General features: G+C 50.8%; 37 protein-coding genes and 1 tRNA gene (1 of these 38 only partly in view). 15 read left to right on the top strand and 23 right to left on the bottom strand.

Annotated elements, in window-relative coordinates:
- Window positions 1–263 (bottom strand): hypothetical protein (locus LLF78_07355; protein ID MCE5202311.1); only part of this gene is annotated, 263 nt, incomplete at its 3' end.
- A 223-nt stretch (window positions 264–486) separates the two neighbouring features.
- On the opposite strand from LLF78_07355, the gene LLF78_07350 reads away from it, so the two are divergent.
- The 9 genes from LLF78_07350 to LLF78_07310 all read left to right on the top strand — a co-directional run bounded on the left by LLF78_07350 (window position 487) and on the right by LLF78_07310 (window position 7,158).
- The gene (locus tag LLF78_07350) at window positions 487–822 is read left to right on the top strand and encodes a DNA-binding protein (protein ID MCE5202310.1); all 336 of its coding nucleotides are present in this window, start codon (window positions 487–489) and stop codon (window positions 820–822) included.
- 12 nt (window positions 823–834) lie between these two features.
- Entirely contained in the window at window positions 835–2,217 is a 1,383-nt protein-coding gene (gene ffh, locus LLF78_07345; protein MCE5202309.1) for a signal recognition particle protein, read from the top strand.
- Between the two features lie 121 nt (window positions 2,218–2,338).
- A complete protein-coding gene (rpsP, locus tag LLF78_07340) occupies window positions 2,339–2,599 on the top strand; it encodes a 30S ribosomal protein S16 (GenBank protein MCE5202308.1) in 261 nt (86 codons plus the stop codon).
- An 18-nt stretch (window positions 2,600–2,617) separates the two neighbouring features.
- Complete coding sequence (locus LLF78_07335) at window positions 2,618–2,863, top strand: KH domain-containing protein (GenBank protein ID MCE5202307.1); 246 nt, start codon at window positions 2,618–2,620, stop codon at window positions 2,861–2,863.
- Window positions 2,847–3,392, top strand: coding sequence for a ribosome maturation factor RimM (rimM, locus tag LLF78_07330; protein ID MCE5202306.1), 546 nt, complete (start codon window positions 2,847–2,849; stop codon window positions 3,390–3,392). Before LLF78_07335 ends, rimM begins: the two co-directional genes overlap by 17 nt.
- Before the next feature lies 1 nt (window position 3,393).
- On the top strand, window positions 3,394–4,647 hold the full coding sequence (gene trmD, locus LLF78_07325) for a tRNA (guanosine(37)-N1)-methyltransferase TrmD (protein ID MCE5202305.1): 1,254 nt from the start codon (window positions 3,394–3,396) through the stop codon (window positions 4,645–4,647).
- Between the two features lie 167 nt (window positions 4,648–4,814).
- Window positions 4,815–5,177, top strand: a complete 363-nt coding sequence (rplS, locus tag LLF78_07320) for a 50S ribosomal protein L19 (GenBank protein MCE5202304.1) — start codon at window positions 4,815–4,817, stop codon at window positions 5,175–5,177.
- Window positions 5,178–5,408: 231 nt separating this feature from the next.
- Window positions 5,409–5,493 (top strand) — tRNA-Leu (locus LLF78_07315).
- Between the two features lie 411 nt (window positions 5,494–5,904).
- The gene (locus LLF78_07310) at window positions 5,905–7,158 is read left to right on the top strand and encodes a dicarboxylate/amino acid:cation symporter (protein MCE5202303.1); all 1,254 of its coding nucleotides are present in this window, start codon (window positions 5,905–5,907) and stop codon (window positions 7,156–7,158) included.
- Window positions 7,159–7,363: 205 nt separating this feature from the next.
- Here the strand turns inward: LLF78_07310 and LLF78_07305 are convergent, their stop codons facing one another.
- From LLF78_07305 to hisS, 3 genes are all read right to left on the bottom strand, one after another.
- The gene (locus LLF78_07305) at window positions 7,364–8,050 is read right to left on the bottom strand and encodes a metal-dependent hydrolase (protein MCE5202302.1); all 687 of its coding nucleotides are present in this window, start codon (window positions 8,048–8,050) and stop codon (window positions 7,364–7,366) included.
- A 242-nt stretch (window positions 8,051–8,292) separates the two neighbouring features.
- Window positions 8,293–10,080: an aspartate--tRNA ligase gene (gene aspS, locus LLF78_07300; GenBank protein ID MCE5202301.1), complete on the bottom strand. Its 1,788-nt coding sequence runs from the start codon at window positions 10,078–10,080 to the stop codon at window positions 8,293–8,295.
- Between the two features lie 60 nt (window positions 10,081–10,140).
- Window positions 10,141–11,391: a histidine--tRNA ligase gene (hisS, locus tag LLF78_07295; GenBank protein MCE5202300.1), complete on the bottom strand. Its 1,251-nt coding sequence runs from the start codon at window positions 11,389–11,391 to the stop codon at window positions 10,141–10,143.
- 150 nt (window positions 11,392–11,541) lie between these two features.
- On the opposite strand from hisS, the gene LLF78_07290 reads away from it, so the two are divergent.
- From LLF78_07290 to LLF78_07275, 4 genes are all read left to right on the top strand, one after another.
- Window positions 11,542–12,084: a L,D-transpeptidase gene (locus LLF78_07290; protein ID MCE5202299.1), complete on the top strand. Its 543-nt coding sequence runs from the start codon at window positions 11,542–11,544 to the stop codon at window positions 12,082–12,084.
- A gap of 47 nt (window positions 12,085–12,131) precedes the next feature.
- On the top strand, window positions 12,132–12,374 hold the full coding sequence (locus tag LLF78_07285; protein MCE5202298.1) for a hypothetical protein: 243 nt from the start codon (window positions 12,132–12,134) through the stop codon (window positions 12,372–12,374).
- Window positions 12,375–12,722: 348 nt separating this feature from the next.
- Window positions 12,723–13,490 carry an amino acid ABC transporter ATP-binding protein gene (locus LLF78_07280; protein MCE5202297.1) on the top strand — a complete coding sequence of 256 codons (768 nt, stop codon included), beginning with the start codon at window positions 12,723–12,725 and terminating at the stop codon, window positions 13,488–13,490.
- A complete protein-coding gene (locus tag LLF78_07275; protein ID MCE5202296.1) occupies window positions 13,490–15,070 on the top strand; it encodes an ABC transporter substrate-binding protein/permease in 1,581 nt (526 codons plus the stop codon). Before LLF78_07280 ends, LLF78_07275 begins: the two co-directional genes overlap by 1 nt.
- Before the next feature lie 126 nt (window positions 15,071–15,196).
- On the opposite strand, the gene LLF78_07270 is transcribed toward LLF78_07275, so the two are convergent.
- From LLF78_07270 to LLF78_07255, 4 genes are read right to left on the bottom strand one after another with little or no spacing between them, the layout of a single operon-like run.
- On the bottom strand, window positions 15,197–17,446 hold the full coding sequence (locus LLF78_07270; protein MCE5202295.1) for an ATP-dependent RecD-like DNA helicase: 2,250 nt from the start codon (window positions 17,444–17,446) through the stop codon (window positions 15,197–15,199).
- 9 nt (window positions 17,447–17,455) lie between these two features.
- On the bottom strand, window positions 17,456–18,790 hold the full coding sequence (locus LLF78_07265; protein MCE5202294.1) for an L-serine ammonia-lyase, iron-sulfur-dependent, subunit alpha: 1,335 nt from the start codon (window positions 18,788–18,790) through the stop codon (window positions 17,456–17,458).
- A gap of 10 nt (window positions 18,791–18,800) precedes the next feature.
- Window positions 18,801–20,432 carry an amidohydrolase gene (locus LLF78_07260; GenBank protein MCE5202293.1) on the bottom strand — a complete coding sequence of 544 codons (1,632 nt, stop codon included), beginning with the start codon at window positions 20,430–20,432 and terminating at the stop codon, window positions 18,801–18,803.
- A gap of 14 nt (window positions 20,433–20,446) precedes the next feature.
- A complete protein-coding gene (locus tag LLF78_07255; GenBank protein ID MCE5202292.1) occupies window positions 20,447–21,916 on the bottom strand; it encodes a leucyl aminopeptidase in 1,470 nt (489 codons plus the stop codon).
- A gap of 229 nt (window positions 21,917–22,145) precedes the next feature.
- Here LLF78_07255 and LLF78_07250 point away from each other — a divergent pair, with 229 nt between their 5' ends.
- Window positions 22,146–23,537 (top strand): FAD-binding protein, encoded by a 1,392-nt coding sequence (locus LLF78_07250; GenBank protein ID MCE5202291.1) that lies wholly within the window; start codon window positions 22,146–22,148, stop codon window positions 23,535–23,537.
- Window positions 23,538–23,668: 131 nt separating this feature from the next.
- Here LLF78_07250 and LLF78_07245 read toward each other — a convergent pair whose 3' ends face one another.
- From LLF78_07245 to LLF78_07215, 7 genes are all read right to left on the bottom strand, one after another.
- Window positions 23,669–25,081, bottom strand: coding sequence for a sodium-dependent transporter (locus tag LLF78_07245; protein ID MCE5202290.1), 1,413 nt, complete (start codon window positions 25,079–25,081; stop codon window positions 23,669–23,671).
- Between the two features lie 117 nt (window positions 25,082–25,198).
- Entirely contained in the window at window positions 25,199–26,101 is a 903-nt protein-coding gene (locus LLF78_07240; GenBank protein ID MCE5202289.1) for a DMT family transporter, read from the bottom strand.
- 195 nt (window positions 26,102–26,296) lie between these two features.
- Window positions 26,297–27,298, bottom strand: a complete 1,002-nt coding sequence (locus tag LLF78_07235; GenBank protein MCE5202288.1) for an ornithine cyclodeaminase family protein — start codon at window positions 27,296–27,298, stop codon at window positions 26,297–26,299.
- Between the two features lie 9 nt (window positions 27,299–27,307).
- Entirely contained in the window at window positions 27,308–28,285 is a 978-nt protein-coding gene (locus LLF78_07230) for a threonine/serine dehydratase (protein MCE5202287.1), read from the bottom strand.
- Between the two features lie 9 nt (window positions 28,286–28,294).
- Window positions 28,295–29,371: an alanine/ornithine racemase family PLP-dependent enzyme gene (locus LLF78_07225; GenBank protein MCE5202286.1), complete on the bottom strand. Its 1,077-nt coding sequence runs from the start codon at window positions 29,369–29,371 to the stop codon at window positions 28,295–28,297.
- A gap of 130 nt (window positions 29,372–29,501) precedes the next feature.
- Window positions 29,502–30,542 (bottom strand): homoserine dehydrogenase, encoded by a 1,041-nt coding sequence (locus LLF78_07220; protein MCE5202285.1) that lies wholly within the window; start codon window positions 30,540–30,542, stop codon window positions 29,502–29,504.
- 80 nt (window positions 30,543–30,622) lie between these two features.
- A complete protein-coding gene (locus tag LLF78_07215; GenBank protein MCE5202284.1) occupies window positions 30,623–31,732 on the bottom strand; it encodes an aminotransferase class I/II-fold pyridoxal phosphate-dependent enzyme in 1,110 nt (369 codons plus the stop codon).
- A gap of 313 nt (window positions 31,733–32,045) precedes the next feature.
- Here LLF78_07215 and LLF78_07210 point away from each other — a divergent pair, with 313 nt between their 5' ends.
- On the top strand, window positions 32,046–33,026 hold the full coding sequence (locus LLF78_07210; GenBank protein MCE5202283.1) for a threonine/serine dehydratase: 981 nt from the start codon (window positions 32,046–32,048) through the stop codon (window positions 33,024–33,026).
- A 147-nt stretch (window positions 33,027–33,173) separates the two neighbouring features.
- Here LLF78_07210 and LLF78_07205 read toward each other — a convergent pair whose 3' ends face one another.
- The 8 genes from LLF78_07205 to LLF78_07170 all read right to left on the bottom strand — a co-directional run.
- Window positions 33,174–34,256 carry a sulfurtransferase gene (locus tag LLF78_07205; protein ID MCE5202282.1) on the bottom strand — a complete coding sequence of 361 codons (1,083 nt, stop codon included), beginning with the start codon at window positions 34,254–34,256 and terminating at the stop codon, window positions 33,174–33,176.
- A 64-nt stretch (window positions 34,257–34,320) separates the two neighbouring features.
- The gene (locus tag LLF78_07200; GenBank protein MCE5202281.1) at window positions 34,321–35,505 is read right to left on the bottom strand and encodes a mitochondrial fission ELM1 family protein; all 1,185 of its coding nucleotides are present in this window, start codon (window positions 35,503–35,505) and stop codon (window positions 34,321–34,323) included.
- A gap of 21 nt (window positions 35,506–35,526) precedes the next feature.
- The gene (locus tag LLF78_07195; GenBank protein MCE5202280.1) at window positions 35,527–36,702 is read right to left on the bottom strand and encodes a 3-deoxy-D-manno-octulosonic acid transferase; all 1,176 of its coding nucleotides are present in this window, start codon (window positions 36,700–36,702) and stop codon (window positions 35,527–35,529) included.
- A gap of 108 nt (window positions 36,703–36,810) precedes the next feature.
- Window positions 36,811–37,815 carry a KpsF/GutQ family sugar-phosphate isomerase gene (locus LLF78_07190; GenBank protein MCE5202279.1) on the bottom strand — a complete coding sequence of 335 codons (1,005 nt, stop codon included), beginning with the start codon at window positions 37,813–37,815 and terminating at the stop codon, window positions 36,811–36,813.
- A gap of 2 nt (window positions 37,816–37,817) precedes the next feature.
- Window positions 37,818–38,693 (bottom strand): 3-deoxy-8-phosphooctulonate synthase, encoded by an 876-nt coding sequence (gene kdsA / locus LLF78_07185; GenBank protein MCE5202278.1) that lies wholly within the window; start codon window positions 38,691–38,693, stop codon window positions 37,818–37,820.
- Complete coding sequence (lpxK, locus tag LLF78_07180; protein MCE5202277.1) at window positions 38,686–40,995, bottom strand: tetraacyldisaccharide 4'-kinase; 2,310 nt, start codon at window positions 40,993–40,995, stop codon at window positions 38,686–38,688. The genes kdsA and lpxK overlap by 8 nt, the downstream gene beginning before the upstream one ends.
- Window positions 40,955–42,742 (bottom strand): ABC transporter ATP-binding protein/permease, encoded by a 1,788-nt coding sequence (locus LLF78_07175; GenBank protein MCE5202276.1) that lies wholly within the window; start codon window positions 42,740–42,742, stop codon window positions 40,955–40,957. The genes lpxK and LLF78_07175 overlap by 41 nt, the downstream gene beginning before the upstream one ends.
- 1 nt (window position 42,743) lies before the next feature.
- A protein-coding gene (locus tag LLF78_07170; protein MCE5202275.1) for a lipid-A-disaccharide synthase crosses the window boundary here: on the bottom strand, window positions 42,744–43,031 show its 3' portion. 843 nt of this gene lie beyond the right edge of the window; the window shows 288 of its 1,131 coding nt (coding positions 844–1,131); its start codon lies off the right edge, out of view; it ends in the stop codon at window positions 42,744–42,746.

Below are 43,031 nucleotides of genomic sequence, written 5' to 3'. Positions count from 1 at the left end.
AGGGATAAATCGGCAACATTTTTCAATGTTCCAGCATAATTTCCAGGCTGATCTGTATAAGCCTGTCCCTTGGAACCTCTGAATAAAGCCTCGATCATCACTTCTCTGCCTTTGAGAATCGGATAATCCTGCCGATCAGGACAACCGATGGATTCACTTGCACTCAGAGGGTGGGCGCTTACCACATTTATATATTCGTCATCCCAGCCGTTATCCCTTATTATCTCAACAAATTCCTGACGTGTCTTTTCCAATATATCCATGCTGATATTTAACCTCCTCTTCTGTCATTGCCAAATTTTGCCGCGTTTTCTGTCAGCTTCCACAATAAATGGCCACTGTTTTTATATTGATGTTATATGTCATTATATTATTCCGATTTTTCTGAGCAGTAAAGACATATATCGGCCGTCAAGTGTTTTTACTTGACAAGTGATAAACGCCCCCTGTATAATGCACACGCTGTATTTGACAGGGGGCGTTATTTTGTCTAACAGAGATTCGCTGAACCAGCGCATAAGAGACGGACTATTGCTTGATGCTTATGGCGCTCTTCTTACGGAAAAACAGCGCCTTGCATGCGAGATGGTGCTCCTTCAGGATTTATCTCTGGCTGAGGCGGCAGAAACACTGAATGTTTCCCGTCAAGGCGTCCACGACCTTATTACAAGGGCAAAAGAACACATGGAGAACTCGGAGAAACTGCTGGGCCTTCTCGAAAAAGAGAACCGCGCAGAGATAATGGCACAGCTTCTTGATGACAACAGGACACGCCTGCCGGAAGATTTCTACAATACATTTAAAAACATGCTGGGATCGTAAGGGGAACTTTTGATGTTTGACTCACTGAAAGAAAGATTTGAAAACATATTTGCCTCGCTAAGAGGTAAGGGAAAGCTCACAGCGGAGGATATCAGCGAAGCGCTCCGTGAAGTGCGCCGCGCACTGCTTGAGGCGGACGTAAACTATAAGGTCGTCAAGGAAGTTACCGAAGCTATAAGAGTCCGCGCAACGGGGCAGACCGTTTTGGATTCAATAACTCCGGCCCAGCTTATATTCACGATAGTTTATGAAGAGCTTATAAAAATTATGGGGGACGCGCCTGTCCCCCTCGCTGTATCGCCAAAGCCCCCGACGATATACATGATGGTGGGGCTTCAGGGCTCAGGTAAAACTACTACAGCCGTCAAGATAGCAAAGAGAATGGCAAAGGGGCATAAGCCTCTCGTCGTAGCATGTGACCTCCGCAGACCTGCGGCAGTAGAGCAGCTCCGCGTGCTCGCTGAAAAAGCCGGCGTTGCATTCTTCGGTCCCGCACAGGGAGAGAATGATCCGGTAAAAGTAGCTTCAAATTCGATAGCTTACGCAGAAAACCACCTCTGCGATATGATAATACTTGACACGGCAGGACGCCTCCAGATGGACGACGAACTCATGCAGGAACTTGAGCGCATGAAGCGCACGGTACCTCCGACGGAGATACTGTTGGTCGTAGATTCGATGACAGGACAGGAGGCCGTCAATGTAGCTGCCACGTTCCATGAACATCTCGGGCTCACAGGAGTCGTCCTCACAAAACTCGACGGAGATGCAAGGGGCGGTCCTTCGCTTGCTATCCGCGCCAGCACAGGCGTTCCTATAAAGCTTGCCGGATGCGGTGAAAAGACTGAAGACCTTGAGGTCTTTGACGCACGCCGCATGGCGCAGCGCATTATAGGGATGGGCGACATGGAGGGACTTCTCGAAAAAGTCCAGTCCGCAACAAGTGAGGCTGATATCAGCCGTATGACCGAGAGTCTCAAGAAAAACCGCTTCACTATGGAAGACATGCTCTTGCAGCTTCAGCAGATACAGAAACTCGGTCCGCTCGAAAAAGTCCTTGAAATGCTTCCTATACCAGGCGCCAGCAAGGCGCTGAAGGATGCGAAAATTGACCCGAAGCGCATGAAACAGACTGAAGCCATCATCCTCTCTATGACGCTCAAGGAGCGCCGCAACCCGGAAATAATCAAGGGCAGCCGCCGCAGAAGGATAGCTGAGGGATCCGGCACAACGGTCCAGATGGTAAATCAGGTGCTTGCCCAGTATGAACAGATGAAGACGATGATGAAGAGCTTCGGCAAGATGTCGGACGGAGGCAGGGGCTTCAAAATGCCGCCGGGAATGATGGGCGGAATGGGTGGCTTCGGCGGCGGACGCCGCGGCTTCTTCAAATAAGGAAACTGCGTGAGACTGCGGCAGGAAAATACCGCACACAGCGATAAGCTTTCACGTTTTTCAATATAGTAAAGGGCACATAAAAACCCTTTAAAACACATAACAGGAGGTGTTTGCGCAGATGGCAGTTCGTATTCGTCTTTCCCGTCACGGGAAAAAGAAGGCTCCCTTTTACCGCCTCGTAGTTGCCGACTCTCATTCCCCGAGAGACGGCCGCTTTATCGAGATACTGGGGACCTACAATCCCCTGACAGATCCGGCAGAGGTAAAAGTGGACGTAGAGCGTGCGGCATTCTGGATCAAGAACGGGGCTTCCCCGTCAGAGACAGCCAGAATACTGCTCAAAAGAGCCGGGGTATTTGATGCTCCGACAAAAGCTTAATGAGGGCGGGAGATATCAATGCCTGATTATGTCGACCTGGTAGACCTGATAGTCAAAAGGCTTGTAACAAAGCCCGACGAAGCAAAGGTCTCCGAAGACCGCAGCGACTCCGGAGCAATACTGATAACGATCAGGGTCGCCAAAGAGGACATCGGCAGGGTAATAGGTAAAAAAGGGTCCACTATCAACGCTATCCGCCATATTGCAAAGGCTGCATCAATAAAATCCGGCGAAAAGGTCGATGTTGATGTCGAGGAAGACTGAACCATCTCCGGAAGAGAGAACGACTATTGGGAAAATAGTGGGGACACACGGCATAAGAGGTACTATGCTAATACTGCCTCTCACCGACTATCCGGAGCGTTTCCTGGACATGAAGGAACTCGTTCTTGACAAACCCGGAAAGCCCAGATGCACTCTCAAGGTCAGCAGGCTCGTCCCATACGAGGGCAAGGGAACATTCTTCTTTAATGCAAATGGAGTGGAAGACAAGGAGACAGCCGAGACTTTCAGGGGCAGCGTTGTCACAGTTGCGAATGAAGACCGTGTCAAACTCTCTGAGGATGAATACTGGATAGATGAAATCGTAGGCCTTAAAGCTGTTGAAAACGGTACCGGGCGTGAACTCGGGGTCCTTGAAGAAATTATGTTCACCGGCAGCAATGACGTCTACATGATCAGAACAACAGAAGGCGCCGTCAAGCCTATACCGGCCATCGCCGACGCGATAAACTGCGTTGACATAGCCGGAGGAACTATGACAGTAACAATACCGGAGGGGCTCTGGGACTGATATGAAAATATCGATCCTGACAGCGTTTCCTGAACTCATGCGGAGCTATCTCGCCGCCAGCGTGCTTGGACGCGGGATAGCGGCAGGTAAACTAGAAGCCGAGGTTATAGATATACGAGACTTCGCGCGGGGAGACTACAGGCAGATAGACGACTACTGCTACGGAAGCGGGGGCATGATGCTTATGCCTGAACCGCTCGAAAAAGCTCTGGCGAGTATATCTGCAGACGGCAAACCGTACACGGTTTACCCTTCGCCGCAGGGGATCAGGCTCCATCAGGAACTGGTAGAGGACTTGGCAAGAAAAGAACACATAGTTATACTCTGCGGACATTATGAAGGAGTAGACGAAAGGTTCATTAAAAAACACATCGACCTTGAAGTATCTCTCGGTGATTTTGTTCTTACAGGCGGCGAAATGCCTGCTATGGCGATCGTGGATGCTGTTTCGCGCCTTATCCCGGGAGTCGTCGGCAAGAGCTCTGCGGTGAGGGAGGACTCCTTTTACAGCGGTATGCTGGATACCCCGCACTACACGCGCCCGGCAAAATGGCAGGGCGAAGAAGTGCCGGAAGTTCTGATAAGCGGGGATGCCAAAGCCATAGAAAAATGGCGCAGGCGGCAGTCCGTGGAAAGGACCCTGAAAAGAAGGCCCGACATCGTCGGCAGGGCAGGGATAATGCCCTGGCTCAGCGGGGGATCCTATGTAATGGAGGTCCATTATCCTGTGCTTGACAGGCATGGCGGGAAGTCCTCAACGGCGATAACGGGAATGGATATTCACGACATCGCAAGGGCCTGCAGGACATATGGGATAAAAAAATACCTTCTTGTAACACCGCTGGCACAGCAGAGGGAGATGGCAAAGAGAATAATCGGACATTGGACTGATGGCTGGGGCGCATCATATAACCCTGACAGGAAAGAAGCATTCAGCACCGTGAAAATATTCGCCTCCGTTGAAAAAGCCCTTGACTGGGTGAGAGACAGAGAAAAAAAAGAACCGTATAAAATCGCTACCACCGCGAAAGCACATAATGGAGCAGTTCATTGGCTATCGCTGAAACGGGAGATACTCGAGAAAGACCACAGCCCCGTTTTAATATTCGGCACAGGCTGGGGTCTTCACCAAGAGATACTGGAATCAGCAGACGCGGTAATGACGCCGATACTGGGCGGTATGGACGGCTGGAACCACCTGTCAGTCAGAAGTGCAGTCAGTATAACGCTGGACAGGTTTTTCGGCTGGAGATAAGCCTGAAAAATTGTGAGGCAATCGTAAAAATGAAAATTAAAGACACCGATCCTTTAATTTAAAAGAATGCCATCACGATCCGCTCCCGCGATAAATCAAACATTACTGCAAAAGAACGGTACATCAGTTTGATAAAAAATATTTCAAAACAAGGAGGGAAAAACCTCATGATAGATCCCAGAATAGCTCTGATAGAGAAGAAATTCGCAAAAGATACCGATATGATCCCCGAATTCCGCCCGGGCGACACAGTCAAAGTCCACGTCAAGGTCAAGGAAGGGAACCGCGAACGTATCCAGATATTTGAAGGAGTCGTGATCGGGCGCCAGCACGGAGGCATCCGAGAGAATTTCATTGTCCGCAAGATGTCAAACGGCATCGGAGTGGAAAGAATATTCCCCGTCCACTGCCCCAGCATCGACAAAATCGAAGTTGCCCGTAAGGGTAAGGTACGCAGGGCAAAGCTCTATTACCTGCGCGAACTCAGCGGTAAAGCTGCGCGTATCAAAGAACGCCGCGAATTTAATTAAAACTGAAGCAGCAACCATTGGACGGAGCCCTCATCATAGGCTCCGTTTTTTATAGCTCCACGCCCCCAATATTTGCGGAACTTATTTAGTCCCTCATCTCTTCAGTGGGTCGCGTTTACTCTTGAAATTGTCAATAATTAACAAGGCCATGTGATTTTTCCCCAGACACAGATTTTTCCCCAGACACTTGACGAAAGGCACTATGCTACGTATAATTTCAAAGTCTTGAGTGCCGGGGTGGTGGAAATGGTAGACACGCACGTTTGAGGGGCGTGTGGGGCAACCCGTACGAGTTCAATTCTCGTCCCCGGCACCATTTATCGAAGAGTTTTTGAGATCCGGCCCCTCATTGCCGGGTCTTTTTTTATGCCGATAGCTCCATTACTCCTGACCGCCGTTTTGCCGCTTATGATAAGGATCCATGCATACAAACCTACCAATTCTGAAAATATCGATTGACTCAAATTTGATATAGTATTTTTGAATAATTAATGTATAATCATGCGCAATGGATCGCAGGCTGATTTATTAAGGGCTGGTCTGCAATTTGTATTGATTTCTATACAGGACTTAAAATTATTTCTGCTTTTATTTGTCCGGGATGTCATTGTTATTTCTCATAATTTTGTCTTATATTTCGATTTACGCTTTATCTGCGGGGTATTTTTGCTCTATACTTAACGAGATCAGTCCGCAGAAATTTAATTAAACGAAGGGAGAGTTCATTATGGCTGCAGAATCAAAAAGTTTCTGGAAATCATACCGGTTCCCGATCATCCTCTTATTCTCCATATGTCTTGGGAGCTTCATCGGAGGCGTGATGGGGAAAGACGCACTTATGTTCAAACCATTTGGAGACGTCTTTATCAACGCGATGTTCATGGTGGTCGTGCCTCTTGTATTCACGACGATATGCAGCGCCGTAGCCCAGATGTCCTCGATGGAAAGACTCGGGCGCGTGATGAAATCCCTGGTCATTGTCTTCCTCGTAACCGGAGCAATAGCAGCTATCCTTATGCTCATCACTGTTACATTCTTCCCTCCTGCTGCCGGCACTTCGATACAGCTAAAGGCAGCCGGTGACATCCAGGCGTTCAAAACGGCAGATCAGATAGTAAAAGCGTTCACCGTCGAAGATTTCCCTCTGTTGCTATCACGCCGCGCTATGCTGCCTCTGATTATTTTTACGATTTTTTTCGGGTTCTGTCTGCAAACTCTGGGAGAGAGAGGCCGTTCCGTCGGCAGGGGCATAGCAGTCGTAGCCGATGCAATGCTCCAGATGGTCAAATACCTTATGTACTACGCACCTATAGGTCTTGGCGCATACTTTGCGACGCTGGTCGGCGACTACGGTCCGCAGCTTCTTGGCGCATACCTGCGCTCGATGATAGTCTACCACGTGGTGACATTCGGATATTTCTTCATAGCATTCACGATCTACGCGTGGATCGCTACAGAGGGAGCGGGTGTCGGGGTCTTCTGGCGCAATATCATTACGCCTGCGGTCATGGCCCTTGGCACCGGAAGCAGCAATGCGACACTTCCCGTTAATCTGGTGGCAGCTACAAATATGGGCATTCCAAAGGATATCAGCGACATCGTCCTCCCTATAGGCGCAACTGCGCACATGGAGGGCTCCTGCCTCAGCGGCATCCTTAAGATCGCTTTCCTCTTCGGCATCTTCAACATACCGTTCACAGGGTTTGGCACTATGGCAACCGCAGTAGCGGTCGCAGTACTTTCAGGTGTCGTGCTTTCCGGCATCCCAGGCGGCGGTCTTGTGGGCGAGATGCTCATCGTAAGCCTGTACGGATTCCCGCCGGAGGCCTTCCCGATCATAGCGACGATAGGATTCCTTGTAGACCCTGCGGCTACTATGGTCAATGCCACAGGAGACACATGCTCCGCGTTGCTTATCTCACGCATGGTGGAGGGTAAGGGCTGGTTTGCAAAGGCCGCAGCGGCTTTAAAGGATAAATAGAGTTCATCCCGGCGGGCGGCGGCTCGCATCTGCAAACAATATAAATGAGTAAAGAGAGATAGCGGCCCTCCGAAAAGAGAGGACCGCTATCTTTGTTGATGAGAAGACTCAAAAGTGTTTATTATTGGGATCAGATCGGGCCATTCCCTTGTTCGGGGATCAGCTGCATCGCGTTATCCCGTTCTGAGGGAAACAGGCCGGAAAGCTAAAAAACCATTTCCTGACCCGGCTTGAGTATCTTGACACCGGTCATCTGCTCGCCTACGGCGCGCAGGAAGTCCTCTGGATCCGCGGTAATTTGCGGGAATGTGTTGTAGTGCATGGGGACCACAACACGCGGTTTTATCATTTTGACCGCTTTTGCCGCATCATCGATGTCCATAGTGAAATAGCCGCCTATCGGAAGCAATGCGATGTCAATATTTTCATCGGCAAGGAGATGCATCTCCATCGTGAGCCCTGTGTCACCGGAATGATAGACCTTCCTGCCCTCTACTTCGATTACAAAACCACAGGCAATACCGGCATATCGTGTCTCTCCGCCGTCAATCACAGAGCAGCCGTGCCACGCCGGAGTGAGTTTCACACGGCCGAACGGGAACCTTGCTCTGCCTCCGATATGCATTCCCTCCGTCTTGACACCCTTTGAAGCAAGAAAACCCGCCAACTCGTTGCACGTAAAGACACTGGCCCCTGTTCGCCTTGCTATTTCAACAGTGTCTCCTATATGGTCGCTATGCCCGTGTGTAAGGAATATATGGCTGATATCTGTAAAGTCTCCCGGCTTTGCGACTGCCTGGGGATTACCCAAAAAGAAAGGATCTATCAGAGCTTTAAGTCCATCTCCTTCGATATAGAATGCGCTGTGTCCCAGATAACGAAGCTTGGCCATTAGATATCCCTCCTGTTTATCAGATATTTGCAATTATTATAGCGCATGAAACAGACTCCGTAAGCGAATAAAATACTTATCCATTGCAAAACAATTTCAAATGCAAAAAAATACATGCCAGAAACATGTTCGGCAACAGCAGGGAAAACTCCGCGAAAGAAACCGGCCGAAGAAATATCAGTTGCGCTTTCAACGGCCGGCTCCATAAATTCACAATGTTGATCCTGTCAGATCATACTAAACTATAAAATAGGATCGACTATCCTTATGGAAAGTTCCTCCAGCTGTTTCGTCTCAACTGCCGACGGGGCCTCTGTCATCGGACACTGTGCCTTCTGGTTTTTCGGGAACGCCATTACGTCACGGATGGATCTGCAGCCGCAGATAAGCATAACAAGCCGGTCAAGACCGAGAGCAAGCCCTCCGTGCGGAGGCGTCCCGTAACTGAGCCCCTCGAGCAGGAACCCGAAACGCTCTTTCGCGGCCTCGGGAGTAAAGTTCAGCGCCTGGAAGGCCTTCGACTGCATCTCGGGGTTATGTATCCTTATCGAACCTCCGCCTATCTCATTGCCGTTGAGTACGACATCGTAAGCTCTCGAACGCACTTTACCGGGTTCTGTGAGCAAATATTCCATATCTTCGTCCATCGGGGCTGTGAACGGATGATGCACAGCCATGTAGCGCTCCGTCTCATCATCCCACTCAAAGAGCGGGAATTCCGTGACCCAGAGGAAACGGAACTCTTCTTTCACAAGCCCGCGAGCCTTACCGAGCTCAAGGCGTATCTGTCCAAGAATTTCACAGGCCCTGCGCCAGTTCTCATCAGCCATGATGAAGAGAGCGTCTCCGTCCTCTATTGCAGAAAGTTCCTTTAGCCTGGCAATACGCGGCTCATCAAGGAACTTGACAAGCGGGCCTTTCAGCTCGGACGCCTTGACCTGAAAGTTGGCCATGCCCTTAGCGCCAAGCACCTTGGCACGGTTCTCAAGATCGGAGAGCTCCTTGCGCGAGAGGTCGGCCCCGCCAGGAAGCCTCAGCCCCTTTATCGCACCGCCCTTTTCAACAATGGCCGCGAACGGGTTTTCTGCGGCGGAGAAAACCTCTTCCAGACTGACCATCTCCATCGGGATACGCAAATCAGGCTTATCGCTTCCGTAAAGGTCCATCGCATCCTTCCATGTCATGCGAAGGAACGGCGTCCTTATCTCTTCGCCAAGTATCTCTTTGAAGAGACCGGAAAGATAATTCTCTACCATAGTCATGATATCCTCTTCTGTTATGAAGCTCATTTCAAGGTCTATCTGAGTGAATTCCGGCTGGCGGTCCGCACGCAGATCCTCATCGCGGAAGCATTTGACTATCTGCATATACCTGTCACAGCCGCTGACCATGAGAAGTTGCTTGAATAACTGAGGCGACTGGGGCAGCGCATAGAATTTCCCGGGGTTGACACGGCTCGGGACGAGATAGTCCCTCGCTCCTTCAGGCGTAGATTTGGTAAGCATCGGCGTCTCAATATCGAGAAAACCCTGTGCGCTGAAGTAATTACGCGTATAAGACGTTATATTATGGCGCGTTTGCAGGTTCTTCTGCATCCGCTCGCGCCTTAGGTCAAGATAACGGAATTTAAGGCGCAGATCCTCGTTGACTGCGTCAGCGTTATCGATCTCAAAAGGCACAAGCTTGGCCGGCGAAAGGACAAGGAAGTCGTCTACCAGCAGTTCCACCTGACCGGTAGCGATCGCAGGATTCTCTGTTCCCTCAGGACGCCTGCGCAGCTTACCCCTGACTGCAAGCACATACTCGCTTCGCAGCGTACCGGCGCGTTCGTGCGCCTCTGCGTTCAGCTCCGGATTGAAGACTACCTGAGTTACCCCTGTCTTGTCCCAGAGCTCGATAAAAATTATCCCTCCAAGGTCCCGGCGACATCGCAGCCAGCCGTTGAGCACTGCGTCCTTCCCAGCATCTTCCAGCCTTGGCTCCCCACAGCGCATCGTTCTCTTCCACGACGCGTTATAATGTCGATCCATTACAAATTCCTTCTTTCAAGACGATCTTTTGAATATCGGTGCGGCAATGCGCTTCAGCGTTTACTTCAACTTCTTTATCAGTGCCTCTACAGTCAGCTCTTCCTGCGTTCCGTCCTTTAGGTTTTTGACCGCGACAACGCCCCTGTCTATCTCTGCGCTGCCGAGGATACAGGCGTATTGTGCAAAGTTTCCGGCATTCTTCATCTGGTTCTTCATGCTTCTGCCCATATAGTCCATATCGGCGGAGATACGGTTCTGTCTGAGAGTCCTCACAAGGTTCATCGTCTCAAGCTTGACATCCGGCTCAGCCGCCACGACGTAGACCATGTTTACCGGTTCCTTGCCGAAGCCGCATCCCTGGGCCTCCATCGTGAGTACGACACGTTCTATGCCGGATGCAAAGCCTACTCCCGGGACGTGCGGCCCGCCTATGGCTTCCGCCAAGTTATCATAACGCCCGCCGCCGCAGACGGCATTCTGTGAACCGAGGTCCCCTGAAAGAATCTCATAAGCTGTCTTAGTGTAGTAATCAAGTCCGCGGACAAGCCTGTTATCACGCTTAACTACGGCCCCGATCCGGTCAAGTCCGCGGCAGAGCTGTTCAAAATGCTCCCTGCACTCGTCACAGAGGTGGTCTGTAACAGCCGGCGCGTTTTCGGTGATCTCTTTGCATATAGGGCTCTTGCAGTCGAGTATGCGCAGGGGATTGCGGTCAAAACGGCTCTTGCAGGTATCGCAGAGTTCTTCAAATCTTCCCTTAAGATAATCCTGAAGGACTTTCCTGTATACAGGGCGGCACTTTGGGCATCCAACGGAGTTAAGGACGACCTGAAGGTTCGAGAGACCGAGTCTGCGATAAAGTTCCATTGAAAAATCTATCACCTCCAGGTCGACATAGGCGTCCTGCGCGCCGAGAGCCTCTATATCTAGCTGCACAAACTGACGGTATCGCCCCTTCTGCGGACGCTCATAGCGGAACATAGGGCCGATCGACCAAAGTTTGACCGGCTGCGGTCCCTTATTCATCTCGTTTTCCAGATATGAGCGCACCATAGAAGCTGTAAGCTCAGGGCGCAGTGTGATGCTCCTTCCGCCCTTGTCCACGAACGTGTACATTTCCTTCTCGACGACATCCGTCGTCTCGCCGACGCCGCGGCTAAAAAGCTCGGTATGTTCAAATATAGGAAGATGGACCTCTTTATATCCATAGTCGTCTGCCACGTCGCGGCAGATCCCCGTAACGTATGCCCATTTCCACGACTCATCGCCAAGTATGTCTCTTGTTCCACGCGGCGCTTTGATTATTTCCATTGTGACCGCCTCCTGATAAATAGTATCGGAATCCATCCGTAATTCAAATGCTTATATTACTTCATAATATATGTCAGTTACAAGTGGCAATATAAGCGAATGCTGCATTATAATTAAGAAAGTATATTTTTTGAGGGGAGCAGAGCTTTTATGAAGAGATATTCTTTGCTTATCATGCTCATAATATTTATCACACTATCGGCAGAGTCAGCTACTGCAGCAAGTTGGAAGCCAAAAGGAGACGAGTACTGGATCAAGATAAATAAAGAGCAGCTTCGTCTCACTCTTTATAAGGGCTTTGAACCTTACAAGAGCTGGTACGTCTCCGTTGGCAGAGGGCGTGGTCCTGTAAAAAAATCACGTACCGACCTCATAACGCCTACTGGGACATTCACGATATACCGAGTTGTTCCGGACGCGACGAAGCTTGTCTTCGACCCTTCGTGGTTTGACGAACCGGGGAAACCTCAGGATGGGGTATACGGATCAAAGCTGATCTCGTTCTATAACAAATGGCAGATCGCAATACACGGCACCAATAATCCCCGTTCAATAGGCAAATGGGCTACGCATGGCTGTATCCGCATGCGCAATGCCGATATCGAGGATCTTGTTTCGTATGTCAGACCTAAGATGAAACTGATTATTGTAGAGAGCAATAAAGACAGGAAATTCTATAAAGAAACTATATAGAAGCAGCATACATCTGGGCGGCCGCTCAGTGGAGGAGTGATATATTTATGAGCCGGGCATTTGTTAAAGAAGATGATGAAGAACGGGGGAATCTTGTCTCGGACATACAGTACCGGGAGAAAAAAATGGAGTGGCTTAAGATCCAGGAGAAAAAACTTGACACATTGCTCAACGACCCAAAGACAAAGAAGATAAAACCGGAGACACTGGAACGCTGGATACGCGAGACACAGGAAGATATAGCAAAAACCAGGAAAGAGCTCGGATATGAAGAGCAGGCTGATCGTTGAATCATGATTTTTCGCCTTAAATTTCACCAAAAAATGATTGCATTTACTATTAAAACCCATTAAACTCAACTTATCCTGCATCTAAGGAGTTATGTCACTATACGGAAGGGACGTGAGAGAAAAATTGAAAAAAAACACTGGTGTCTGGTGTAACAGACATGGAGAGAAACTCCAAAACTCCCGCACTGAACTGACCCGCCGGTCCAATTCCGGTGTTGTGACAGATGCCGCCGCTTCGACGGCCACTTTTGCCCTACAGGAAAAATACCTCCGTATATGAAGATCTCCGTTCTGAATGTCACTTAATATCAAAAGGGGGTATCTTCATTGAATGTAGTCAACAAACCATTGATCATAATAGAAAATCTCTGCAAAGGCTTTGAGGACGGCGAGGTCCTCAAAAACGTGAGCTTTACCATACATGAGGGGGACCTTGCCTCTATCATTGGGCCCTCGGGCTGCGGCAAATCCACATTCCTGCGCTGTATCAACTGTCTTGAACTCCTCGATTCCGGTTCCATCTCTATAGCCGGGGTTACTGTCTCGCGCAGACCCGGGGAGGTCCCTGACGAAAAAATGCTGGACACTGTGCATAAGCTGCGCAGTGAGGTAGGCATGGTCTTTCAGAGTTACAATCTGTTTCCCCACAAGACGCTGCTTCAGAACATAATGCTTGCCCCCATGGTAGTGAAGGGCATGAAGAAGGATGAATCATACGAACTCGCGATGAGGCTGCTTGACAAAGTAGGGCTCAGAGATTTTGCGTCCAAGTATCCCTCGACACTGTCAGGAGGTCAGGGGCAGCGCGCCGCGATAGCACGCGCTCTTGCCATGAACCCGCGCGTCATGCTATATGACGAGCCTACATCTGCACTTGACCCTGAGCTCGTAGACGAAGTTTTGCAGGTCATGAAGGACTTGGACTCAGAAGGCATGACTCAGATAATCGTCACCCATGAAATGAAATTTGCGCGAGACGCATCGGACTACATAATATTCATGGACAAGGGCGAGATAGTAGAATACGATGACGGAGATATACTGTTCGCCAACCCTAAGAATGACCGTACACGTGCGTTCCTGCGCCACTTTGTGGATACGGGGGCAACATGCTGATGAAAAAGATCGCACTGCTGATAGCATTACTCTTCTCTGTTTCAGTAAATACGCTTATTGCATGTTCTCCGGTGCATGCCGCCGCTGCAGAGCCGCAGAAAGAACTGCGCTGGGGAGGAGACTCCGAGGGGGGGTTCCCTTATATGTTCTCCAACCCCAAGAACCCAAGCGAGCTTATAGGCTTTGAGGTCGACATAGTAAATGCCCTGGCTGAACGTATGGGCCGCAAACCGGTCTACGTCAACAACGCGTGGGACAACCTCATACCGGGTCTGCAGCGCAGGCTTTACGACATCGCAATCAACGGACTGGAAGTCACTCCGGAACACAAAAATGTCGTAAACTTCTCCATACCTTACTATAAGACCTACCTGCAGCTAGCCGTACGTAAGAGAGAGAACAGCATCAAAACTTTAAAGGACTGCAAGGGCAAGGTAGTCGGCACGCTTAAAGAGAGCTATGCACAGCAGGTGCTCGAGGAAGTCAGCGGCATTAATATAAGGACATACATCGTAGAGGCAAACACCTATGAAGATCTTACAAACGGGCGTCTGGATGCCGCATTGTTCGACCAACCGATAGCACTTTACTCCGCGGGGTTCAATCCGGAGATAAAATTTGTCGGCCCCCCAATAGGAGAAATCACCTACGCGATCGCAATGCGTAAAGATGATAAAGAACTTCTGAAAGAGGTCAATCAGGCTATCGTCTATCTGCGCGACTCCGGCAAACTGCGGGAAATATACGACCGATGGAACCTCTGGACACCCGTAATGGCAACTGAGTTCAATGATTTCAGCCCATCGAAGGTAGAGCCTTCACGCTATAACGACTGGGCGGAAGACCATCGTCCGGTTCTGACTCTTGCTAAGCGCATAGAGAGATACAAGGAAGTGATGCCGTCCTTCGGACGTGCCGCTATAGTTACCATGCAGGTTTCCATAACGGCTATGATCCTTGCAATAGGACTCGGTCTGGGACTTGCGATCACACGCGTATTTGCCCCTAAGTGGATAGCCGGCCTTGCGACCTGTTATATCGAAATAGTCCGTGGCACGCCTGTTTTGATACAGCTATTTTTTATATTCTACGGCCTTCCCAGCGTGGGTATAAAATTCTCGCCTTTCTGGGCCGGAGCGATAGGACTTGGGCTGAATTACGCCGCCTATGAAGCAGAGATATACCGTGCCGGCCTCTTTGCAATACCGCGCACACAGTGGGAATCAGCTCTGGCCCTTGGCATGACCAGATGGCAGGCAATGCGTGAGGTCATACTTCCGCAGGCGATCCGCGTAGTGATCCCGCCGATAACGAATGACTTCATATCACTGCTGAAGGATTCTTCGCTTGTCTCAATAATAACCATGGTGGATCTGACAAAGACTTACGGACAGGTATCTGCAACTTACTATGACTATTTTGGACCCGGGATAATCGTTGCTGCAATATACCTGCTGCTGGGATTGCCGTTTGTACGTTTCGCGCGCTACACCGAGCGGCGTCTTGCTGAGATGGACAAGGATGGCAAGCACGGAAACAGGGAGAATATCTACAGGTCCTCAACAAGATATGTCGTATAGGCAAATGGCTGAAAATTTGCACCAAGCCAAGCCGTGTACTGTGACCATATCCGGTTAATTGATCAGCGTTTCAATAGACTTAGAGCCGTCCTTTGACGATATGCCTCAGGCCGGCTCTTTGCACGCTTAACAAACCTGCGGTTTTCGGCCCTTGGAGAGCCGTTCGGAAAGCCGGGTCCATCTTTTGCGGGTGTTTTCGTTTTTGACTGCTATGGCAAGCGCTTTTTTTGTGCCGACTATGATGACCAGCTTTTTACCGCGCGTTATGCCCGTATAAAGGAGATTGCGCTGGAGCATCACGTAATGCTGCGTAAGCATCGGTATGACGACAGCCGGATATTCAGACCCCTGTGATTTGTGTATCGATACGGCATAGGCCAGGACAAGCTCGTCAAGCTCGGTGAAGTCATAGGAGACAAGACCCGTGTCCATTCTGACTATGAGGCAGTTTTCGTCGCCGCTGATGCGGTGTATCGTGCCTATGTCTCCGTTATAAACATCCTTGTCATAGTTGTTGCGGATCTGCATTACCTTGTCGCCTTCCTGAAATACACGCCCCATGCGCTGGACCTTTGCCCCTCCGCTTTTGTTCAGCACTTGCTGCAGCTCGGCGTTGAGCCTCATAGTCCCTACAGATCCCCTGTGCATCGGAGTGAGCACTTGTATCTGCTCGAACGGGTCAAAGCCGAAGCGTTTGGGGATGCGGTCTGTAACAAGTGTTTTTATTATCTCAAGAGCTTTGTCAGGGTCATCCTGTTGTATAAAATAAAAATCTTTCAGTCCATCATCATAATCCTCGTCAAACTCAGGCATCTCGCCCGCGTTCACGCGGTGGGCGTTGACTATTATCCGGCTCTCCTTAGCCTGCCTGAATATCTCGTTAAGGATCACAGCAGGACATACCCCGGAGTCGATAATATCCTTGAGCACCTTGCCAGGTCCTACGGAAGGGAGCTGATTGACGTCACCAACGAAGATAACGGATGCTTTCCTCGGTATTGCTTTTATAAGATGGTGAAAAAGGATCTGATCCACCATAGATGCCTCGTCAATTATCAAGAGGTCGCATTCCAGAGGGTTCACGTCATTTCTCATGAAGTCTCCGCCGTTGGCCGTCCCATGTCCGTTGTATTCGAGCATGCGGTGGATAGTCTTTGCCTCGTGGCCCGTTGCCTCGGTCATGCGCTTCGCCGCACGTCCCGTCGGGGCAGCCAGCATGACACGATAGCCGCGCGATTCGCGTATTTTGAGTATCGCGCGTATAAGTGTCGTCTTTCCTGTCCCCGGCCCGCCTGTTATAACCATAACCTTAGAACTTATCGCTATGCGCAGCGCATCTATCTGCCTGTCCGCCAGCTTTATCTGCAGTTCTTCCTGCACCCATGGGATAACGACATCCGGGTCAACGTATTGACCGTTAAAAGATGCCGACATGAGTTCTATCAGATTTTTCGCCGAATGTTCCTCAGCATAGTGGAAAGCAGGAAGATATACCGCGCAGTCATCATTGCCGGACTTGTCCGTGTACCATTCGACGATGATCTCTTCTCCAAGCCGCGCTTCCTCTATCCCCCGTTCGGCAAGCTCGACCGGAACGGAAAGTATATCAGCCGATTTGGAGGCAAGCTCCTCTATAGGAACGTATACATTGCCTTCCCCGACAAGCTGTGTCATGACATGCAGCACTCCGGCCCTGATCCTAAGCGGAGATTCTTTCGAAAAGCCCATGTTTGCGGCAATCTTGTCGGCAGAGAGAAAGCCTATTCCAAATATATCTATTGCAAGTCTGTAAGGATTCTCCCGAAGCACCTGCATGGTGGCATTGCCGTATTGGCGGAATACGCGCAAAGCATAGCCCGTGCTGATACCGTAGCTCTGCAGAAAAAGCATTACGTCGCGTATCTCACGCTGTTCTGCCCACGAAGCCTGTATCATCGCAGCCTTCTTGTCGCCAACTCCGTCTATTTCCAAAAGCCTTTCAGGCGCATTGTCAAGCACATCAAAAGCATCAGCACCAAACATGGAAACGATCTTCTCGGCCATTGACGGGCCGACACCTTTTATAAGCCCGGAACCGAGATATTTCTCTATCCCGACGAGTGACGAAGGCACAGCCGACTTGCATGTCTCTATTTTAAACTGTGCGCCGAATTTCGGATGATTCTGCCATTCGCCTGTCATACGCAGGACCTCTCCCACGGCCGGAGAGGCTATGTATCCGACAGCGGTCACAAGCTCGGGATATTCGCGCACCCTGATGCGGAGGACGCTGTAGCCGCTCTCCGCATCGCTGTACGTTATACGCTCTATCTGCCCGTAAAGTTCCTTGTCGCCATCAGAAGAGGGATCGTCGGGCTTAACCATTCCATTTCCCATGAAACAGCCTTAAAACGCCTCTGCGCCGGGGCGATGCCTCTGATCAAGGATGCCTATCATCACTCTGTCCACAGTCTTCATTCCATCGCGCGTGACCTTCGCTACGTTCTCTATTGTCTCTTCGATCGTAGAACCGAAGACCCCCTGTGGAACACCGGGCCTCTGTCCCGCAAGCGCCCATCTCGCCGCAAAATATGCCTCTGCCGATGCACAGCTGACCTTTAACGCGCAGCTTTCTTTCGCCCCGTCACAAAGCATTCCGGCAAGATTTGAAAGGAGCAGATCCATCGCGTTAAAGATCTGTTCCTCTTTTCCGCCCATCAGGCTGGCCATCCCGGCGGCAGATCCGGCGCCTGCGGCTATTGAACAGCCGCATACAGGGGACATGCGACCAAGACGGCGTTTCACGAAGCTTGTTGCAATATGGCTGACAGCAAGTGCGCGAGCGGTCTCATCAGGAGTCTTCCCAAGGTGTTCCGAAAGCACCGCGATCGGAAGTATCGCTGTTATTCCGTGGTTACCGCTTCCGGCGCTGCTCATTACCGGGAGCAGGATCCCTGACATCCTGGCATCAGCGGCAGAAGCACATACACTCCTGATTTTCATTGCAACATTTTCTTTTTCTTCCGCATCTGCGAACTCGCGCAAAGTACGCCCAAAGCGGCTGCCCTGCACACATTCGCCGCAGGATATACATACGTCGGAGGGACTGTAACCACCTTCTGCAACCATCATGTTCATCTTTATTCCTTCAAGCAGAAAGTCCCTGTCAGCCTCGTCCATATCATCAGCCATACAGAGAGCCTCGGCCAACGTATCAGGAAAACCATCTTCCTCAAAGCCGGTTGATGCGCTCTGTGCCGGTATGATATCCTCTTCTACCGTTTCACCGTCGAGTATTACTTTTTCGACATGAGTGTAGTTTCCTGTTATAAGGCAGACGGCCTTGTGCGATGGCGTGAATACAGAGGCAAGGACATACACTCCGCTTCTGTCAGGATCACAGTAGATGGATACACGTTCCTCCCGCACCCAGCGCTCGGCCTTTAAAACATCTTCCCTCGTGCTGTCGCGCAGCACTTCGAGTCCGAGCCCAGGATTTCCGCATATAGCGCCCATCGCGGCAGCCATGGCATTGCCGCGCGCTCCGCGCGTACCGGGTATGCCGACGGCCATCCCGTTCTTATAGATGCTCCCGCTCACCGTAACGCGGATAGAAGCTATATAATCGCTGTCCGTAAGCTCTTTGCAGGCACGTGAGACAGCAAGCGCGACCGATGCGGGATCAGTACACCCAAGCGCCGGTTTGACCTCTTTTGCAAGAAATTCCTTCATAGACAACATGGGACTCCTCCTAGCGGATATATCTGATTTTTCCATCAACAACCGACAGCCCGACCGTCATCTTGAGCAGTTCAGGCTCTGTTACCATAAACGGGTCTTCCATAAATGCGACAATATCGGCAGCCTTACCGACTTCAAGCGTGCCGCGCATCTCACCCTCTCCGCAGACAGTTGCGCCTCCGCTCGTGTAAAGCGATAAAGCCTCAACGCGGTCAAGCCTCTGTGAGGGCATCCAGCCATATTGAGGCTTATTGTCCTCATCCTGCCGCAATATCGCAGCCCTGATCCCCACGAAAGGATCAAGGGGCTCCGCCGGCGCATCTGAGCCTGCTCCAAGCGGTATGCCGAAAAGTATCAGCGACTTCCACGCATAACTCCATCTCGCACGTTCAGCGCCGAGACGGGATATAACTATAGGCCAGTCTGATGTAACAAATGCAGGTTGTATGTCAGCCATCACGCCAAGATTCGCCATACGCCTGTACAGATCCTGGGCTCCGACCTGACAGTGTACTATCCTATGCGCAATATCACTGCCGGAAGAATACCCTTTGACCGACTCTATAACATTGAGGCAGCGCTCTATGGCTCCATCTCCTATGGCATAGAACGCGACCTGCATCCCGGCGCTCTGCGCCGTCTGCAAAAGTTCATAGAGTTCACTCTGCGAGTGGGCGTATATGCCCCTGTTCCCTGGGTCATCCGAATACTCTTCCCTCAGTGCCGCTGTCCTTGCTCCCAGTGTACCGTCAACATGTATCTTCAGAGGCCCCGATTTGAAATAGTCGGGACCGTTCCTCTTATGACAGCCGGATCCTATGAAGGAGTTAAGTTCGGATATATCACGCAGATGCCATTGCTCTGAAATGCGCAGCGGCATCATGTCGTTGTCCTCCATCTGTTCATAAAGCTTGAATACTCTGTCCGTGCTCCCCGCCATTTCAAGATCGTCTGTCTGCACAGCCGTTATGCCAAGCTTTAACATCTCACAAGCGGCACGTTTATACCAGCGTTCAAGCGTCTCGTCCGAGTACTCTGGAATGTTCATACGGAGCCAGTTCAATGCCGCCTCGCTCACTACTCCGTTTGGCTCGCCGTTCTCATTACAGTTTACAACTCCGCCGGATATCTTGAATCCGGAACCTATATGCATAACTTCGAGAGCCTTGCTGTTGAGCGCGGCAATATGTCCGCACGAACGCTCAAACAGCAATGGGATATCCTTTGTTATCCTGTCGAGGTCATACCTGTTCGGGAAACGCTTTTCTGCAAGATAGTTCTGATCCCAGCCTCTTGCAAAAAACCAACCGCCATCACCTATGGTCGTCTGAGCCAGAAACTCGCGGCCTTTATTTACGATTTCCTCAATAGAGGTCACGCCGCGCAGGTTAAGAGTCTCAAGGCTTCTGCCGGTCGCAAGCAGATGATTGTGCGTATCCGTGAACCCGGGCATGAGGAACTTCCCCTTCATATCCAGCACTGTCGTTCTGCTGTCACACATGGAAAGTATCTCGCTGTCAGAGCCAAGAGCTTTTATTATCCCGCCCTTTGCAAACATAGCATTCGACCGGCCATGTGAAGCCATCGGATATATGATACCGTTTATAAGTGCAATGGAGTCCTTTCTTTCTTCACAGGCCATCAGCCGGCACCACCTTAAAGTTTCATTATCAAAGCCGCAAGAGTCCTCATTCCGAAACCGGACGCCCCATTAACATAGTAGCTCCACGGGTCCTTTACAAAATCCGCTGCAGCAATGTCAAGGTGGACCCATGGGATATCCTTATCGACAAATGCTTCCAGGAACATGGCGGCTGTTATCGCTCCCCCATAGCGCCCACCTGAATTGACCATATCAGCCACAGGTGATTTTATCGCCTTGCGCAGGTTGGGGTCGTCCATGGGCAGCTTCCAGAAACGCTCTCCGCTCTGCTTCGCCGCAGAGAGAACAATTTCCGCAAATCCATCGTTGTTGGTAAAGAGACCGGCAGTAGTCGAGCCGAGCGCTACGGCACATGCGCCTGTCAGTGTAGCTATGTCGATGATCTTATCCGGTTTGAGTTCAGACGCATAACAGAGCGCGTCAGCCAGAGTCAGGCGGCCCTCTGCGTCCGTATTGTTAATTTCTATAGTCTTGCCGTTCCGTGCACGAAGGATATCGTCAGGCCTGTAGGCACTGCCTCCAGGCATGTTTTCAGCAGCCGCTATGATGACTGAGACCTTCCAAGGAAGCTCAAGCAATGCCGCGGCGCGGATAGCCCCTAAAACCGCACAGGCGCCGCTCTTGTCCCCCTTCATGGTCGTCATGTGTTCTGATGGTTTTATGTCAAGACCGCCGCTGTCAAACGTCAGCCCCTTGCCGACCAAGGCTATGTGGCCTCTGCATTCCCCCTTCGGGGTCCATGTAAGATGGATAAACCTCGGCGGATTAGCAGAGCCGCGAGCCACAGCATAATAGGCGTTCATCTTCTCGCTTAAGATGCGCTCTTGATCCCATATCTCACACCCAAGACCAAGCTCCTCAGCCAGCTCTGATGCCTTTTCCGCCAGCACCTGCGGAGTCACGACGTTACCGGGCTCATTGGCTATATCCCTCGTGTAGCACTGGGACTCGGCAAGGATGTATCCCTCGCGCAGACCATCTTCGTTACCGTCTATTACAACGACGTTCTCTACGCGTTTGAACCTGTCGTCAGCTTCGCGAGTCAGATATTTGTCGAATCTGTAGCTGCCAAGCACCGCCCCCTCCGCTGCAGAACACGAACTATTTTTTTCACATGCCTTCGGAAGGTAAATGGCTGTATTCACAAGTCCTTTTGATGCCGCTTCTCTCACTACGTTAAACACACACTCGCGTATTTTGTCCCCGTCGTTCCCGTCTTCCTCACCAAGACCGCAGAGGACTACCGTCCTCACAGCTTTAGCCTTATCGGCAACCGATATCTTTAAGGATGTTCCGGCCTTGCCTTTAAAACCTTCATTCATAATGTTGCGGCGGCATAAGTCACGCATCTCCGCACGAAGCGGATCAAGGCATACCGTATCAGGCTCCGCCTCATATACAAGTATTCCTATAACGTCGGCAGATTCCGGACTAAACCCGTCTTCAGGCGTTCTTATATTCACAAAAAATTCCCCCCATAAATGTAACCTGCAGCTATTACAATACTGATAATAATAACACTATTTAATCTTTATTAAAGGTGATTTATGCCGACATTCTATATTTTTACAGAAAATAAAAAGCTCCCAGCAGCATCACAGCGGTATATAGAAAACAAGTACAAAATACATTCTATTTTCTGCTATACTTTACCGGTAGAACGCCCAGCCTGTGATGTATGGGGGAATGTCAATGAACGATACATATGATGCTATTATAGTCGGGGCCGGACCTGCAGGGCTTTTCGCCGCACTGGAGCTTATAGGCAAGGGCAAGAAGGTCGTTATCCTGGACAAGGGACGCCCCATTGAGGCCCGTATATGTCCTATGAAAATGGGGGCCAAGGAGTGCTTGCACTGCAACCCGTGCAACGTGGTCTGCGGATGGGGCGGGGCAGGCGCATTCAGTGACGGGAAACTTACCCTTACCCCGGAGTTCGGCGGTAACCTCGAAGAATACTGCGGACACCAGCAGCTTCTCTCCTTAATAGACGAAGCGGACAAAGTATACCTTGACCACGGGGCAAGCACAACACTCTTCGAACCCAATGGTGAACATGCAAAAAAAATCATAGCGCTGGCGCTGCAGGCAGGACTTGATATAATCCCCGCCAAGATACGGCATATGGGTACGGACCGGTCAAAATTAATCCTAGGCGCCATATATGAGACAATAAAGGATCACTGCGACGTGAGGACAAATACGCCTGTCGACAGGGTGCTCCTAAACACTGACGGCTCTGTGGCAGGAGTAGCGCTCGAAAGCGAAGAAGAAATATTTGCAAAACGCGTGCTTCTGGCACCCGGACGCGAGGGTGCGGCCTGGATGGAAAAGACCATTCACAGCCTCGGACTTAATATAGAATCGCTTCCGGTAGACATAGGCGTAAGAGTGGAGATACCCTCGGCGTGGGCGGAGGACATCACAGACCAGTTCTACGAGATCAAAGCGCTTTTTGACACTCCTACGTTTGACGACAAGGTGCGCACATTCTGTATGTGCCCTCACGGTGAAGTCACTACGGAGTTCCAGAGCCACCACAACATCCTTACGGTAAACGGACACTCGAACAGGGAGAATGACAAAAAGACAGAAAACACGAACTTTGCAATACTGGTCTCGACAAAGTTTACAAAGCCCTTCAATGATCCGATAGGATACGGGAGCCACATAGCACGCCTCGCCAATATGCTTGGCGGCGGCATACTCGTTCAGCGCCTTGGAGATCTGCGCAAAGGACGCCGTTCAACACATGACCGCATAGCGCGCGGACTCATAAAGCCGACGCTTGAAAGCGCCGAGCCCGGCGATTTGGCTTACGTCCTTCCATACAGACACCTGGTAGGCATAATGGAGATGCTCGCTGCCCTGGACAACATCATTCCGGGAGTCAACGGCAGACACACGCTGCTCTACGGGGTCGAGGTAAAATTCTACAGCCTCAAAGTCGCCTTGGACAAAGGCCTTCGGACCTCCATCCCAGGTCTCTATGCCGCCGGAGACGGGGCAGGAGTCACACGCGGCGTGATACAGGCATCTGCGTCCGGCCTCTGGGCCGCACGCTCAATGCTTTCCGAAGACTGAGGAATTTCTATCCTGCGCTGCGGGATATTATAAAGCGGCGGGCAGAAGACTCAAGCAAAATATGTCTTCAAACCTGCCGCAGATGTTTTAAAATCAGACACTGATGCTTATGTTAAGGCTCCGTCTTTACTTTAATACTTTATGATGCCAACCGAATTAAGGAAGATCAGGAGAACGAGGATCGGTGTCACATAGCGAAGCAGAAAACGGATAAACTGTACTTTTCCTTCGTTGTGGAGTTTGCCATGGTTAGTGAGCTCGTCCCTCAGATCTTTTTCCTTCATCTTGTAACCGGCGTACAGAGCAATGAAAAGTCCGCCGAGAGGCATAAAGACGTTGGAAGACAGGAAGTCAAAAATATCGAAAAATCCTCTGCCCATGACTTTGATACCGCCGAAGAAACTTGTGCCGTCGGCGGAACCGGCGGCAAGGATACCGACTATGCCCATTATCACACAGTTCAGCAAAGCCGCCTTCTTACGCGGCATGTTGAATTCTTCCGACATCCATACTGTCGGCACTTCAACAAGGGAGAGCATTGCTCCGTTTGCGGCAAATGATGTCAGGAGGAAAAATGCAAAGAGCAGCACCTGCCCGAATGGCATCTGAGAGAAGACAAGCGGTATCGTTATGAAGAGAAGCCCGGGGCCGGCACCTGGTTCAAGCCCGAACGAGAAAACTGTAGGGAAAATTGCAAGTCCGGCCAGCATCGAAACACATATATCTGCGATCGCTATCTTGAGAGGAGCGGTCGAAAGGTCGGAGTCTTCGGTAAAATATGAGCCGTAGGTTATCATTGTGCCCATGCCCAAAGAAAGCTTGAAGAACGCAAGCCCCATCGCTCCGAGTACAACTGCCGGCGTTATCTGTGAGAAATCCACATGAAAAAGGAAGCGAAGCCCGTCTGCGGCGCCCGGAAGTGTAAGAGCGCGGATAGCACAGATTATAAGAAGCATAAAAAGCGCAGGCATCATTATCTTAATAGCCTTTTCAATGCCGCTTGAAACCCCCAGTGAGATGATCGTACCTATGACGCAAAGGACCAGCACCTGCCAGAAAATCGGTGAAAGCACCGCCCAGGAGAAGAAGCTTCCGCCCGCTGTCCCTGCACCTATCGCGCTGCCGAACATAGCGGCAGCTGTTGCAGTCGTGACACCGGAAAATGCGCCTATTGCGGCCTTGAAGGTATAGAAGTAAACCCAGCCTGCCACACAGCTGTAGAAGAACATGATAAGGTATGCGGAAAGAGCTCCCATAAATCCGATACCGGACCACGGAGAATTGGGGTTTTTGTCGAGCTTTTTGAAAGCGCCTACGGCATTAAGCCTTGAACGGCGTCCAATGACAAATTCACTGATCATAATAGGAACAGCGACCATAAATACGAAGAACAGATAAAGGACAAGAAAGGCACCGCCTCCGCCGGTCCCCGTCATGTACGGAAATTTCCAGATGTTGCCAAGACCTACTGCCGAACCAAGTGCGACCATAAGCGCAGTAAGGCTGGAACTGAATCCATCCCTCTTGCCTGCCTGTTTTGACATTACAATCTCCTCCTCAATAAAATCATAATAAAGAATTTGGAGTAATCTATAAAAAATGCGACTCAATTTTACACCAATATACCTAAAATTAGTCAATATATCATTTTTGCTTTATAATCAGTTGGAATTATCAGGTCTGACCGTGGCACAAATTATAGCAACCATTATGACAGCACAGCCAAAGACCTCCTGTGCCGACGGGTTCTGACCGAGAGCAAGCCCCGTCAGCCCTACGGCGACAACTATCTCAAGCGTGCAAAGAAGGCTTACGGTGGCAGCAGGGATGTACTTAAGCGCGGTGTAGAAAAACCCGTATGCGATGAGGCTGCCGCTGAGAGACTGGAATACCATCAGTCCGAATAATTGAGGCGTGAAGCTGGCAATGTCAGCCCAGCCCACGAAAACACTTTTGCATAGTCCAAGAATGATACCGCCGAAGAGGTGGGCGAAAAAAAGCAGTGTCATCTGGTCGGACTGCTGACCCTTTGCAACACGGCGGGCTGCAAGAGCCTGGCCTGATATGCCTATGACAGCAAGCAGACCCCACATAAGCCCTGGGATAGAGAGTCCTGAGAAGGTTTTTTCACCGCCGACCATGCCTGAATAAACACCGACTATTATCAAAAAACCGGAAATCACCTGGAGTTTCGTGGGTTTTTCCTGGGTTATGCAGAGGGAGCCAAGCAGGGTCACAAGAGGAAACGTATAATGAAGTATCAGCGCTTCCGCCACGGAGAGATAATTCAGCGACATAAGAAATCCCCCTCCGGAGCAGACGACGGACAGGACACCTGATAGGAGATAGAAGCGCAGCATAGGGCGGGTCGGCATAAACACGGTACTTCCCTTTGTAAAGTAAAGCCACGGCCCCATAACCGCAACAACGAAAAATGCTCGAAACACCATAACCGACATCAGACTTATCCCGACACCGTAAAATACCTTCGCGATAGGGCTGATCACACCCCAGCATATCGCCGCAAGAAGGGCCAGTATTACTCCCCGCCAATAGTTATTCATCCGCTACGCACCTCTCTGTACGCTAAAGTATTATGGTCAATAATTTCTGCCCTTGCATAGTTTTACGATCCGGCGGCACAAGAAAGGCACTGCGCTTTGATGCAGACACAAAACACTGCGGTATCATTCTGCGCAGAAAATACCGCGGTGTTATTGACGAGATGTGTGCTACATTTTTGTTTGTTATGCTTTTTGCTATTGTTCCATAAATACGACGGTACCTGAGTTTTCTGAAGCAGCGCGCTCAAGCGCTGTTTTAGCGGTGATAAGATCCTGCAGCGCCATGCCGGTGGCGTCAAACATGGTTATCTCTTCGGCAGATGTCCTGCCGGGCTTGACTCCGTTAAGGACTTCGCCAATCTCTGTTATGGATCCCGGCTTTATAAGGCCCTGTGCCACTGCGTGCTGGCATTCCCCCTTCTGCGATACCTGTATGCGTGAATCACCAAAGACTTTAGCTGACGCGACGATTTCAGATTCGATCTCCTGCTTCCCGGGCATATCCGCCCCTATAGTGTTGAGGTGCGTGCCTTTATTTAGCCAGCCTTTTCTGATAAAGGCTTTTTTGGAAGGCGTACATGTCACTACGATGTCCGCATCACATACAGACTTCTCAAGTTCGGCAAAAGATCTCGCCCTGACTGTGATATCCGGATAATTCGGAGAAACCTCGGAGACCATTGCAACTGCGGCTTCATCTATCGCGTCAAAAACATCAACATTCTTTAACTTTTTCATGACCTTCGACAGACCCATCAGCTGAGCCCTTCCCTGTGCTCCCGCTCCCACAATGACGGCTTTTTCTGATTCGGGCCTGGCAAAAGTACGCGCCCCCAGCGCGCCGGCAGCTCCGGTCCGCAGGAAAGTTACAGGCGTTCCTTCCAATATGCCGAGAGGCTGCTGGCGTTCGATATCCATAACTATAATGAGCCCCGCGAGCGCAGGAACTCCGAGAAGTTTCGGATTGTCGCGGTTCCACCCTAATATTTTAAGTCCGTAAATTCCGGCGCCCTCAATGTAACCTGACTTTATATCCATGTCCGTCCGCCCTGGGTCAAATTCATGGGTTATTACCGGAAAGAGCCCGGCCCTGCCTGAAGAGAAGAGCCGATAGACCTCTTCAACACCGGGTATCACATCGTCCATAGTTACAAGCCGGCGAAACTGTACCGCATCAATTATACGGATCTCGTACATCATGTCCTCCTATTTACTCGTGCTGTCAAGCGCGGCGATAAATTTTTCTTCTCCGATGTTACCGCCGGATACTACTATCCCGACTTTCATGCCCTTGAGGCTGACCTTGCCCGCAAGAGCTGCAGCTACTGTGACTGCACCGGCGCCCTCGACAAGCTGATGATGTTTTTCGAACATGAAACGGATCCCTCGGGCTATCTCTTCCTCAGAAACTCCGATGATCCCCTCAAGCTCTTTCCTTACAAAATCCAAATGGTTCTCACATGCCCCGCCGCCAAGGGCATCGGCCAGGCTGATGCTCTCATCAACAGGCTCAACACGGCCTCTCCTCAGAGCTTCCGGCCAGGCTGGATTAGCGGACGCATGGACCCCCCAGACCTTTATTCCGGGCCTCAGTGCCTTAGCGGCCGTCGCAACACCGCGAATAAGTCCGGCTCCGCTTATCTGGCAAAGTATCACATCAAGCTCAGGCTCGTCCTGGAGCATCTCAAGCCCCACAGTCCCCTGCCCTGCCGAGATATAAGGGTCATCAAACGCTGAGACGAATATCAGCCCTTCACGCTCAGCCATTTTCATACTCTCTGCCTCTGCCTCGTCATAGTAGGTCCCAATGACGCGGAGTTCGATATACTCCCCGCCTCTTTCAATGATCGCATCGCGTTTTATCTGCGGACACTGGCCGGGGACACATATCACGGCCCGTGTCTTGAGGGAACGCGCCGCCATCGCCATGCCCTGTGCGTGGTTGCCGCTGGAGCAGGTTATGACCCCCTTTTTTCGTTCCTCTTCGCTCATCGCGAACATCCGATTAAACGCGCCTCTAGGCTTAAAAGAACCGGCAATCTGCTGATTTTCAAGTTTCAGCCAGACCTGTGCGCCCGTCATACTGCTCAGCGCAGGAGAATATTCAAGAGGCGTCCGCCTGATCCTGCCGTTAAGAAACCTGGCCGCAAGCAGAATATCTGTGATCGTCACATCATATGACATTCTGTGTGATTACCCTTCAAATATTTTTGTAACATAAGGAGAGGTCGACGACGAAAGCATAGCCGGATAGTCCGGATGGAAGCGGAGCACGTCCCCGACTTTCGGGCGTATCGTGCAGTCTTCAATATCTACGAGCAGATGATCGCTTGAAGCCGTGATTATGCGCACACCTTGATCGAGAGGCTTCAGTCCGCCGATATTCACGTCCTGCCTGCCTATCGCAAGTATCCCGCGCAGCCGCTTCCCCCTGTCTTCAAAAACAGGGACATTGCCGAAAGCGTCCCGGCCGACCTCGCCTATCGGCAGTGTCGGCTTTACGCGGACTTCAACAAGCTCCGCCTCTATCTCCATAGTATTCTGTTTAAGCCATGGGACAATGACACCAGAGGATTTGTCCGACCCGAGAAGGTAGCCCTCTCCTATTCTGAGGTTATTCACACGCGGCGGGAATAATCCGTCATCAAGTGCGATCAGTGAACGCGTCGTAGCGCCGCCGGAGAATATATCAAGCCTCCGGCCCAAAGCTGACTCGAGCGTCTCGCCAAATGAAACGAACCTGCCAAGACTCTCCCTTGAAGGCAACACACCGCTCGCACAGCCGAAGTTGACCCCGATGCCGACGATCTTCAGAGCCGGACTGAGTTTTTTTAATTCTTCAGCAAGCGCGTCTGCCTCATCGGGCCAGAACCCCTCGCGCAGATCACCCATATCCGTCATTATAAGGACCTTGTGTTCTTTCTTCTTACTCTCGCATATTTTGGACATCGCAGCCAGCGTGCCTGTATCCGAAACAAGCGAATAGTCGGCTAGGCTGATAACATCCTCAAGCTCGGAACGCATAGGAATGCGTATAAGCGCAAACGGCACTTTTATGCCGGCCTCTTTCATCCTGCGTATGTTCATTATCCTGCTGTCAGCAAGCGCAGATACGCCTGTCCCAGCGATACGCTCAGCCAGTTCCACCGGTGCGGACAGACCCTTGGTTACCCCCCACACTGATATCCCGTGCCCTGCGCACTTTGTAACTATCGACCGCATGTTATTTTCCATAATATCCAGATGCACTCTCAAAATCGGATACGACATTTCATATCACTCCCGTCTCAGAATGAAAATATATCCTGGAATCTCCGGATTTCAGGTCTTTACGTTGATTATAATCTTATATCAACGGACATAGAGGTCAAGAGTACTTAAATGCTATTTAAGCGCGCCCTTACCGTGCGCTCGTACCCGAAGAGAGCCACCGCCCGACGGCCAGCAGGTCTCCGATAACTCCATAAGCAGTGTCTATCAGATCCGGGCATTCCTGGACAATAATATTAGGATGCATAAGATCGGACTCGATCCTTACAGCAGAACCAAAATGGGACACAAGCGCAAAGATGTCATTTGCGGCTACCTCTTCGACCTTGACTCTTGTGCGGACCTTCCCGCCTTCCGTCCATCCGCGGCATATAAGCTTCAGGCGCATGCCGCGCCGGACGGCATCCTGTGCCGCCTCAGGCGTAACAGAGCGTATCCCCTCACGTTCCACATCAAGCGGGGTAACATCCGCATCCATAAGCACATTTGCCAAAGCGGCGGTCTTGGCGGCAGGATCCCATCCGTCTACATCCATCGACGGATCAGCCTCGGCGATACCAGCGTTCTGAGCTTGCTTGATCCCATCCTCAATTGTTCCTCCGCGCTCCATAAACGAGAGGATAAAATTTGTCGTTCCGTTGAGTATGCCTGAAAAACCGGTAACCATTGTTCCTTTCATACAGCGTTCATAAAAATTGAAAACAGGGGCACCATCCATGACCGCTGATTCAAACAGATATTTAGCTCCATTTTTTTTCGCCAGATCATTAAGTTCGTGATACGCAAAACCGACAGGGCCCTTATTTGCGGATACGACAGATTTTCCGCGCTCCAGAGCCGCGCGTATATGCGACACGGCAGGCTCTCCCCTGTTCTCTATCGAAAGGGGGGATAGCTCGACCAGCACATCATAGTCCAGCACCTTCGCAGCCTCAAGCGGAGTGAGATCCGACAGACCCCTGCCATCAATGGCAAGCCTGCCGTGCTCCTTAAGATCCATAAGGACCGACGACAGATCAATGCCATCCGGATTCTCGATACCTCCGTGACGCCCTGTGAAAATGCCTATTACATCAGCAGAAAGATCTAGTTTCGGATAAAGTTGCCTGTTTATAAAAATCCTTGCCATCTCTTTTGCCACGTTGCCGAAACCTATAAATAATATCCGCATCATCTTCGCCCCTTTATCTGCAGTAATTCTTTGTACATTGGATCAATTCAGCATCTCCTTGGGCTATTGTTTAGCCTATTTTATTTTATTGCTTCCCTGATCGATGCGGAAATGGCGGCCAGACCTTCGCGCAATTCAGCATCCAGCGGCCAGCCGTATCCGATGCGCATGTATCTTCTGTCCTGCTCAAACCAGTGGCCCGGTCCGACATAGGTCCCGTACTTCTCATTCATTGTCTTATAGACCAGATCCACATCGACTTTCACTTCCGGCTTGATGCGCGGGAAACAGGTGCATGCCGCTTTCGGCTCAACCCATTCCATAAGCTCCTCTTTTTCGATCCACTCTTTGACAACTGCAAAGCGGTCCGCTATCACAGCGTCGTTTTGTTTTATCCACTCTTCCTTCTGCGACAGCGCGATATATCCGATATATTCATCAACTACGCTGCCGCCTATACAAACCTGTTCTTTCGCACACAGCAGCATGTCCATCATCGCTTTATCCAGGCAAACGGCCCAACCGATACGGATCCCCGGTATGCCGTAAGTCTTGGAAAGCGAGGATATGGAGATTACCTTTTCACTCAGCGACGCTGCTACGGGAAGTATCTCCTCTTTGAACATGTCACGGTATGTCTCGTCTATAAGCAGCCACTTGTTGTGTTTTTCCGCAATTGAGATGACCTCTTTGAGCTCCGCAAGCGGCATCATTGTTCCTGTAGGGTTATGAGGATTGGTAAGCGAGATATATTTTGTATCCGGGCGTATCATCGACTCCAGCTTTTCAATATCGACCCTGAACCCTTCTTCAAAAACCTGATCAAGGTAGCTGATATCCGCTCCGATTGCGCGGGGAGTTTCTATGTTAGTGCCGTAGTTGGGCCTTGCGACTATCATGTGGTCACCCTTCTCAAGCAGGGAAGAAGCCACGAGAAAAAGGGCTGAAGCCGCCCCGCACGTTACTATCACGTTGTCACGGTCTTGGATATCCGACTGTTTTGCTATGATCTCGCGTAGTTTGGGATCGCCAAGATGGTCTCCGTAAGGAAGGAGAAGATCGTCAAGCACGATCCCGAGGTCCTTAAGGTTCCTGTCTCGCACAGATGTCTCCGTCAGATTGTTTTTGATCCTGGAGTAACCTAACTGTTCCGGCGACTCCATTTCAATTGCCATGCGCACATACTTCATTTGACATCCTCCAAGTAAATAAGATATAATCTATATTAGTACATAATTGTATTGAATATTGTGTATATTGTGATTATAGTGATTGATTTTTCTATGTCAATGATCCCATAATATGTTTTTAAAGGCTAACTGTTATTTATTATGATAAACAAAATATCCTCTTTGAGGGAAAAATACCTATTGAAAAAACGAAGCATCCTTGAATCAAGAGATCAGCACGATGAAGGGGCAGTAATACAAAAAATGCAGGCGCACATCCATCAGGGATTCTGTGACCTGCGCCTATCCTGAAATCCGGAGGCCTTAAATTAAAATGGATAATCTTCCTATCAACCCCAGCTTTACAGATGTCGTAAGAGCATACCGTTTTTTGAACAAGCGAGTCAGGCATACGCCGACAGAATATTCTTATCCCCTTAGCGAGATGGCAGGAGCTCCTGTCTACATCAAATGGGAAAACCAGCAGATATGCGGCTCGTTCAAACTTCGCGGGGCTCTCTACAAGATGAGCTCACTGAACGATGAAGAGCGCGCACGCGGCGTCGTAACATGTTCAAGCGGCAACCACGGACAGGGTGTCGCGCTTGCAGCGAATGAACTCGGCATCAAGACACTGATATTCGTACCAAAGGCCTGCCCTGAGACGAAAAAACTGGCGATAAGGCGCCGCGGCGGAGAATTCATAGAACTTATTGTCTGTGATGGCGACTATGATTTCGCCGAGGCGACCGCGCACAAGCATGCTGAAGAAAGAGGCATGACATATATCTCTTCGTTCGAAGATCCTACCGTTATCGCAGGACAGGGAACGGCAGGCTTCGAGATGTTCACCGACGAACCTGATATCGACCTGCTGCTCGTTCCGGCAGGAGGCGGGGGTCTTATGAACGGGATGGCAATAGCGGCGAAGGCGATAAACCCGAAGGTCGAGATATGGGGCGTCCAGTCAGTGGCTTCAAATCCGTGGGTCGTTTCCTGGGCGGACGGGATTGTCAAAGAAGTGGAATATTTTGAAACCCTCGCTGACGGTCTGGCAGGATACATTCCACAAAGCCTTCTTACACTTGCCAAAACTCGCGTAAGCGGAATACATGAAATTACAGAAGAAGACATAGCAAACGCAATAGCGTTCCTGCACAGGGAACACCATCAGGTGGCAGAAGGGGCCGGAGCAGTGGGAGTCGCGGCGCTTCTTGCAGGTAAAGTCGACGTCCGAGGTCGTAAAACCGGAATAATCATCTCGGGCGGAAATATAGATGAAGATAAACTGAAAAAAATCCTGACAAAATACTAGACCCTACCGTTATACAGATATTCTTGCATTAGAGCCGCAGACCAAGATAAACGACAGAAGAACGGGACCGGTCTATGGTGTGTTTTCGTATCCCACCAAAAACCGGCCCCGATGTTTTATGGATCTAACGCTGCAGTGCGGCAGCTATCATTCGGATTTCTCAAGCGGCAGTTTAGGGTTGCCCGCCCACGCCTGAAAACCCTCGTCATAGCACCGTGACTTGTGGTAGCCGGCATAGCGCAGCACCATTGTAACGAACGCCGCCCTGACTCCCGCCGTGTCATAGACAACTATCTCATTGTCAGGGGTTATGCATGCCTTTTCAAGAAGTACTTTGATCTCTTCTGCCTCTTTAAAGTCATAGTTATCCTTCACAAAATCCTGCAGCTCGATGTTGATCGCACCGGGAAGATGTCCAGCGCGTTTCTCCTGAAACGGACGGATCTTGCCCTGATATTCGGCAGGTGTGCGGACATCAAGGATGACAAGTCCCTCCTTGCCAAGGTTGTCGTCTATCCACTTAGTATCTACCATATAGGTTGCCTGGTACTTAGGGATGGAGAAAGCAACGGACTTATTCTTATGGTTAGTCTTTGAAACAGTCCCTCCTGCCTGCTTCCATGCAGTGAACCCTCCTTCAAGGATCCTTGCATTTTTGATCCCGCTCATACGAAGTATGCATAGGACCCAGCCGCTCTGCCCCCAGCCTCCGGCATCGTCATAAGCTATCACGGTCTTTTTGCCGTTGATACCGAGTGCGCCAATTCTTTTGGCCATCGTTGCCGACGGCCATACCGTACCCCATTTGATACTGCCGTTCGGCGCTCCCATATTTGCAAAGTATGTCCACGTCGCGTTGACTGCTCCCGGGATGTGCCCCCCGGCATAGAGACTCTCCGGACGCGCGTCGACAATGATAACGTTTGCCCTGTTTTTTTTAAGCCATTCCGGCGATACAAGGAGTGTCGCTTTAGTTTCAGGTATACCGGGCGCCATTGGTGTCGGCTTGATCGGACGGATGACCGTGTGTATTTCAGCGGCAGGCAAAGCTGATGTACTTGCCGGCGTTACAGTTTTATCAGGAGAGACTGAAGATTCCACCGCCACTGCCATGGAAGAAAATATTAATAACATGGAACCCATAAGCGCTGTCGTCACAAATTTTCTCATAGAACCATCCCTTTCACTTATGCCGCATGAGCAGCTGTCAACAATTAGTTTAGACGCCATATTTTGATTATTATCTTAACGAAGTTTCCCATATTTTAATCTGTGAAACTACTGCTTTACATATCTATTGCCAATTATCACAGATCCACTGCGCGGCACGTTTTGCCTCGTTGAATTCCTTCCACATGACGCCGTCATCTGATTCCTCCGGCATAGATGTCTCATGCCGTCTCCTTATCCAGTCACGAAATTCCACCAACGCATCATGGCGCGCGAAATGGTCGAACACAACGTCAAATCTCGGTATGCCCCAAAGAAGATTCGGCGGCACAGCCCCTGCGTTTACAAGTGAAGCCGTTGCATTCTGAAGCAGTCTTTTTATCCCCTTATTGTGTTCTACGCGGAGGAGAACGGCCCTGTGTCCGCCTGTTATAGTCTCCGAGACCATGTTGACTGAGTCCTCTGTGCAGAATACCTCTGTGGAGAAGCCCAGCATGGCCGGTATTGGGTTGAACTGGTCTTCTGACGCGATCAGAAGGTACCTTACCGAAGAAGAACGCGAGGCAAGCAGCTTAAGCATTTTAACAGCCTCAGGCGATGTCCTGCGCGAGGTCGTTATATAGAGGTCCGCGCCTTCCTGTTCCGCTATCCCCATTATGTGACCGATCTGTCTTTTCATCCAGGCCGGCGTTACAGCATAGTTCGCATCGTCGCCGCCTATAAGTATTGACCAGATCATATCTGAAGCAGGCGGATATTCGGCAAGCAGCTTATCTGCCTCTTTCTGCAGATCCTCCTTGATTACAGAATTTGGTGAACCGAGAGTAACAAGAACGTTGGGCTTACGCGGCGGATGATCGTGCTCCGGAACTATGGCAAAGTCAAATGGATCCGTCCCCACTATGCCGGGAGTCATAATAGTAGCGCAGGAGCAGCGCCAGATATATCCAAGCGCGAGGTTATAGAGCGCAGGGGTGCTTCCTGCCGAGATTATAAGGACCTCTCTTGACCCTTCATGTATGTCTCTCTCCGCAAACCACTGTCCGACCTTGCGTACAATGATGTCGCCGTCAGCCATAGCGATCCAGTCACGCGCATCACGCCTGCTGCCTCCCACAAGTCTGCGGGCTCCGGCCCTTGTCCTCATCTTTGCAAACCCACTTAAGCACGGGACTTCTGTCTCAAGTATCTCGGCTCCCGTGAGTTTTGAGAGCCATACCGCGACACCCCGGCTCTGGTTAAGATGTCCGCGGATACCGTCGCTCAAAATTATTATGACCCTGATCCCATGACGTTCAGTTATAGGCAATCCGGTTTCTCCCTTTCAAATTTAAATGGCGCTTTGCCAATATCTGCCTATCTCCGCCCAAGTCCTCCGTGCTGCACCTGATGCTTTTGCGAAATATTTTGCGCTGAGATCTCTGTATCGATCCCAGCCGTCATTATGGACCTGAGCGGCTATTCCAGTCCATATTTCCCCAAGTTTTTCGGCACTATCAGCCTGTGCGGCTATGCCGAGAGAGAGGAATTCCGCCGATGCCTCTGCAAAATCCTCCATGTGAGGCCCGTACTGGACAGGAACTCCCCATGATACGGGCTCCAGGATGTTCTGTCCGCCCTTGTCCACAAAACTGCCTCCGATAAAAGCTGCCGCGGCCACCCCGTAAAGCTCAAAAAGCACACCTATTTGGTCGACCACAAGAACCTCCCAGCCCCCGCTTATTTCTGACAAAAGAGAGGTCGCGAATTCATCACCTGACAGAGCTTCCACTGCAGCAGCGCGCTCCGGATGCCTCGGCGCTATAATGAGCCTTGAATCAGGCTCTGTTTTTCGTAATATCTTAAATGCGGCAAGAACTATCTCATCTTCTCCGGTATGAGTGCTGCCAGCCATAAAGATCGGCCCCTTATAAAATTCCAGCTTTGCGGCCCATGCATCGCGCACAGCCTGATTTTTACGCAAGAGCAGCGCATCGATTTTGCTGTCGCCGAATACATGCATCCTGCCACGCGGGATCCCCAGCGACTCAAGCCTGAAAGCATCACGCTCGCCGCGCAGGAATATCTCATTAAAGAGTCCGTAAAGCTCCATTCCGACTCTGCTCCTCAGAGTACCCTGAAGCCGCGCCCATGTTCTGTCGGATATACGTCCATTGACAAGAAATGTCTTAACACCGGCATCACGCATCTCCCAGAGCATATTAGGCCACAGTTCTGTTTCGGCGGCGGCGAAGGCCCACGGATCAAGGCTTTTTATCGCAGACCGCACAAATTTTTTTTTATCCCAGGGATAGTAAATATGCGCATCGAAGAGACCTCCGCCAAGACGAAGCGCCATTGCCTTCCCTGTTTCTGTGGTAGTCGAGATGATTACCGGCCCGCTGTATCCGGCATCACGCGCCGCTTTGACAAGAGGCATGACAGCCTGTACTTCTCCGACTGAAACTCCGTGCAGCCATAGCGGACGTCTGCCTTTAAGGCAGGCGATCACCTCCGCTGACTGGATCCCACGACGCTCAGAGTAGCCTTCTGTATATTTTTTTCTGAGAATGGGCCATATAAAAATAAAAGCAAGATTTATAAGCGGCTGATATAGTTTCCTGAGAAGCGACAGTTATGCCACCCCCGCTTTCAGTATCTCATGGATATGGACCATTCCCACCGGCTTCCCGTCCTCGACGACTATAATAGCGGACACCTCCCACTGTTCCACTATTCGTACGGCTTCGACGGCCAGCCTGTCCGGAGCTATTACACGCGGGGTCCTTGTCATAGCGAGACTTACAGGCAATTCAAGCCCCTGCAGTCCCTCTTTTTCCATCAACCGCCTAAGGTCTCCGTCAGTAAAGACTCCGACCAGCTTTCCATCGTCATCGACTATGGCCGTGGCACCATAGCCCTTGCTGGTAATATCAAACAGGGCTTCACGTACAAGGGCCCTCTGGTTTGTAACAGGAAGTTTGTCGCCGGCACCCATGAGATCCCTGACTCGCAGGAGCAATTTTTTGCCAAGAGCCCCCCCAGGATGGAACAGCGCAAAGTCCTCCCTGCCAAGTCCAAGCAACAGCGTCGCCATACCGGCGACCGCATCTCCGATAGCCATCTGGAGCGTCGTGCTGCTTGTGGGAGCAAGACCAAGCGGATCAGCCTCCCCGTTTACATGACAGTTAAGTACAATATCCGATTCCCTTGCAAGCGTAGACTCGGCATTGCCGGTCACCGCTATTATCGGTGCGCCGATCCTTTTAAAATAGAGGATAATATCGACAATTTCCCTCGTCTCACCGCTGTTGCTGAGGAAGAAGCCTACGTCCTCGCGGCACACCATTCCGAGATCACCGTGCACGCCCTCTGTCGCATGCAGAAAGAACGCGGGGACCCCGAGCGAAGCAAATGTGGCTGCCGTTTTTCTGCCCACATGTCCTGATTTGCCAAGCCCTGAGACGACCACCCTCCCGCGGCAGCGGCTTACCAGGTGAGCGGCCTCGACTATTTCCTGTCCGAGCCGGAGCGCCGCAATCGAGAGCGCATCGGCTTCCTTAGTCAGTATATCCCTGCCGGCTTTAAGCAGATCTCCGTCGGAAATTTTCTTTTCTTCGCGCTCGTAAGGAAGGTCCATATCTATTCCTCAGCCCAGGCGAGCGATGCAAAGCCTGTGCTCTTTCTGACTATCCTGTCTATCTCCGCAGCCTGGCGCAGGACTTCGCGCATCCTGCCCAGCGGCACCATATTCGGCCCGTCGCACTTAGCAGCCTCAGGGTCAGGGTGCACCTCCATAAACAGGGCGTCTATTCCGACAGCTACCGCCGCGCGGATAAGGGGCAGAACAAACGAACGGTCTCCTCCGCTTCTGTCGCCCTGTCCTCCTGGTTTCTGGACACTGTGTGTCGCATCAAACATTACAGGATATCCTAAGTTCCTCATCACAGGAATAGAACGAAAGTCCACGGTAAGTTCGTGATAACCGAATGCAGTACCGCGCTCGCAGAGTATTATCCGGTCATTGCCTGCCTCGCGGCATTTGCCGACGACGGATCTCATGTCCTCCGGCGCCATGAACTGAGCTTTTTTGATATTAAGCGGCTTGCCTGTGCTGCTTGCGGCTACGAGAAGGTCCGTCTGGCGGCAAAGGAATGCAGGTATCTGCAGCAAGTCGACAGATCCGGCAAGCTTTTCGGCCTGCCAAGGTTCGTGCATGTCGGTAACGACGGGGACATCAAGGCGCCTCCCTATCTCCTTAAGCCAGGATAGACCTTCTTCTATTCCGGGTCCCCTGTAGCTTTTTATGGACGTTCGGTTCGCCTTGTCGAATGATGCCTTGAATATGTAGCCAAACTCGAACTCCGCGCAGAGTTTTTTCATTTCCTCCGCAATTAAGAGCGCTCCGTCAAAGCTCTCAAGCACACACGGTCCTGCCGCCACTACAAGTCTGTCGCCGCCGACAGGAAGATTGCCTACTTTGACGATTTTCACACCGGACATTTTATTTTCAGCCATTCTGCTCCAGCTCCTTCTCAATATGAGCGCAGTAAATACTCCGTCTTTCAAGATATTCGCCATAAACCTCGTAGACACGGCAGCGATTATCCCAGCCAAGTTCGGATGCACAATATTCTACAACCTGATCAAGGGCTCCGTTACCGCCGAGATTGCGTATCCCGGCATCCCTCATCTCTTCCCTGAGTTCCGGCGTCGTAAGGATATGCTCTGCCGCCGATGCCAGCTGACACGGATCAGCTTTGACAAGTATCTCAGCCTTCTTTAAAAGTTTCTTCTGCCTCAGCTTGCCCTTCTCAAGTATTGAGACTACCGGCACTCCAAGACCGGCGCAAAGCTGGTTGGCAGTACCGCCCATGCCTATGAGCAAATCTGCGCCACGCGCAACCTCCGCAACCTGCCCGTTATATACTTTCACGGATACGGACGCCGAAGCCAGAGTTCCACCGTCCTGCGAAAGGCTCCAGCCTTTGAGTTCGGCAGCCATCCTGCTAATGTCTATCGTAGGAGCGGGCACCATTATAAAACTGCATCTTATGCGTTTTGAGAGTTCTTCAGCCGCCCCAAGTATCAGCCTCACGTCATCATACGCCCTGGGGCGGCTACCGGGCAGAAGTATTATCCTTGCCCCGGATCCATCCCAAAGGATAGGAGAGGATGTATTTTCATCTATAAGGTCCATTACAGGGTTACCGCAGAACACCGCATTTACCCCCCCGGCCTGAAGTTCATGCGCTGTTTCAATATCCCTTGTCCATACAAGGCAGCTCCGTTTTTTAAGCAGCCAGCGCTCAACACGCATGTGGCCGCTAAGATGCACTGATTTCGCAGTCGCGATCAGCAGGGGCTTAAGCCCTTGTCCCCACAGCACGTTAACGAGCAGAAAGACATCGCCAACGCAGACAGGCGTCCTGTATAAACCGGAGAGAGAGTGCAGGACCTTTATCTGTGAACGCATCGATCCTCCAAGCCCGTGCCCTATGTCGTTCAGGAGATCAAAAAAGCTGTATTTTATCACACCGCCGCTTGGCATATCAGATGGGGGGGAAATGACAGGTATCCCTTCATGTTCATAGTGTGTGCCGGAACCGACAAAGGCAAATGCGGAGACCTCGGCTGATTTAAAACGTTCCTTCATCTTCTTGGCCAGGACGACCCCTATTGCATCCTCGCCGTGTCCGTTTGATGCGATCATAAAGCGCGGCTTAAGTTTTGCCGCGATCTTCATGCGGAAGGCGGCCTCATCGTCAAGAGAAACCACAATCCGCGGCACATAAAGAGGAAATGACATGCGCATTTTTACCGGAAGGTTAACGACGTCCTTCTCGGTACATATAAAACCGGCTGCACCAAGCGTACCGGCAAGCACTTCCAGTCCGTTTATGTCTTCCTGGGAGAATATATGATGGTCCCTGTAGGAACGCTCTGCGATTATATCCGCACCCATGTCTTTGATAAATTTATAAAAACCATTCGGATTCCCTATGGCTGAAAATGCTATATACTTCCCCGACGGAGCCGCTTCATTTTCTGTGACCGTTACTTCTCCGTCTCTGATCAGCATCCAGGATTCGAGTTTTATCTCAGCGGTGAAAATTTTTGCGGGCTCGACCCACGGATCCAGCTTTTTTCTGATCTCCTCAAGTTCTTCATTCGTGGCCTGATTGGATTTCGTAAGCACGACTATATCTGCCCTTTTATAAGCCGACATAGGCTCGCGCATGGAGCCGGCCGGCAGTACATTTCCGTTTCCGAAAGGACATGTGGAATCTACAAGTACTATGTCGACATCACGTGCCATGCGCCTGTGCTGAAAAGTGTCATCGGTCACGGCGACCTGTGCTCCCAGAGAGGCAAGCAGCCTGACACCCTCTATTCGGTCCTTTGAAACGACGACCTTGACATTTGGGAGTCGTCTTGCAAGCATAAGCGGCTCGTCTCCGGCGATCTCCCTCCGCAGGCTTTTTTCATCCTGACCGACCCAAAGCGGCGCGTGTTCTTGGGTATTGTAACCCCGGCTGACAAGTCCCGCATCTATGCCGGCCTCAAGAAACTGGCGGACTACAAGCTCAGCCATAGGAGTTTTATTAGTCCCGCCGAAGCTGTTGTTGCCGATGCTGATAACAGGAAGCACCGGGTCTGTCACGGAAAAGAGACCTCTGTTATACATTTCTATGCGCAGTTTCATCCACGCACGTGTGACGAACTGGAACGGATAAAGGACTGCCCACGGAGAAAAGGATGTCTCCCCGTGTACATAACTAAGATAGCTGCGCAGTATTTTTGACATTTTCTTCTGCATGCTCTCCGCTGCTTGCAGTAAACAGCCTGTAGTATTGCCCCTTCTTAGCGATAAGTTCCTCATGGGTCCCCTGCTCTGCAATGGAACCGCATAAGAGAACGAGTATCCTGTCAGCATCGCGTATCGTCGATAGTCTGTGTGCTATGACGATTGACGTGCGTCCCTCCATTGCGTTGCGCATAGCCACCTGCACCTGCTGTTCCACAAGTACATCAAGAGAGGAAGTAGCCTCGTCCATTATGAGTATCCGGGGATCGCGCACGACAGCACGCGCAATGGCAATACGCTGGCGCTGTCCGCCGCTGAGCGTTATGCCGCGTTCTCCGACTTCGGTATCCAACCCGTCCTGCAGCGAATCTATGTAATCATATATCCCGGCGATCTTGGCCGCTTTGACCATGTCATCTCTCGTCGCCACGGCATATCCGTAACTGATGTTATAGGCAAGAGTCCCCTTCATCAGAACAGGATCCTGCGGCACTACCCCGATCTGCCTTCTGTGGGTTTTGAGATCAACATCCCTTAAGTCGATACCATCGATCAATATACGGCCCTTCTGCGGATCATAAAAACGCATAATCAAGTCAGCGATGGTGGACTTCCCTGTTCCGGTCGGACCTACAATAGCGATCTTCTCCCCGGATTTTATATCAAAGTTAATGCCCCGAAGCACCCGCGTCGAGTTGCTGTAGCCAAACCATACATTCTCAAACGTCACCCGTCCGTCCATCGGGCAGTGGATGATCGGATTTACTGCAAGGGGCACTTCGTTATCCTCATCCATTATTTCAAATACACGGTCTATCGATGCAATACCCTGCTGTATACTGCTGATTACGCGACTCAGCACGCGTATGGGCTGCGCAAGCAGCCCTATATATGTCAGAAATGCAAGAAGCGCCCCGGCCGTAAGACGCCCGCTGATGACATCCCTTCCGCCGAGCCAGAGTATAAAAGCAAGGGCAGATATCAATATGATCTCGACGATCCCCTCAAGTGCGCCGCGTATCTGCGTGCCCTTCATCAAGGCCTTGAAATGCTTGTTGCTCTCCGATTCAAAACGGCAGAATTCTTCTTCTTCCGTGACAAAAGCGCGTACGATCCTGATGGAAGATACCGCCTCCTGGGCAATAGCTGCCACCATTGCAAGCCTTTCCTGTATTGTTTTGCCCACCTTGCGCAGACTCGACGAAGCCTTGTCTATGACAAAAACAGCGAGCGGGATTATTGTAAACGCCGCAATGGAGAGCCTCCAGTTTATGAAGAAGAGGAAGCAGATTATTCCGATGAATGTGCAGCCCTGCACGACAAGGTCGACTACTACGGAAGCAAGTATATTCTGCAGCGCTGAGACATCATTCGTGATACGCGAAAGGAACTCGCCGGACCGTTTGCTGTAAAGAGTTGCAAGCGACAGCCTCTGAGTGTGGTCGTAAAGTTCCAGCCTGATATCTATTACTACCTTCTGTCCTACCCAGGTCATGAGATACATATGTGCATACCCGAAAATAGCCTTGAGCACATACAGAAGCACAATGCCGGCTGCAACGACGTTGAGCATTCCCATCTGCTTTTTGATAAGTACATCGTCCACAACATTTTTAATGAGCCACGGAGGCAGGATGCCAAAAAGCGCCGAAAGCACCATGCAGACAAGCGCAATAATAAGCCGTGACTTATAGGGTTTGCAATAGGCAAGCAGACGCAGATAAGAAGCCCAGACGGCCTTGTCTTTAAGTTTAAGCATTTTACCAAACTGCCTCCATTATTTTTTCGGCCCAATAACGGTACGCTCCGGGCTCCCCAAGTTTCTGACGTCCCTGATCCATTTTTTCCCTTATCGGCACCCGTTCATCCTCACTGCCTTCAAGCCATTTAAGTGAATACTTCAAAATGTTCTGCGATGTCGCCATATTTTGGAGAAGTTCAGGGAACATATCATTGCCGACAATAATGTTTGCCATCGCAAAGCGTCGTGTCTTTATGATGCACCTGGCAACCAACGCGGAGATTGGGTTCAATTTATAAACCACGAC

It is taken from the genome of Synergistaceae bacterium (assembly GCA_021372895.1).
Taxonomy (GTDB): Bacteria; Synergistota; Synergistia; order Synergistales; family Synergistaceae; genus JAJFTP01.
The sequence above is the reverse complement of the archived record's forward strand: the minus strand, read 5'-3'. Positions and strand labels throughout refer to the sequence as shown.

Excerpts from the sequence above, each read along its gene's own strand:
- ffh (MCE5202309.1), top strand. The coding sequence starts at position 835 with ATGTTTGACTCACTGAAAGAAAGATTTGAAAACATATTTGCCTCGCTA.
- rpsP (MCE5202308.1), top strand. The coding sequence starts at position 2,339 with ATGGCAGTTCGTATTCGTCTTTCCCGTCACGGGAAAAAGAAGGCTCCC.
- LLF78_07335 (MCE5202307.1), top strand. The coding sequence starts at position 2,618 with ATGCCTGATTATGTCGACCTGGTAGACCTGATAGTCAAAAGGCTTGTA.
- rimM (MCE5202306.1), top strand. The coding sequence starts at position 2,847 with ATGTCGAGGAAGACTGAACCATCTCCGGAAGAGAGAACGACTATTGGG.
- trmD (MCE5202305.1), top strand. The coding sequence starts at position 3,394 with ATGAAAATATCGATCCTGACAGCGTTTCCTGAACTCATGCGGAGCTAT.
- rplS (MCE5202304.1), top strand. The coding sequence starts at position 4,815 with ATGATAGATCCCAGAATAGCTCTGATAGAGAAGAAATTCGCAAAAGAT.
- LLF78_07310 (MCE5202303.1), top strand. The coding sequence starts at position 5,905 with ATGGCTGCAGAATCAAAAAGTTTCTGGAAATCATACCGGTTCCCGATC.
- LLF78_07305 (MCE5202302.1), bottom strand. The coding sequence starts at position 8,050 with ATGGCCAAGCTTCGTTATCTGGGACACAGCGCATTCTATATCGAAGGA.
- aspS (MCE5202301.1), bottom strand. The coding sequence starts at position 10,080 with ATGGATCGACATTATAACGCGTCGTGGAAGAGAACGATGCGCTGTGGG.
- hisS (MCE5202300.1), bottom strand. The coding sequence starts at position 11,391 with ATGGAAATAATCAAAGCGCCGCGTGGAACAAGAGACATACTTGGCGAT.
- LLF78_07290 (MCE5202299.1), top strand. The coding sequence starts at position 11,542 with ATGAAGAGATATTCTTTGCTTATCATGCTCATAATATTTATCACACTA.
- LLF78_07285 (MCE5202298.1), top strand. The coding sequence starts at position 12,132 with ATGAGCCGGGCATTTGTTAAAGAAGATGATGAAGAACGGGGGAATCTT.
- LLF78_07275 (MCE5202296.1), top strand. The coding sequence starts at position 13,490 with ATGAAAAAGATCGCACTGCTGATAGCATTACTCTTCTCTGTTTCAGTA.
- LLF78_07270 (MCE5202295.1), bottom strand. The coding sequence starts at position 17,446 with ATGGGAAATGGAATGGTTAAGCCCGACGATCCCTCTTCTGATGGCGAC.
- LLF78_07265 (MCE5202294.1), bottom strand. The coding sequence starts at position 18,790 with ATGTTGTCTATGAAGGAATTTCTTGCAAAAGAGGTCAAACCGGCGCTT.
- LLF78_07260 (MCE5202293.1), bottom strand. The coding sequence starts at position 20,432 with ATGGCCTGTGAAGAAAGAAAGGACTCCATTGCACTTATAAACGGTATC.
- LLF78_07250 (MCE5202291.1), top strand. The coding sequence starts at position 22,146 with ATGAACGATACATATGATGCTATTATAGTCGGGGCCGGACCTGCAGGG.
- LLF78_07245 (MCE5202290.1), bottom strand. The coding sequence starts at position 25,081 with ATGTCAAAACAGGCAGGCAAGAGGGATGGATTCAGTTCCAGCCTTACT.
- LLF78_07240 (MCE5202289.1), bottom strand. The coding sequence starts at position 26,101 with ATGAATAACTATTGGCGGGGAGTAATACTGGCCCTTCTTGCGGCGATA.
- LLF78_07235 (MCE5202288.1), bottom strand. The coding sequence starts at position 27,298 with ATGTACGAGATCCGTATAATTGATGCGGTACAGTTTCGCCGGCTTGTA.
- LLF78_07230 (MCE5202287.1), bottom strand. The coding sequence starts at position 28,285 with ATGTCATATGATGTGACGATCACAGATATTCTGCTTGCGGCCAGGTTT.
- LLF78_07225 (MCE5202286.1), bottom strand. The coding sequence starts at position 29,371 with ATGTCGTATCCGATTTTGAGAGTGCATCTGGATATTATGGAAAATAAC.
- LLF78_07220 (MCE5202285.1), bottom strand. The coding sequence starts at position 30,542 with ATGCGGATATTATTTATAGGTTTCGGCAACGTGGCAAAAGAGATGGCA.
- LLF78_07215 (MCE5202284.1), bottom strand. The coding sequence starts at position 31,732 with ATGAAGTATGTGCGCATGGCAATTGAAATGGAGTCGCCGGAACAGTTA.
- LLF78_07210 (MCE5202283.1), top strand. The coding sequence starts at position 32,046 with ATGGATAATCTTCCTATCAACCCCAGCTTTACAGATGTCGTAAGAGCA.
- LLF78_07205 (MCE5202282.1), bottom strand. The coding sequence starts at position 34,256 with ATGGCGTCTAAACTAATTGTTGACAGCTGCTCATGCGGCATAAGTGAA.
- LLF78_07190 (MCE5202279.1), bottom strand. The coding sequence starts at position 37,815 with ATGGACCTTCCTTACGAGCGCGAAGAAAAGAAAATTTCCGACGGAGAT.
- kdsA (MCE5202278.1), bottom strand. The coding sequence starts at position 38,693 with ATGGCTGAAAATAAAATGTCCGGTGTGAAAATCGTCAAAGTAGGCAAT.
- lpxK (MCE5202277.1), bottom strand. The coding sequence starts at position 40,995 with ATGCAGAAGAAAATGTCAAAAATACTGCGCAGCTATCTTAGTTATGTA.
- LLF78_07175 (MCE5202276.1), bottom strand. The coding sequence starts at position 42,742 with ATGCTTAAACTTAAAGACAAGGCCGTCTGGGCTTCTTATCTGCGTCTG.